A 57671-nucleotide genomic window follows, 5' to 3' on the forward strand; every position below is an offset into this window, starting at 1 on the left:
ATGCCCAGCAGGGTGCCGAACAACGTGGCCACGATGATGCCCACCACCGAGACCCGCAAGGTATTGACCAGCCCCACCAGCACGGCGCGCCCGTAGGTATCGGCCGGGGAATAGTCGATGATCGACTCGCCGATGGCAAACCCGGCTTCCTCGTGCAGGAAACCAAACCCGGTCGAGATGTTGCGCACCGCCAGATTATGCAGCGTATTCGATGTGAGATACCATACCCCCAGCGCGACCAGACCCAGGATGAGGATCTGATAGATCAGCGCCCGGGTGTCGGGGTCGTTCCATGACCACCGGCGGCGGGCGCGGCCCGGGGGAGAAGATCGGCGCGTTGATTGCGAAGAGACCATGCTGGAGTCATTTTTCACGGGTTTCCCGGATCGCACGCTGTTTCGGCCACAGCCGCACACAGAATACAATCCGGATGAACGGGCCGGGCCCGAAGCTGATGGTAGCGTGTCCAGGCCGAACCGATACATGCGGGATATCCCTGTCGAACCCAAAGCCGATGATCGAATTTCAGCACGTTTTCAAATCCTATGGCCGTGGCAGGAATATTCTGGCGGATGTCAACTTCAGCACTGAAGCCGGCGAATTCCTGTTCATCTCGGGGCCGTCGGGCGCAGGCAAATCCACCCTGCTCAAGCTGGTGGCCGGGCTCGAACCGGCCAGCCGGGGCGCCATCACGGTCAACCATCATCGCATCAACCGCCTGAACGCCCGCACCTTGCCCTACCTGCGGCGCACGGTGGGCCTGATCCTCCAGCACACCCATCTGCTGTTCGATCGGCGCGTCATCGACAACGTGCTGCTGCCATTGGCCGTGCTGGGTCTGGATGCCCGCACCGCAATCACCCGGGCCCGGGCCGCCATGGACAAGGTCGGCCTGCGCGGCAAGGAAGACTACTGGCCCATTGAACTCTCCGGGGGCGAGCAACAGCGGCTGGCCATCGCGCGCGCCATCGTCGGCCGCCCGGCCATCCTCATCGCCGACGAACCCACTGCGAATCTGGACGCCGCCAGTGCACTGCGCATCATGGACGTATTCCGCGACTTCAACCAGGTCGGCGTCACCACCCTGATCGCCTCGCACGACGCGCCGCTCATGGCGCGCTACGCACGTCGCACCCTGCATGTCGAAGCGGGGCGTTTCACGGATCTGCCGGGGGTTCCCACATGAGGCGCTGGCTGCGTCACCACCGCTATGCGCTGCAGGTGGCCTTGCGGCGCCTGCGCGGCCATGGCCTGTCTTCGCTCGCCAATATTCTGGTGATCGCGCTGATGCTGGTCGTCCCATTGCTGGGCGCGGCCGCCCTGCAGTCGGCCCAACCCCTGATGCGCCAGCTCGCCGTCAATCCCGAACTGACCCTGTTTCTCACACCCGGCCTGGACACGGCCGCGCAGCAGGCCCTGCAGGCCCGGATCCGCACCGAAGCCGACGAACAGGTCGCCCAGGTGCGCCTGATCCCCGCCGCCCAGGCCATGGACGAGTTGCGTGCCGATCCGGCCTGGGCCCAGGCCTTCGATGCGCTGCCCGCCAACCCGTTGCCCGATACGCTGGTCGTCACGCTCAAGGACACCGACGCCCCCACGCGCATCGCCGACACGCTGATGCAGGCCTGGCAGCACTGGCCGGGCGTGGACCGCATCCAGCTCGACAGTGACTGGGTCCGTCGGCTCGAATCCCTGCTGGCCCTGCTGCGCACCGGGCTGACCCTGCTGGCCGGGGCCGTGCTCATCGTGGTTCTGGCCACCGTCTTCAACACGGTACGGCTGCAGGCGCTGACCCAGCGTGAGGAAATCGCCGTAGCGCGCCTGGTAGGCGCAACCGAACCCTTCGTGCGCCGCCCCTTCCTGTATGTGGGTGCCCTCACCGGGCTGGCGGCCAGCCTGCTGGCCTGGCTGCTGGCCGGCCTTGCCCTGATCCCGCTGAACCGCATGCTGGAACGTTTCACGCACACCTACGATCTCGAATGGGTCCTGCACTTGCCACCCCCGGCAGACCTGCTTTCGGCCGGCGCCCTGACCGTGCTTCTGGGGGCCGTGGCCGCGCGCCTGTCGGTGACCCGGCATACCCGCTTCTGATGGCCCGATCCCGCGCACCGGCAGTGACACGGCCAGAGCTCGCCGGCCTGGCCGAGCGCGTCAGCACGTGGCAGTTGCAGCATGGGCGCCACGACCTGCCCTGGCAGGGCACGCGTGACCCCTACCGCATCTGGCTCTCGGAAATCATGCTGCAGCAGACCCAGGCCGCCACGGTCATACCCTGGTACCAGCGTTTCCTGCGCCGGTTCCCCGATCTCGCCACGCTCGCCAGTGCCTCGCTCGACGAGGTCCTGACACTCTGGGCCGGGCTGGGCTACTATGCACGCGCGCGCCACCTGCACCAGTGCGCGCAGATCGTGTACACCCGCTACGCCGGGCGGTTCCCGCAGACGGCGGCCGAGCTGGCGCGCCTGCCCGGCATCGGCCCGTCCACGGCGGCGGCGATCGCGGCCCTGTCCCATGGCGAGCGCACACCCATTCTGGATGGCAATGTACGGCGGGTGTTCATGCGCCTCGAGGCCCTGGATGCAGACCCCGCTGCGGCAAGCACCCTGCGCGCCCTGTGGGCCCTGGCGCAGCGCATCATCGAGGCCGCACCCGCGTCACTCGACATGACCGCCTACACCCAGGGCCTGATGGATCTGGGCGCCACGGTCTGTACCCGCCACCGGCCCGACTGCGCCCGCTGCCCGTTGGCCGGGGATTGCCTGGCGCACCGCCAGGGGCTGCAGAACGCATTGCCACGCCCGCGCAAGCGTCGCGATCGCCCGCTGCGCCAGAGCACGGTTCTGATCCTGCAGCATGAGGATCACGTGCTGCTGACCCGGCGCCCGGCACGGGGCATCTGGGGCGGGCTCTGGAGCCTGCCCGAGTTTGCCGATGCGCCCGCCCTGCAGGACTACTGCCTGCACCACGCCCAGGCCGGGCAGCCAGCCCGCGCACTGGCCACCTTCGAACATGACTTCACGCATTTCCGGCTGCAGATCCACCCGTGGTACCAGCCTGTCGAAGGCAGGCGGCCCGGCCCAGCGGCCGAACAGGCCTGGGTGAGCCTGCCCGCGCTGGCCCGCCATGGGTTGCCGGCACCTATTGCCCGCCTGCTGGCAGGCCTGCAGGCGGGCGCGGGCGCATGCGCCCTGCCAAGCGCTGGGCCTGCCCGCCAGTGACCCCATGCGGCAAGCCGCTGCGCCACGGGACGGCGCCCCGGCGATGGTTCTTCATTCGTGCTCGGCCTGTTGCGCACCGATGCCCATCAGCAGGCCGAACACGACGCCGAGGGTCATGAGCGCCGTGCCACCGTAGCTCATGAACGGCAAGGGTACGCCGACCACGGGCAGGATGCCCGACACCATGCCGATGTTGACGAATACATAGACGAAAAACATCATGGACATGGCGCCACCGAGCAGGCGGCCGAACTGTGTGGGCGCCCGTACCGCGATGGTCAGGCCCCGCAGGACCACCAGGCCGTACAGGATCAGCAGCGCCACCGCACCATACAGGCCGAACTCTTCGGCAAACACGGCAAAGATGAAATCGGTCGTGCGCTCGGGGATGAAATCCAGGTGCGATTGGGTCCCCTGCATGTACCCCTTGCCATACAGCCCGCCCGAACCCACGGCAATCATCGACTGTATCGTATGAAAACCCTTGCCCAGCGGATCGGTTCCCGGATTGAGCAGCACGCAGACCCGGTATTTCTGGTAATCGTGCAGCAGGACCCAGTCGACGTCCGGCTGACAGATCCGGTCTTCCAGGGACACCAGGACCGCAATCGCCACCACGATGATCAGCATCACGGGCGCCAGCAGTCGAAACGGAAACCCCGCAAAATAAATCACACAGACGCCCGAGGCCAGTACCAGCAGCGCGGTGCCCAGATCAGGCTGATCCATGATGAAGGCAGCCGGCACCAGCAACAGGACGCTGGCCACCAGAAAATCGCGCAGGCGGAATCCACCCGTACCCTGGCGCTGCAGATACCAGGCGAGCATCACGGGCACGGCGATCTTCATCATTTCGGAAGGCTGGATGCGGGTGATACCCAGATCGAGCCAGCGGGTCGCCCCCTTGCTGGTCACCCCGAAAAAAAACACCGCCAGCAGCAGAGCCAGCCCCACGGCATAGATGGCCGGCGCCCAGCGCCTGATCCAGCCGGGCGGCAGCAGCGCCACCGCCCACATGGCGACAAAGGCCAGCAGAAAATTGCGCAGCTGATCCGCAAACCGCCAGTCTGTATCACCCACCGCGGAATGCATGGTCGCCATGCCCACCAGCGCCAGCACCGCCAGCAGCAACAGCAAAGGCCAGTCGAGTACGGCAAACATGCGTCGCAAGGCCTGCACGATCAGACTCATGACACGTCTCCCGGATCCGGCCGCACAGGCAGGGCGAGCTGCGGTTCAGGCAAGGTCGGCGGCGCCGACGGGCCACCGGGCGCATGCCACTGGACAGGCACCGCAGGCGGTTCGTCGCGCTGCTGCAAGTGCCGTTTTTCGAGCCGCTCGGGATCGAGCCACCAGTCGAAGACCGAGCGCGCGATGGGCGCAGCCACGGACGCGCCCCAGCCACCGTTTTCAACGATCAGGGCGACGGCGATCTGCGGGTCGTCCACAGGCGCATAGGCCATGAACAGGGCGTGATCGCGCAGGCGCTCATCGACCGTCTGTGCCTTGTAGCGCCCGCCGCGCAGACTGAACACCTGCGCCGTGCCGGTCTTGCCAGCGGCCTGGTACGGCGCGCCCTCGAAGGCAAGCCGGGCCGTGCCCTTGCGCACGACATCCACCATCGCGTCCTGCACCACCTGCAGGTTCTCGGGGTTCAGGTCGATGGCGTACTGCGGCCCCACCACGGGATAGGTCGAATCGCCCGTATCCGGATCGATCACCCGGCGCACCAGATGGGGCTTCATGTAGACCCCCTTGTTGGCCAGCACGGCCGTGGCCTGGGCCAACTGCAGGAGGGTGAAGGCATTGGCGCCCTGACCGACCGCCACCGAAACCGTCTCACCCTGGTACCAGTGCTGCTGTTCGGCCGTCTTGTAGGCCTTGCGCTTCCAGGCGCGCGAAGGCAGCACCCCCTTGCGTTCGCCATCGAGATCCAGGCCTGTGATCTCGCCGAAGCCGAATTGCCTGTTGAAATCATGCAGGGCGTCCACGTCCATGAGCGCCCCCAGCGAGAAGAAATAGGTGTCGGACGACACCACAATAGCGCGATGCATGTCGGTGGGCCCGTATGCGGCCCCACCTGCGTTGCGAAAACGCTGGCCCGCGAGCTCGAAATAGCCCGGATCGGAGACCTTTTCGCGCGCCCCGCGCAAGCCCATCTCAAGCGCCGCGAGGCCAACGAAAGGCTTGTACGTGGAACCTATGGGATAGGTGCCATACAGAGGCCGATTGATCAGAGGATGATCCGGCGACTCATTGAGCTTGCGCCAGTTTTCGACGTCGATGCCATCGACGAACAGGTTCGGATCGAACGAGGGCGACGACACAAACGCCAGGATCTCGCCGGTGCGCGGCGCGATGGCGACCAGCGCGCCGCGCCGCCCCTCGAACTGGGCTTCGGCCATTTTCTGCAGGCCGATGTCCAGGGACAGTTCGAGATTGGCCCCCGGGATCGGATCATTGCGGCTCAGTTCGCGTACGGGCCGCCCACTGGCCGTTACCTCGAGTTCCTCGACCCCGGTCTGGCCATGCAGCGCGTGCTCCCAGGTTTTTTCGATGCCTTTCTTGCCCATCACCTGGGTGCCGCGGTAATTGCCCAACTGCCCGGATTCTTCGAGCATCTGTTCGTCGGCTTCGGAAATTCGCCCCACATAGCCGATCACATGCGCGGCCGACTCATTCTGCGGGTACTCGCGCACCCAGCGTGCCTGCAGGGTGACCCCGGGAAAGCGCCAAGCCTGGGCCGCAAACCAGGACGCTTCGAGATCGTTCAGGTTGTTGCGCAGCATGACCGGTACGTAGCGCCCGCTCTGCTCGTACTGGCGCAAGAATTTCTGCCGCGCCGAATCGCTGAAATACACCAGTTCGCGCAAGTCATCGAGCAAGGCCTCGATGGAGCCGCGCACCTGCGCCCGCGTGATCTGCAGGGTGTAGTCACGCAGATTGTCGGCCAGCACGGCGCCGTTTCGATCGAATACCAGGCCCCGGCGCGGCGGAATCGGGACAATCGTGATGCGGTTCTGTTCGGCGCGCGCGGCAAGACTGTCGTGGCGCTGGACCTGCAAATGCCACAGACGCCCCACCAGAAGCAGCAGGCACAGCAGCGCGAAGACGCCGGCCACCCATGCGCGCAACAGGGTCGTCTGGCGCTGATGGAGACCGGGCTTGCGAAATTCGAACATCATGCTTCTCAGACCGGACCCGCCTCACCGGCCCCCGACTGGCGTACCGGCAGCGACATCACGATGTCGAGCAGAGGCCACAGGGCCACCGTCATCAATACCGACCACAGCCACCCCCAGCCCGCCCAGGCCCCCTGCAACCAGGCACCCAGCAGGTGGGGCACCAGCATGGCCAGAACGAGCACCGGCAGGATGTGCAGCATCTGCACCACCGCTGGAAAGCGCAGCAGCCGCCTGCGCAGCAGTTCAACCCCGTATGCCGCCAGCACGTAGCCCAATGCCTGAAGCCCCAGCAACCCCGTGTCATGGACATCCATGAGCAGACCGAACACGAAGGCCGTGGTCAGCCCGACCCGGGAAGGCTCGTGCAGGCACCAATAGACCAGGAACAGCAGAAGCAGATCGGGCACCGGCTGCCAGAGACGCCAGGGCAGCAGCGACGCCATCCAGACCAGCAACAGCGTACCCCACACCACCCAGCCGGGCATGCTGCGGCCAAACGCGGCCTCATCCACCGGCTGCAGGCGTGCCAGCGATGACCTGTGACTCAGGTGTGCAGGCTTATTCTGCGGCATGTCCTGGCTCCTGGGAGGTGGGTGGGCTGGCCTTCTCTATGCTCAAGACCAGAAAATGCCGATAACGTTCCGGATGGGACAACGGCTCGGCGATCGCACGGCCAAACCCGGTGCCTGAATCCCGTTCGATCTTGAGAATGCGCCCGACCGACAGGCCGGCAGGAAACAGCCCGCCGATGCCGCTGGTAATGAGCATGTCACCCTCTTCGACATCGGCATGATCAGCCAGATAGCGGACCTCGATCCGGCCGGCCTCGTCGCTGCCGAAAGCGATGAGGCGCAGGCCGTTGCGCAGGACCTGCACGGGGATGGAGATGCTGTCGTCGATCAACAGGGCCGCTTCGGACGTGAATGGCGTGACGCGCACGATCTGGCCCACCACCCCGCCCTCGTCGATGACCGGCATGCCGGCCTCGATGCCATCGTCGGACCCCTTGTTGAAGATCAGCCGGTGGCTGAAGACGTTGGGCGGGACGTAGAAGACCTCGACCGCGATCGATTGCCGGGCCGTGGCTTCGGCGACCCCGAGCAGCCTGCGCAACTGCTCGTTCTCGGCGACCAGTTGGGCGGCGTGCGTGGACAGCTGGGCCATTTCGATACGCTGGCGACGTATGGCGTCCTGCTCGGCACGCACCGTACTGGCCGAATGTGACCAGCTGTCGAAGAAATCCAGTGCCTCGCGCGGCGCCATGACGGTACGCTGGAAGGGATAGATGGCCACCGAGATGGCATTGCGCAAGGGTGCCAGTACAGACCAATGGGCATCGACGATGACCAGAGCCAGGCTCAGGACGAGCAACAGCACCAGACGGACTTCTACACTGGGGCCCTGCCTGAACAGACGAAGGTTTCCGGGCTGTGGCATGACGTATACACGGCGGGCGGCGGATCAATCATAGATGAACACGCCCCCGAGACGTTCGAGATGCTCGAGCGCTTCGCCGCAGCCGCGCACCACGCAGGTGAGCGGGTCTTCGGCCACCACCACGGGCAGGCCGGTTTCTTCCTGCAGCAGGCGGTCGAGATCGTGCAGAAGGGCCCCGCCACCCGTGAGGGCGATGCCCTTGTCGGTGATGTCGGCCCCCAGTTCGGGGGGGGTTTGTTCGAGTGCCGTCTTGACGGCGGAAATGATTTGATTGAGCGGATCGGTGAGCGATTCGAGGATTTCGTTGGATGATACGGTGAAACTGCGCGGCACCCCTTCGGACAGGTTGCGCCCCTTGACTTCGATCTCGCGGATTTCAGACCCGGGGAACGCCGAACCGATTTCTTTCTTGATGAGTTCGGCCGTGGGTTCGCCGATGAGCATGCCGTAGTTGCGGCGGATGTAATTGATGATGGCTTCGTCGAATTTGTCGCCGCCCACCCGCACCGAACCCTTGTACACCACCCCGCCCAGAGAGATGATGGCGACCTCGGTGGTGCCCCCGCCGATGTCGACCACCATGGAGCCACTGGCATCGGATACAGCCAGGCCGGCGCCAATGGCTGCCGCCATGGGTTCCTCGATCAGGTAGACCTGGCTCGCGCCGGCGCCGAGTGCCGATTCGCGGATGGCGCGCCGCTCGACCTGCGTGGAGCCGCAGGGCACGCACACGATGATGCGCGGGCTGGGCGCCAGCATGCTGCGCGGGTGCACCATGCGGATGAACTGCTTGAGCATCTGCTCGGTTACGGTGAAGTCTGCAATCACCCCGTCTTTCATGGGTCGGATGGCTTCGATGTTGCCGGGCACACGCCCCAGCATCTGCTTGGCCTCGTGCCCCACCGCCTGAATGATTTTCTTGCCATTGGGCCCGCCATCGTGGCGGATGGCCACGACCGAGGGCTCGTCGAGCACGATCCCCTTACTGCGAACATAAATGAGCGTGTTCGCAGTACCAAGGTCGATGGCCATGTCGCTCGAGAAGTAGCTGCGTAGGAATCCGAACATGAGAGCGCACGAATGGAAATTGAATCTGCAATGATAACTTATAATCGCAGTGACACTTCGGGGAATGACGCCCATGGCACTCACAGAACAGGACATCACACGGCTCGCCCAATTGGCCAGCCTGCAAATGGATCGCGCCAGCCTCGCGCAGGCCCAGACCGACTTCACCCGCATCCTCGGCCTGATCGAAACGCTCCAGTCGGTTGACACCACGGGCATCGAGCCCATGGCACACCCGCTCGAAGCCCGGCAATCGGTCACCCTGCGGCTCCAGAAAGACATCCCGGAGCCGCCACACACCCAGGCCGCGCTCGATGCCTGCCTGCGCAATGCGCCGGCCGCCCACGATGGCCTGTTCCTCGTCCCCACCGTCATCGAATGACACCATGACTCTGCCCACGCAATATCCCTCCATCGCCTCGCTGGGCAAGGCCCTGCGCGAGCGGCGCATCAGCGCGCTCGAGCTGGCGACCGACGCGCTGCAGGCGGCACGCAACGGCGCTGATCCGCACCTTTTCCTGCACATCGACGACGACCTGACACGCGCCCAGGCCCGGGCCGCCGATGCACTGCTCGAACGGGGCAATGCGGGTCCGCTCACCGGCATCCCCATTGCCCACAAAGACCTCTTCGTCACCCGTGGCTGGCGTACCACGGCAGCGAGCCGCATGCTCGCGGATTACGTCAGCCCTTTCGATGCAACGGTGGTCGAACGTCTCGAACAGGCCGGTACCGTTTCGCTGGGCAAGCTGTCCTGCGATGAGTTCGCCATGGGTTCGGGCAACGAAAACAGCGCCTTCGGCGCGCTGCAGAACCCGCATGACCCCGAACGCATTCCCGGGGGCTCATCGGGCGGTTCTGCCGCGGCCGTCGCTGCGGGTCTGGTGCTGGGTGCCACGGGCACCGACAGCGGCGGTTCGGTGCGCCAGCCTGCAGCGTACTGCGGCGTCAGTGGCATCAAGCCCACTTATGGCACGGTCTCGCGCCACGGCGTCATTGCCTACGCGTCCAGCCTCGATCAGGCCGGCGTGCTTGCCCACAGCGCCGCCGATCTGGTTCCGCTGCTCGACACGATGAGCGGTTTCGATGAGCGAGACTCCACCAGCCTCGAATCCTGCGATGGGGTGGCCAATGCCCCCGGGCGCATCGCGGCCGCCCATGACGCCTGGCGCCACCAATTCAGCCAGGCCGGCCGCCAGCCACTGGCCGGTCTGCGCATCGGTGTGCCACAGGAATTCTTCGGCAGCGGGCTGGCTGCAGAGGTGGCCGATGCCGTCGAGGCCGCCCTGCAGGTCTTCGAAGCCCTTGGCGCGCTGCGGGTCGACATCTCCCTGCCCCTGACACGCCTCGCCATTCCAGCCTATTACGTCATCGCGCCAGCCGAGGCATCGAGCAATCTGGCGCGCTTCGATGGCGTACATTTTGGCTACAGGGCGCCGCATTACCAGGATCTGGCCGACATGATCCGCCGCTCGCGCAGCGAAGCCCTGGGCCCGGAAGTCCGCAAGCGCATTCTGGTGGGCACCTACGTGCTGTCGCACGGCTATTACGATGCCTACTACCTGCAGGCCCAGCGTGTGCGCCGCATGGTGGCCAATGACTACCAGCAGGCACTCGATGAAGCCTGCGACATCATCATGGGCCCGGTCACGCCCGGTGTCGCCCGCCGCCGTGGTGACCACGACGATGACCCCATCGCCGACTGGCTGGGCGACATCTATACGCTGGGCGCCAACCTGGTGGGCCTGCCGGCCCTGTCCATTCCGTGCGGCCGGGGTGGCCCGGCGGCACGCCTGCCCATCGGCCTGCAGATCATCGGCCGCCACTTCGACGAAGGGCGCCTGCTGGCCCTGGCCGATTGCTTCCAGCAGCACACCGACTGGCATCAATACACCCCGAGGCAGACCTCATGAGTTGGGAAACCGTCATCGGGCTGGAGGTCCACGCCCAGCTGTCCACCCAGTCCAAGATCTTCTCGCGCAGCAGTACGCGCTTTGGCGCCGCACCCAACACCCAGGCCAGCGTGGTGGACATGGCCCTGCCGGGCACTTTGCCGGTCATGAATCACGGCGCAGTCGAGCGGGCCATCTGCTTTGGCCTGGCCGTGGGTGCCCGGGTGGCCGAACGCTCGATCTTTGCACGCAAGAATTATTTTTACCCGGATCTGCCCAAGAACTACCAGATCAGCCAGTTCGAGCACCCCATCGTGATCGGCGGCCAGCTGAAATTCCTGCTCGACGATCAAGAGCACGTGATCCGCCTGACCCGGGCCCACCTCGAGGAAGACGCCGGCAAGTCGCTGCACGAGCACTTTACCGGCCCACATGGTGAGTCCTCGTCCGGCATCGACCTGAATCGTGCCGGAACCCCCCTGCTCGAGATCGTCTCCGAACCCGAAATGCGTTCAGCAGCCCAGGCCGTGGCCTATGCGCGGGCCCTGCACGCCCTGGTCGTCTGGCTGGGCATCTGCGATGGCAACATGCAAGAGGGCTCGTTTCGCGTCGATGCCAACGTCTCGGTGCGCCCCAGGGGGCAGGCCGAATTCGGCACGCGCTGCGAAATCAAGAATTTCAATTCGTTTCGCTTTCTCGAACGCGCCATCCTGCACGAAGCCCGGCGCCAGATCGAACTCATCGAAGATGGCGGCACGGTGATCCAGGAAACCCGCCTGTATGATGCAGAGCTCGACGAAACGCGCAGCATGCGCAGCAAGGAAGACGCGCATGATTACCGCTACTTCCCCGACCCCGACCTGCCGCCGCTCGTGCTGTCGCCCGAATGGATCGCGGCCGTGCGCGCCACCATGCCCGAATTGCCGGCCAGCCGGCAGGCGCGTTTTCAGGCAGAGTTCGGCCTGGGCGCCTACGATGCGGCGCAACTGACCATGCACCGCTCCACGGCGGACTATTTCGAGTCCTGCGCGGCCGGCCTGCCAGCGGGGCAGGCGAAACAGGCGGCCAACTGGATCCTCGGTGAATTGGGCGCCGCGCTCAACCGGGCCGATATCGGCATCGCCGAATCCCCGGTCCCGCCCGATGCGCTGGCCGGCCTGATCCGGCGCATCACGGACGGCACCATATCGAACAAGCTCGCACGCGAGGTGTTCACGGCCATGTGGTCGGGCGAATGCAACGGCAGGGCCGACGACATCATCGCCGCCCGTGGCCTGCAGCAGATCACCGACAGCGGTGCCATCGAGACGCTGGTCGATCAGGTGCTCGAAGCTCACCCGCAGATCATCGAAGAATACCGTGCCGGCAAGGACAAGGCGTTCAATTCACTGGTCGGCCAGGTCATGAAGGCAGCCCGTGGCAAGGCCAACCCCCAGCAGGTGAACACCCTGCTGCGCCAGAAACTGGGCGGCTGAAGGCCCGCTGCCCAAGGCGCCCCGAGGCGCCGTGTGCGGCCCCTCGTGGCCCGCGCAGCCGCCGCATCGATGGCGCGCAGGTCTTGGGGCCGTCAGGCAACGCCGTAGCGCGCCCGGTAGGCCGCTACCGCTTCACGGTGGCTCGCCCAGGCGGGCTCATGCTCGAGCAGCGCCATGATGTCATCCAGCGTGGCAATGCTGATCACTGGAATGCCATGCACGCGGGTCACCTCGGACACGGCCGACCCGGCATCGAGCTGCCCCTGGGCACCGGCCCGTTCCATGCGATCCAGCGCGATGAGCACCGCCGCCGGTTGCGCGCCTGCCGCGCGGATCAGGGCCACCGACTCGCGTACCGACGTACCGGCCGTGATCACATCGTCGACGATCACCACCCGCCCGCGCAGCGGCGCCCCCACCAGCACCCCCCCCTCGCCATGATTCTTGGCTTCCTTGCGATTGAAGGCAAACGGCACCGCCCGCCCGCCCAACTCGGCGGCCGACAGGGCGATCGCCGTGGTGGTGACCAGCGGAATCCCCTTGTAGGCCGGACCGAACAGCATGTCGAAACCCACCCCGGAGCCGAGCAGTGCACGGGCATAGAAACGCCCCAGCTGCGCCACGCTGTCGCCCTGGTCGAACAGCCCGGCATTGAAGAAATAGGGGCTCAAGCGCCCCGACTTGGTCTGAAAACGGCCAAACCGGAGGACCTCGCGCGCGAGCGCGAAGCGGACGAATTCGTGGGCCTGCGAAGCGGACATGACGGGCCTCGATGAAAGAAAACCGACATTATCGGATAATTCGGGGCGTCAGTCGCAAGAACAGGAGCCCGATCGTGCTGCGCATCACCACCCTCAACGTCAATGGCATTCGTGCTGCATTTCGCAAAGGCCTGGACGGCTGGCTGGACAGGGCCGGGCCGGACATCGTCTGCCTGCAGGAAATCAAGATCCAGGACAGCGATCTGAAAGAGGCAATGCGCCACCCGGATGCCTACACGGGTCACTTCTTTCATGCCGAGAAAAAAGGCTACAGCGGCACTGGCCTGTACACGCGCAGCCCGGCCGATCGCGTCGCTGCGGGGATGGGCATACCCGAATTCGACGCCGAGGGCCGCATCCTGCGGGCCGACTGGCCCGGCCTGACGGTCATCAGCGCCTATCTGCCCTCGGGCACCAGCGGTGACATCCGCCAGGAGGCCAAATACCGCTTCCTGGACCATTTCGAACAATGGCTGGGCAGCCTGATGGCCGAGCACGAACGCGAAGGGCGTGAATTCGTGATCTGTGGCGACTGGAACATCGCCCACCAGGCAATCGACCTCAAGAACTGGCGCGGCAATCAGAAGAACAGCGGCTTCCTGCCCGAAGAACGGGCCTGGATGAGCAAGGTCTTCGATACGCTGGGCTGGGTGGATGTCTATCGGCGCCTGCACCCGGACACGACGGACGAGGCCTACACCTGGTGGAGCAACCGCGGCCAGGCCTGGGCAAAGAACGTGGGCTGGCGCATCGATTATCAGGTGGCCACGCCGGGGCTCGCGGCCCAGGCCCGGCGGGCTGAAATCTACAAGGACGAGCGCTTCAGCGACCACGCCCCGCTGAGCATCGACTATGACCGCCCCTGGCCGCATACGGCCGGCTGACGGCCCCCGCCCCGGGCGAACGCCGCTGGCTGCAAAAACCCCTGGCCGCGCCGGCCCGGCCCACCCGACCTGCCGACAGGGCCCCCACCCGCCGCACGTCAACCCGCGCATCAGGACGCTGTGACGGCCTGCACGTGCAGAGCCGGATCCGTACGCTGATAGTTCTGCGCCAGCACGGCGCACACCATCAGCTGGATCTGGTGGAAGATCATGAGCGGCAGGAGCGCGGGGCCGATGGCGGCGGCGCTGAAGAGCACACCGGCCATGGGCACCCCCGTGGCCATGCTCTTCTTCGAACCACAGAAGACGATGGTGATTTCATCGGCCCGATTGAACCCCAGCCTGCGCGTCGACCAGGTGTTGAGCACCAGCACCACGGCCAGCAACACACAGCACACCACCAGCAGCCACAGCAACGAGGCCGTGTCCACGGTCAGCCACAGGCCGCCAATCACCGACTCGCTGAACGCCGTATAAACCACCAGCAGGATCGAACTCTGATCGACATGGCCGACCAGCCTGCGATGCTGGTCTATCCAGGCACCGATCACCGGGCGCATCAGATGGCCGACCACGAAAGGCAGCAGGATCTGCACGCTGATGCGGCCGATGGCCTGCAGCATTGAACTGCCCCCCAGTGCCGACGTATCGGCATCCAGGAAAAACCGCAACAGGATGGGTGTGAGCACAATCCCCACGATGCTCGAGGCCGAGGCCGCACAGACCGCCGCGGGCACGTTGCCACGCGCGATGGAGGTGAAGGCGATGGCCGACTGTACCGTACCCGGCAGCACACAGAGATAGATGACACCCACATACAGGGGCTCGCCCAGCAGCGGCAGCAGGACGGGCCGGAACATCCACCCCAGGAGCGGAAAGAACACGAACGTCCAGAGAAAGACCAGCCCATGCAGACGCCAATGCGTTGCCCCCGCGATGATGGCCTGGCGGGACAGCTTGGCCCCATGCAGGAAGAACAGCAGGGCAATGGCCGCGGCGGTGAGCCATTCGAAGAACACCGCCCCCTGGCCTTGCGCCGGCAGCACGGTGGCGGCGGCAATGATGGCGATGAGAATCAGGGTGAACCGATCAAGAAGCAAACGTAGTCTGGATACCATGGGAATGAAAACCCCGGCAGCCCGGAGCGCTCGAAAATTGGATTGTGCGAATGGATTGAATTGGGCAAATGGAAATGGGCAGCCTGGCGGCAAGCGGCCGGCACGGCTCTTTGAACAGGCAACCGCTCATAGGGGCGCATCCAGGCCGCGGATGAGATCGCGCATCAGCCACAGCAGCCAGAGGCCGGGCAAGGCGATCAGCACGGTGCCCAGGAAGAATTCGGGCCAGCCCAGCCAGCCCACCATCACCGGCGTGAGCGGGCCCGCCAGATAGGTACGCCCCACGGCCGAAAGGGCCGACAGCAAGGCAAATTGCGTGGCCGAGAAACGCGCCTCGCACAGGCCCATCAGCAAGGCGACGAAGGCCGCAGTCCCCAGACCGCCACACAGGTTTTCAAGGGCTACGACGCTGGCCATGGAAATCAGGTAAGGCGGCGTGATGGCCAGGGCCCAATAACCCAGGTTGGACACCGCCTGCAGAACCCCGAACCACATCAGCGCCCGATACAGGCCCACACGCGCCATGAGCGCGCCCCCCGCCAGGGCGCCGATGATGGTGGCAGCCAGGCCAAACACCTTGTTCACCAGGCCCACCTCGGTGACATCGAACCCTGCACCACGCAGCAGGAACGTCGTCGACAGGGCCCCTGCGAAGGCATCACCCAGTTTGTAGAAGACGATCAGCAGCAGGATGAGCCAGGCGCCGCGGCGGCTGAAGAATTCGCGCAGGGGCTCGACCACGGCCTCACGCAGCCTGCGTGGCGCGACGGCTGCCTGCTCGGGCTCGGGCGACCACAGGGTGGCCAGCGAGGCCAGGGCCATCAGGCCGCCCATGAGCATATACATGGCGCCCCAGCCCAGCCACTGGTCGGCGATGATCAGGGCCAGGCCCCCGGACACCACCATCGCCAGACGGTAGCCCATCACTTTGAGTGCCGCCCCCGCCGCACGTTCGTCGTGCCGCAATACGTCTGTGCTGTAGGCGTCGAAGGCGATGTCCTGTGTGGCGGAGAGAAAGGCCACCCAGACGGCCAGAAGCGCGAGCACATGCAGTTCGGCCGAAGGCGAAAACAGCCCCATGGCCGCGATCGATGCGGCCAGCAGCCATTGCGTCAGGAACACCCAGCTGCGTCGCCGCCCCAGCCAGGGGGGTGCCCACCGGTCGATGAAGGGCGCCCAGAGAAATTTCAGGGTGTAGGCCGTACCCACCAGGGTCAGAAAGCCGATGTTCTGCAGGGACACCTGTTCGACCGTGGCCCAGGCCTGCAAGGTGCCGGAGGTCAGCGCCAATGGCAGCCCGCTGGCGAACCCCAGCACCAGCAACGGAAGGACCCGCTGGCTGCGGTAAATGGCCCAGTTGCCCTTCACGAGGCCGGCCTGTTCACGCAGCCGGCCTCGCGACCGGCGATTCGAAATGATAGACCGCCAGGGTACTGCGCCAGCCCCGCAAATGGCGGATCTCGTGATCCCCCCTGAAGGTGGCCAGATCGATGATGCGCAAGCCCAATTGCCGGGCCAGCGCTTCGAAGTCACGCAAGGTGCACAGATGGATGTTCGGTGTGTCGTACCACTGATACGGCATTTGCTCGCTCACCGGCATGCGCCCGCGCAATATCGACCAGCCGTGCGGCCAATAGCCGAAATTTGGAAAGGACACGACACCGTAGTGTGCGACCCGCGCCATTTCGCGCAGGATATGTTCGGTATGGTGCATCGACTGCAGGGTCTGTGACAGAACCACGGTATCGAACTGCTGGTCATCGAAGAGCGCGAGCCCTTCTTCGAGATTCTGCTGGATCACGCACACCCCTCGACGGATCGCGCTGATCACCCGATCATCGTCGATTTCGACCCCGGCGCCGCGGACATGCCGTGTCTCTTGCAGATGCAGCAGCAGACTGCCATCGCCGCAACCCAGATCCAGCACCCGGGTGGCCGGCTGGATCCACTGCGCAATGCGTTGCAGGTCGACGCGCAGGCCGCCGCGCTGCGCGGTGCCATACACCGGCGGGCCGATCACCGGCAGCCGGGATGAATTGGCCGCCCGACTCATGCGAGTACCCCCGTGGTGCGTGTGCGCCCCGGCAGTTCGAGCCGCCGGGCCATGTCATCGAAATAACCCTGCACGACGGCATGATAGCGCGTGTCATCCAGCAGGAACGCATCGTGCCCATGCGGCGCATCGATTTCAGCGTAGGACACCTGGCGCTGATTCTTGAGCAGGGCGCGCACGATTTCGCGTGAATGTTCGGGGGCAAAGCGCCAGTCGGTCGTGAAGGACACCAGCAGAAAACGTGCCTGCGCAGTGGCCAGGGCGCGCGCCAGATCACCCCCATGGGCGCGCGCCGGATCGAAGTAATCGAGCGCACGCGTCAGCAGCAGGTAGGTATTGGCGTCGAAATAGCGCGAGAATTTCTCGCCTTGATGGCGCAGATAGGATTCGATTTCGAATTCGATGTCGTAGTGGTAGCGATAGTCGCCGTTGGGGCCCGGTGCCCTCTGGGTGCGCCCGAAGCGGCTGGCCATGACGGCATCGGACTGATAGGTGATGTGCCCGACCATGCGCGCTACGGACAGGCCATGCGCGGGCACGACGCCATGCTCGTGGTAGCGCCCGCCATGGAAATCGGGGTCGGTCGTGATCGCGCGGCGCGCCACCTCGTTGAAGGCGATGTTCTGCGCCGAAAGCCGTGCCGTACTGGCGATCACGACACAATCGCCCACCCGCTGCGGCTGGGAAATGGCCCAGCTGAGCGCCTGCATGCCCCCCAATGAGCCCCCCATGACCGCCGCAAAGCGCTGGATGCCGAAATGATCGGCGACACGGGCCTGGGCATGCACCCAGTCTTCTACGGTGAGCAGCGGAAAATCGGCCCCCCATGGCGTACCCGTGCGGGGATTCAGGCTGGTCGGCCCGGTGGAGCCGAAGCAGGAACCCAGGTTGTTGATGCCCATGACGAAGAAGCGGTCGGTATCCACCGCCTTGCCGGGCCCCACCATGTTGTCCCACCAGCCGATCTGGCCGGGGTGCGCTGAATCCATGCCCGCCACGTGATGCGATGCATTCAGGGCATGACAGATGAGCACCGCATTGTTGCGTTCAGCGTTGAGTTCGCCATAGGTCTCGACCGCCAATGTGAATTCGGGCAGCACCTGGCCACTGGAGAGCACCAGCGGTTCGGAAAACTCGACGTATTCGGGCGCCACGAAACCGACGCTGCCAGTGGGCACATCGGGGCGGTCTTGGGTCTGCAAGGGGGCTTCGGGAGCGGAAACGGAATGGGTCATGGGACCTCTTTAGCTGGATTTATGGAGCGCCCGCAAGCGGATCAGGCAAATCGGCGCCATTGCCCCTCGATTCTAGCACTTCGACCCGCGCGGCCCCGGGGCCCGCGAGAACAGCAAATACCCCGGACAAATAGGCCCTGTTCTATTGATTCACAATATGGCACTAATGATACATTTACTAACGTCAAGCGGCACGATATCAATCAACATCATCCAGGAGACATCATGAAACCGACCCCGCGAGACGTCATGAAACTCACCCCGCGCGAGCTCGATTGCCTGCACTGGGCGTCACATGGCAAGACCAGTTGGGAAATCGGCCAGATTCTGGGCATTGCCGAGCGCACCGCGAACTTCCACCTGTCCAACACCTGCAGCAAGCTGGCGGTATGCAATCGCATGGCGGCCATCACCACCGCCCTGAAAATGGGCCTGTTACCGGGCGCGGGTTTACCCGGCGCTCATTTCGATAAAATGGAATCCCTTCAGACCCTCCCGGGACCCAACGACCATGAGCCTGGTCTCACATCGACGCGCCCAACTGGCAGCGCACCCAGAGCTGCTTCGCAGCATCCGCCGCGGCATCGAAAAGGAGGGCCTGCGCGTTGATGCGCGCGGCGGGCTTGCGCTCACACCGCACCCGGCGAGCCTGGGGTCGGCCCTCACCAATCCCGGCATTACCACGGATTACTCCGAGGCCCTGCTCGAGCTGATCACCGCCCCCCATACCAGCGTGCACGCGATGCTGGGTGAGCTCACGGACATCCACCGCTTCGTGGCACTGCGCAACCCGGCAGAAGCCATCTGGAACCAGTCCATGCCGGCCCACCTGCCGGCCGAAGACCAGATCCCCGTGGCGTGGTACGGGCCATCGAACAGCGGGATGCTCAAGCACGTCTACCGGCTTGGGTTGGCCGTGCGCTACGGCCGGATCATGCAGTGCATCGCAGGCGTCCACTACAATTTCTCGCTGCCCGAGGCCATCTGGGACCTGCTGCAGGACGGCCCGACCGCACGCGACCGGCGCGATGCCGGCTACATGGCGCTGATTCGCAATTTCATGCGCCATGCCTGGCTGCTCATGTACCTGTTCGGGGCGTCACCCGCCGTATCGCGCAGTTTCCTCGGGGGCATGGGGCAAGAGGCCAGGCTGCAGCGCCTCAGCCCCGACACCTACTGCCTGCCCTGGGCCACCAGCCTGCGCATGAGCGACCTGGGCTACAAAAGCCCGGTGCAATCCGAACTGCAACTGTGCTACAACGACCTCGATACGTTCACGGCCCGCATCCATTCGGCCGTCACGACACCATGGCCGCCCTACGAGGCCATCGGCACGCACCGTGATGGTCAGCGCATACAGCTCAATACCAACATCCTGCAGATCGAGAACGAATACTATTCGCCCATCCGGCCGAAACAGGCCACGGCCCGCTGTGAACGGCCCAACACCACGCTCAGGCAGCGCGGGATCCAATACGTGGAAGTGCGCTGCATGGATATCGATCCCTGGTCACCGGCGGGCATCAGCCCGGATACCGCCCGGTTCCTGGATGTTTTCCTGCTGCATTGCGCGCTGGATGACAGCCCGCTGTTCCCGGCGCCCGGCCATTGCCAGGAAAGCCAGGCGAACTTCAGCCTGGTGGCCCGCGAGGGCCGGCGACCCGGGCTTGTGCTGCAGCGCGATAACTGCATCAGCAGCCTGCGCGACTGGGCGACCGAAACGCTCGAAGCCCTGTCGGCCACGGCCGAACTGCTGGATACCCACAGCGGCGATGACCAGCACCAGGCCAGCGTGAGCCGGCAGCATGCGGTAATCGAAGACCCGCAGGCCACCCCTTCGGGGCGGCTGCTGGCCGATCTGCAAGACCGCGGCCAGGAGTTCCACGACTACACGCTGCAACAGAGCATGGCGCATTGGGCAGCCTTGCAGGCCAGCCCGCCCGAGACCCGCACCCTGGCACGCCTGGATCAGCTCGCGGCCACGTCGCTGGCCGAGCAGGCCGAACTCGAGGCATCGGATTCGATCAGTTTCGAAGACTATGTCGCGCAATTCGAGGCCGCGCTGAGCTGAACGCCGCAGGCCCTGAACTGGCGCGCCCGCCAGGAATCGAACCTGGATCAGAAGCTTCGGAGACTCCTATTCTATCCATTGAACTACGGGCGCCCTGCGCTGCTGCAGAAGCAGCGCATGCCGACTCCACGAGCCGACAGGAGCAACATTGTAGCGTGATTGCCGGCGCCACGCCGCAGCCCCTGCAAGTGCAGGGCCCTGTCGCTATAATCGTTGCTTCAGGCATGAAATCAGTTGCTGTGCTGCAAGCCGGCGGCCGACCACCCAGGAACCCGACATGAGTCACCCAGAACATCCCTCTGCCATCAAGTCACCGCTGCGGCTGCTGATCACCATCATCCTGGCGTTCCTCATCCCCATTGCGATCATCATCATCATGACCAACGTGCTCAGTCCGGTGATCCGTTCCGGGGCCGAGCCCGATCCCTATGCCATCGAGCAGGTCGCCAGCCGCATTCAGCCCGTGGCCGGCTTCAAACTGGTCGATGCCGACGCGCCTGTCAGCTACAAGACCGGCCAGCAGGTATTCGAATCCACCTGCTCGGCCTGTCATGGCAGCGGCGTGGCGGGGGCGCCCAAGTTCGGCGATGCCGGCGACTGGGGCAAATACATACAGCAAGGCTTCGACAGCCTGCTCAAGAACGCCATCGATGGCATCGGTGCCATGCCGCCACGGGGTGGCAATGCCGCCCTGTCCGACTTCGAAGTGGCCCGGGCCGTGGTCTACATGACCAACCATTCAGGGGCCGACTTCCCCGAACCCGCCGAGCCTGATGCAGACGGCGCCACCAGCGAAGGCCCGGCGCCCGACACGGCGGCGCAGGCCACGGCGCCCGAGGGCGATGCCGAACAACAGGCCCAGGCTGCTGCAGCCGAAACCGCTGCCGAGGATACTGCCGCTGGCGCAGAAACCGCCGCAACGACCCAGGCGGCCGCCGCCAGGCCCGCCTCCGAAATGAGTGTCGGTGAAAAGCTCTATCAGCAAATCTGCATCACCTGTCACGACACGGGTCTGGCTGGCGCGCCCAAATTCGGCGACCCGCAGGCCTGGGCACCCTATATCGAGACAGGGCTGGATGCGATGCTCAACAATGCCATTTCCGGCGTCGGGGCCATGCCGCCACGCGGCGGCTCACAGGCCAGCGATGAAGAACTCAAGGCGGCAATCGAATACATGATCGCGGCAGCCCAGTAACCCCGGATCTGGCGGGCCGCCCAGCCTGCACGCCGCCGCACGTGCGCGAGCAGCCCTGATATCCCGGGGTCTTGCGCTGTCCGGCCCCCCGCCCGGCCCAATGGCCGGGCGGTGTGCATTCTGGCCACGAATCAGGGTTTACCCCTAGACTTAACCTAGGGTTTTCCCTATAATGAACTCCATTCAAATCTAAAGCTTCTGAAGCAGGAGTTCATCATGCATGCCAATACCCCACATCTCCAGATGTCCGACGCCCTCGAACGCGCCTATGGCAATTTTGCCCTCGATGCAACCCGGCCCCTGTGCCTGAAAAGCGGCCTGAGGAAGGTCGGTGCCTCATTGTGGCACGCCGGCAAGGCCGCTGGACGCTTCCTGGGTGACGCCATCAATGCACAGGCAGAGGCCCGGGCTCGCGACATGCGCTACAGCCGCACCCCCTGGTAAAAGCCGGATTCTCTGGCCCGGCCTCGGGCCGTCAGAATGAGGCTCTGCGCTGCAAGCCACCTGAAACAGGGCTTGCAGCGTTATTTTTTCAGCAACTGCCTGAGCCGGGCCAGGGTCGCCTGCGGGTCGGCAACGGCCACGGGCCGTTCGGGCTGCAACCCCATTTCTGCGATGAAGCGTGAGGGTTCGCACAGGACTTCGTCACGCCCGCGTCGGCGCCGACGGCACCAGCTGATCTGGAGTGTACGCTGGGCACGGGTCATGCCTACGTACATCAGGCGCCGCTCCTCCTCGAGACGCGACTGGTACGACGCATCGGCGCCGGGTTCGGTACCGCCGTCTTCTTCATTGCCACGATGCGGAAGCAGGCCCTCTTCGACGCCCACCAGATACACGTGCGGAAACTCCAGCCCCTTGGCCGCATGCAGGGTGGACAGCTTCACCGCATCGGGCGTCTCTTCATCCGAGCGTTCAAGCAGCGTGACCAGTGCGACCCGCTGCACCAGCTCGACCAGCGTCAAGCCCTCTTCATCGGCCTTGCGGACCAGCCATTCACGCAGTTCCAGCACGTGCCCCCAGCGCGTGCGTGCCTGCCGATCATCCAGCATGTCATACAGATACGCCTCATAGCCAATGGCCTGCAGCACGTCATCGAGCAGTTTCGCAGCCGCCTCACCGAGGCGCGCGCAGAAGCCCTGCACCAGTTGCACGAACTGGCCCAGCGCAAGTGCCTGGCGCGCGGTCGGGAAGGCCTCGGCGGGCAAGTGCAGGGCTGCGGCAAACAGCGAGCAGCCTTGACGCGCAGCCTCGCTGCCCAGGATGGCCAGAGTGCTCTGACCAATGCCGCGGCGCGGCGTACTGACGGCCCGAATGAACGCCGGATCTTCATCCACATTGGCGATCAGGCGCAACCAGGCCATGATGTCGCGGACCTCGGTCTTGTCGAAGAAACTTTGCCCGCCCGACACGGTGTAGGGAATGCGCAGGGCGCGCAGGGCCTGCTCGAGGATGCGCGCCTGGTGATTGCTGCGATAGAGCACCGCAAAATCCTTCCAGTGCGCCGCACGCCCGAACCGCTCGGCCGAAAGCCGCATCGCCACGGACTCGGCCTCGAGCTGATCGGTATCCATGGCCATCAGGCCGATGGGTGCCCCCGCGCCCAGATCGGACCACAGGGTCTTCTCGAAGTGCCGGGGATTGTGAGCAATGACACGATTGGCCGCCTGGAGAATGGTCTGCACCGACCGATAATTCTGCTCGAGCTTGATGACCCGCAGATCCGGGTAGTCGCGTGCCAGCTGAACCAGGTTCTCGCTGGTCGCGCCACGCCAGGCATAAATGGCCTGATCATCATCGCCCACTGCAGTGAACCGGGCCCGACTGCCGATCAGGTGCCTGAGCAGCTCGTACTGGCAGGTACTGGTATCCTGATATTCATCCACCAGCAGGTAATGGATGCGGGCCTGCCAGCGCGCCCTCATGTCGGTATCCTCGCCCAGCAACCGCGCCGGCCGATAGATCAGGTCATCGAAGTCCACGGACTGCCAGGCCTGCAGGGTCGCCTGGTAGCTTCGATAGACGCGCAAGGCCTCGGCCTGCCCCATGTCGCTTGCCCGTGCAGCGGCTTCGTCAGGCCCCAGAAGGGCATTCTTCCACAGCGAGATCTGTTGCTGTACGGCCCGCAGTCTGGCCCGGTCGGTCGTATCGAGCACATTCTGGACGATCGCCAGGGCATCGGCAGCATCCAGCACCGAGAAACCCGGTTTGAGCCCTGCCGGGCCATGCTCCTCGCGCAGAAATCTCAGGCCCAGTGAATGGAATGTGCCGACGGTGAGCCCTCGCAGCAGTCGCGCGCCAACCTGGGCGCGCACCCGTTCATTCATTTCGCGGGCCGCCTTGTTGGTGAAGGTCAGCGCCACCACGTGGCGCGCCTGGTAGCCGCATTCGCCCAGCAGGTAAGCCATTTTCCGGGTGATCACCCGGGTCTTTCCACTGCCCGCCCCGGCGAGCACCAGGCACGGCCCATCGAGATGGCGCACCGCCTCGCGTTGCCGCTCATTGAGGCCGCCCGGTGCGTCCTGCACCACAGTATCACGATCCATCGTCTCTCAGATCTCCAGTGGATCGATTTCTACCCCCCAGCGTACGCCCGAGCGTGCTCTGGACAGCGCATGGGCATGCGGCAGCAGGGCCTGCAGCAAACGATGCAGGCAAGGCCGGTGGTCCGCCTCGAGCAGCATCTGCGCCCGTTCGACGCGGTCGACCCGCATGATGCGCAGCGGCACGGCATCCAGCACCCGTACGCCCCCTGCACCGGGCAGTTCCAGAGCCTGCGCCCGCAATACCAGCAGGAAATCGAGCGCATCCTGCAGGTGACGGGCCCGTGCCGTGAGCAAGGCCTGGTGCGACCATGGGGGCAAGGCCAGTTCGCGGCGCTCTTCCAGTGTCAGCGCAGCAAAACCGGCATAGTCGTGAGCCACCAGAGACTGATAGACCGATTGCTGCGGATAGTCCGTCTGCACCAGCACGCGCCCACCCAGGCCATGCCGTCCGGCCCGCCCTGCCACCTGCATCAACTGTGCAAACAGGCGTTCGGGTGCCCGAAAGTCCTGGGCAAACAGCATGCTGTCCGAATTGAGAACCGTCACCAGGGCCAGGCGCGCAAAATCATGCCCTTTGGACACCATTTGAGTACCGACCAGAATATCCGCGGCGCCCGCATGAACCTGGGAAAACAGCGCTTCGGCACTGCCTTTGCGCCGGGTCGCATCGGCATCGATGCGCAGGATGCGAGCGCCCGGAAAACGCTCGGCCAGGAAGGTTTCGACGCGCTGCGTACCACTGCCCAGCGGCTGCAGGTCCTGATCGCCACACGCCGGACAGGCGTGCGGTACAGCCCTGCTGGCCCCACAATGATGGCACTGCAGTACGGCCCCCCGGCCGCCATCGCGCCGGTGCAGGACCATGTGCACCGAGCAGCGCTGACAGTCGCTGACCCAGGCACATGAGGGGCAGCGCAGCACAGGGGCATAGCCGCGCCGGTTGATGAAAACCAGGCTCTGCAAGCCGGACTGCAGCGTATCTTCGAGGGCCTGCAGGGCCACCGGTGAAAGGCCATGCTCCAGGGGTGCGCGACGCGTGTCGAGCAACTCGATCGTCGGCAGATCACGGCTGCGCGCGCGCTGCGGCAACGACAGCAACTGATAGCGCCCCTGCCGGGCGTGCAGCCAGCTTTCCAGAGACGGTGTCGCCGAACCCAGCACCACCGGGATGCCCAGATCATGGCCACGCCAGACCGCCAGATCCCGTGCCGAATAGCGCAAACCCTCCTGCTGCCGGTAGGAGGCATCGTGTTCTTCGTCGACGACGATCAGCCCGAGGCGCGGCAACGGGGTGAACAGCGCCAGCCGCGTGCCCAGGACAATATCCGCCTGCCCCCGCGACGCGCGCAGCCAGGCACGCAGCCGCTCGCCTTCGGACAGCCTGCTGTGCAGGACGGCCAGCGTCTGGCCCGGCAGAAGGCGCGCCCGTACCAGCTGCTCGAGTTGCGGCGTGAGATTGATTTCAGGCACCAGAATCAGAACCTGCTGGCCATGCGCCAGGCACAGGGCGGCCATGCGCAGATAAAGCTCGGTCTTGCCGCTGCCGGTGATGCCATGCAGAAGCGCGACCCGGGCCGCATCGCCATGGCCGGCGCATGCTGCCAGCATGGCCTGCAGAATGTTCAGGGCACGTGCCTGCGCCTCCGTGAGCACAGGCGTCTGGCCGGCCGGTGCGCCCAAGGGCACCGGCGGCGCGTCATTCTGGCCGGGGCTGGTTGCATCCCGTGGCGCCTTGCGGGCGCGCGGTCGACGATCTGCCCGTGCAACAGGCCCCCCCGAAGCCCGTGGCCCAGTGTACGCGGCTGGCCTGCGCAGGCTGGCCGGCAGTACGGGCAACAGGACTTCGCCGGGCGGACGGTGGTAATACGCCGCGGCAAACCGTGCCAGCCGCATCCAGTCGGCCGGCATGGGAGGCAGGTCATCGAGGACGGCTTCGATGGCATGCACGCGTGCAGGGTCGATGCCGGGGCGTTCGCGCACCTCGCAGACCATGCCCACCAGATGACGGTGTGCGAAGCGCACACGCACCCGAACCCCGGGGGAGACGATGTCATGGTGCGAGTAATCGAACAGCCCCGGCAAAGGTACATCGAGCGCCACGGCCAGATAGACCCGCGGTGACACGCCGCACTGGGATGCGCGTGCTGGATCCCCGGGCGCGCTCGCAGGCTGGGCACAGCCCGATTGCCCTGTATCGGCCCCTGATCCGCCTGGTGCTTCGTTCATGCGGCCGGCCAGTACGGCATGGCGCGCGGGAAAATCGATGACCGGATGCCCCCCGCCTGTGGATAACTTTGTGTAAAACTGCGGTACAAAGCCTGCCGAATAAAAGTCAATAGTCTGGCCATGCTGTGGAAACCTGGCAAATAGTGGCAAATATCATTTTTAAACAATGGCTTAATGAATTAACCAAGAATCCACTTCGTTCAATCCATGCAAACCCTGACATCACCCCAATTGTGCATAAGCACACCACCGGTACGGAATATGTGCAGCCCCGACAGCCGCCCATGCGCGGGCAATGCACCTGGCTGGCCTCGTGCACTGCAGCACAGTGCAGCACGATCATGGCACCCAATGAACCGGCCGCGCGGTTGCACGACCATGTATCCGGCTCAGTGATAGGCCGGGCTGGCCTGACCCACCGCATCGACCAGTATCGAAACCGCGTCGGGCGGCGTGTGTTGTGAAATGCCATGCCCCAGATTGAAGACATGCCCGCCACCGGCCACTGCACCGAAATCGGACAGCACCCGATCCACCTCGGCCCGGATGGCCCGTTCGCCCCCGAACAAAGCCATGGGATCCAGATTGCCCTGCAAGGCAACCGCATCACCTGTGCACCGGCGGGCCCGCGCAAGACTGACCGTCCAGTCTACACCCAGTGCATCCGCGCCACAGCGTGCGAGATCTTCAAGCCACAGGCCGCCCCCCTTGGTGAACACGATGGCCGGAATGCGCTGGCCTTCATGCTCGCGCGGCAGGCCTGCCAGAATGCGCTGCATGTAGTTCAGCGAGAATTCCTGGAAGAGGCCATGGGCCAGCACCCCACCCCAGCTGTCGAAGATCATGATCGCCTGGGCACCCGCCCGGATCTGTTCGTGCAGATAGACCTGCACCGCACGGGCATTGATGTCGAGCACCTGGTGCAGCAGGTCGGGGCGCTGGTACATGAGGGTCTTGATGCGGCGATAATCGGTGCCACCGGCGCCTTCGATCATGTAGCAGGCCAGCGTGAACGGGCTGCCTGCGAAACCGATCAGGGGCACGGCACCGGCCAGTTCGCGACGCACCAGGGAGACGGCGTCGAAAACATAGCGCAGATGCGCCATGTCGGGTACCTGCAGACGCCGGATTGCGGCTTCCGACTGCAGGGGATGTTCAAATTGCGGGCCTTCACCGGCCACGAACTGCAGCCCCAGCCCCATGGCATCCGGAATGGTCAGGATATCGGAGAACAGGATCGCGGCATCCAGTGCAAACCGCCGCAGGGGTTGCAAGGTGACCTCGCAGGCCAGTTCGGGGTTCTGTGCGAGCGCCATGAACGACCCTGCCTGTGCCCGCGTACGGCGGTATTCTTCCAGATAGCGGCCAGCCTGCCGCATCATCCACAAGGGCGTCCGAGGTACCGGCTGACGCAGCAGGGCACGCAGGAAAAGATCATTCTTGAGCGGAGACACGTTGCGATCCTGTAATGAAGCAAAGGCCACGGATACGGTGGCCGCCCAGATTTTACCAGCCTGTGCACCTGACCCGGGCCGACCGGGCCCGCACACGGCATCAGGTGCCGTTCCGGTAGGGCGCCGGGTCGATTTCGTGCTTGCGCATCAATGCCCAGAACGCGCGGCGATGCTTCTGGGCCATGCGGGCGGCCATGGTGACGTTGCCGCTGTATCTGCCCAGTGCGGCACAGATATAGGCCCGCTCGAAGCGGGCAATGATGTGCCCCTTGGCCGCCCGGAACGATTCGTTCGACGTGGCCCGCTGCATGGCCAGGGCAACCGCATAGGCTTCGAGCTCGCTGCCTGAACGTTCGAGGATGGACGCACACAGATCGGCCTCGGTGATGGCCTGCCTGACGGGCTGGCCCGTACTGGCTGGCTGGGACGCGCGCAAGGCCAGGCCCTGCACGCCATAGACCGGATCACTTTCGGCCACCCCCAGCGGGCGCAGCCGCCGCAGCGCGTGTTCGATACGCGCCCGCAATTCTTCGGGGCAGAATGGCGGGCGCGAAAAATCGCTGACCCCGAGCGTGAGCAGATCGCGCACCGCCTGGGCCCGCAGATCTGCCGCATAGACCAGGACGACAGCCGGCAGCCGCCCGATGCGACCGGCCAAAGCAGTGCGCCACACCCCCAGGCTGCGCTCATCCACGTGCACCAGGGCGGCATCATAGCGCCCGTGGGCCAGAGCGGGATCGGCCAGACGGGCTTCGGCACAGGCATGGCCGGGCTGGCCCGGCCTGTCACGGACCTGCAGAGGATGCAGGACCAGCCGGCCACCCGCGTGGGTACCGCGGCAGGTGTCGACCCAGTGATCCTGCTCGAGCGCCAGCAGGGCGCAGTCAAGTCGCTCACGCATGATGAGGTCTCCTTGTATCGGGTTGTATCATGCGTGCAGAGTAGCCATTCGAGTGCGGCTGTCACATTCGCAAACATACGGCAGGGATAACCCCGAATGCATGCTGGCGCCCCGGGTCCGGCCCTCGCGGACGGGTTCCGGGTCAGACCGTTTCATGGACCCCGGGCGCACGCACATCCACGGGTACATCCACGGGTACATCCACGGGTACATCCACGGGTACATCCACGGGTACATCCGCGGGTACATCCACGGGTACATCCACGGGTACATCCGCGGACACATCGACGGACACATCCACGGGTACATCCACGGGTACATCCGCGGACACATCCGCAGACACATCCGCAGACACATCCGCAGACACATCCGCGGGCACATGCAGGCCGATGATCATCCAGCCCGCCTCTGGCTCCAGGCTCCGATCCAGCGTGAAGGGACGTGCATATCCCTTCGGATTGAGGGCGAACAGTGGAATGACGGCACCTGCATCGCTGCCCTTGCGATATTGGTTGAAGCCGAAGGTCTCGGACAGGCGGGTGGCCTTGATCTGCGCCCCGGCCGACAACAGGGCCGACAGTGTCCAGTACCCCAACTCTGGGGCAAACAGGGTACGACCTCGATACTCGGGGGTCAGCGCATGCTTCTCGGCCGTATCGGGCCCCCTGGAGCGCGGCAGGCTGAAGACCCGTTTCTTGCCATATTCGTCACGGCCGCGTACGGCAATCAGCTGGTTCACGTGATCGCGCATGCCCAGGGCCAGCAAACGGCCCAGCCCCGTGGTATCGAGATTGTGCCGTGCATGCTCGGACACGGGCATGCCGTGGTACGTGGGCAGGCCCAGCATGCGGGCCTTGGACAGGCTGTACCAGTCGCTGTCACAGAGCCGCACGGGAATCTTCTGCTCGTGCAGGGCAAGACCGATGGCGCGCGCCACGGGATTGGCACCGGCAATCAGGAACCCGACCCGTTCGGGCTCGGCCACCCCGAGCAGGCGCGCCACAGGACGGGCCGTCAGACTCTGCCAGACCACGGTGACGATGATCAGCAGAAAGGTCATGGGCAGCAATCGATCGCCGTAGGGCACCGAAATGGCCTCCAGGCGCAGGGCGAACAGGGCTGAAACAGCCGCGGCCACGATGCCCCGCGGCGCGATCCAGGCCAGCAGGCTGCGCTCGCGCCAATTGAGCGCCGAACCCCAGGTCGAGAACGCCACCTTGAGCGGACGCCCCACCCACAGCATGACCGCCAGCACCCCCAGCGCCGGCCAGCCCAGTTCGAGCATGCGATCGGGCGCCACGCGGGCAGCCAGCAGAATGAACAGGGCCGACAGCAGGATCTGGCTGAGCGTTTCCTTGAACTCGAGGATGTCGTCGAGCGGAATGCCGGGCCGATTGGCCAGCCAGATCCCCATGATGGTCACCGTCAGCAGGCCGGACTCGTGCTGCAGCATGTTGGAAAGCGAAAATGCAGCAAAGACGCTGGCCAGAACCGTCAGATTGAGCAGGGCATCGGGCACCCAGCCCCTGCGCAGCAAGGTGGACAGCAGGCTGCCGGCGATGACGCCCAGCACCAGGCCGGTGACCAGCGTGATGCTGAAATCCCACAAGGCAAAGCCCCAGTCCTGCGTCATGCGCAAGGCCACCACCAGATCGTAGGCCAGCACCGCCAGCAATGCACCAATGGGATCGATCAGGATGCCTTCCCAGCGCAGGGCATGGGCGACTGGCGCCACGGGCCGAACCGTGCGCAGCAGCGGGGCGATCACCGTGGGCCCGGTGACCACCGTGATCGCCCCGAACAGAATGGCCAGATCGGGTGGAAAATCAAGAAAGAAATGAACCGCCCACGCCGCAACGCCCCAACTGATCAGCGTGCCCACGCCAACCAGCCGGCGCACGACACGACGCAGACCGCGCAGCTGATGAAATTGCAGGGTCAGGCTGCCTTCGAACAGAATCACGGCCACCGACAGGGACACCAGAGGAAAGAGCAGGTCGCCGAACAGCGCATCGGGATCGAGCCAGCCCGCCACCGGACCCACTGCAATACCCGCAAGCAGCAGAAACAGGATGGCGGGCACACCGACCCGCCAGGCCAGCCACTGGGCGCCCATCGCCAGCACGCCGATACCAGCCAGTACGAGTTCAGGGTTGTCTATCATCGGATTGTCGGACGGAATCAGGGGAGGGTTCTTGACGCTGGCCACGCGACCGCGCCTGCCACAGCGACTGCCAGCCGTGCGCGCGCCACTGATGCCAGGCCCGCACCAGCCCCCAGGACAGGTGTATCTTTTCCTGCCCTACGGGAATATCGCTGCGCGCCCGCAGCCAGGACGATTTTGCATGGCCCACCCGCTGATCCGGATAGACACTGCGGTGGCCAATGATCAGGTAGGCGGCGATGGCCGCACCCGCTGCATACAGCGTGCCGGTTTCGGCACCAAAGAGCTCGACCCCCATCAGGATGGCGGCCAGAGGCGTATTGGAACACGCCGCGACGACCGACACCAGCCCGACCGCTGCCCCGAGCGCAGGATCGATACCGAACAGAAGCCCCAGGCTGTTGCCGGTCAGCGCGCCAATCACGAATTGTGGCGTGACGATGCCGCCATAGAAGCCGGAGCCCAGCGTGATGGCCACCAGCAGCGTTTTCCAGAAAAAACCGCTGCCCGCGACGCTGCCGCCTGCCAGGGCCTGATCCATGAGCGGCAGGCTCAACCCCAGATAATCCGTGGGCACCTGCAGCGTGACCAGCAGGGCCAGGACCACACCACCGGCCACCGGCATCAAGGGCGGCCAGATTGACCAGCGCGCCTGCACCCGCAGGCAGAAGCGGCGTACGGCCTGAACCATATCCACGAAAAACCGCGACACCAGACCGCACAGAATGCCGATCAGCAAGGTACGCAGGAACAGAGGTTCGGAAAACGGCCCCCGGACGGCGAGGGCATAGTCTTCGTAGGGAATGTCCAGGGCCTTGCTGACCTGGAACGCGGTGACCCCGGCAATCAGCGCAGGGAACAGGAAATCATGGCGGATGCGCCCGATCACCAGCATTTCGACCCCGTAGATCGCCCCCCCGATCGGCGTGCCGAACACACTGGCAAAACCGGCGCTGACGCCACAGGCGACGATGCGATGGCGCAGTTCGACATTGAGGCGGAACACCTGGCCCAGCCAGGCGCCCAGCGTGGCCCCCAGGTGTGAGCACGGCCCTTCCTTGCCCGCCGAGCCCCCGCTCGCCAGCGTGATGATCGCCGCCAGCGGCTTGATCCAGAAAATGCGCCAGGGCATGCGCCCGCCCTGCTCGTTGACGGCCGCAAAGATGGAATCACGCAGGCCCGCTGCCTGCTGGCAGCGCAGGCTCCAGCCCATGAGCAGGCCATTGGCCAGCCCTGCGGCCGGCAATAGCAGCCAGTAGGACCACAACGGCATGGATTGTGTCCGGCCCGTCATGAAGAACAGGGCGTGCAGGAAGGCGCTGGCCCCGGCCCCCACGACCAGGCCGGTGAGCGAGGCCAGTATCAGCCACTGCACCACCGTGGCCAACATGACGGTTGGCTCGAGAAGATCGATGCGGGGCATGAGAAAGTATAGCTCAGGGTGATTACGGGGTTGCCTTGAGACAGGCGGCTGTTACCATCTGTATATTCCACGGATTCAACAAGGAAACCCATCATGCGCAAGACCCACTGGCTCGCTGCGGCCATCGTGGCCATGGCGGCTGTGGCCGTCACACCGGCCCATGCAGCCACCCAATTCATCAATATCCTCACCGGCGGCCAAAGCGGCGTGTATTACCCATTGGGGGTCGCACTCTCGCAAATCTACAGCAAGCATATTCCCGATGCAAAATCCACGGCACAGGTCACCAAGGCTTCGGCCGAAAACATGAACCTGCTCGAGGCCGGTCGTGGCGAACTGGCCTTTGCGCTGGCCGACACGGTGGCCGACGCCTATACCGGCAACGCCGAAGCCGGCTTCAAGGCCCCGCTCACCAAGCTGCGCGGCATGACGGGCACCTACAACAACTACATCCAGATCGTGGCCAATGCCGATTCGGGCATCAAGACCCTGGCCGACCTCAAGGGCAAGCGCATCTCGGTGGGGGCGGCCCGTTCGGGCACCGAACTCAACGCCCGGGCCGTGCTCAAGGCCGCCGGCCTGAGCTACGACGACTTCTCCAAGGTCGAATACCTGCCGTTCGGCGAATCGGTCGAACTCATGAAAAATCGTCAACTCGATGTCACGCTGCAATCGGCCGGCCTGGGGGTGGCCTCCATCCGCGATCTGGCCACGTCCGTGAGCATCGTCATCGTGCCGATTCCGGTCGACGTGATCGAAAAAATCGGCAACGCCGCCTATCAGCCCGCCACGATCCCGGCCGACACCTACGAGGGTCAGACCACGGCCACACCCACCGTCGCGGTGCCCAACTTCCTGATCACGGCCGAAACCGTACCCGATGATCTGGTCTACGAAATGACCAAGGTCTTCTACGAACAGCTCGATACACTCAAGGCTGCGCACAATGCAGCCAAGGCCATCGATATCAAGAACGCCCTCAAGGGCATGCCCGTCCCGGTCCACCCGGGGGCGGAACGCTACTTCAAGGAAGTCGGCCTGATCCAGTGATCGGGCGCACGCCCGTCATCGCAGACTGCAGGCGGTCCGGCACCTCACAGGCCGGGCCGCCTCTGCGTGGAACCCCATGAGCGAATCTCACGACCTCCTGACCCGGCCCCTGCCACGCGCCATCTTCTGGGTCGCCGTGGTGTTCTCGGCATTCCAGATCTGGACGGCCGCCTACAGCCCGCTGTCCAGTCAGGTGATCCGCTCCATCCACGTGGGGTTCGTGCTGCTCATGATCTTCACGCTTTTTTCGCAGGGCCGCAGCCCATGGCGCGTGGGCCTGGGCTGGCTCCTCGGTCTCATCGGCTTCGTCACCAGTTTCTACCACTGGATCTTCGAAGCCGACCTCACCGCCCGGGCGGGCCAGATGACCGATGCCGACATGGTGGTGGGCATCCTCACCATCGTTCTGGTGTTCGAGGCCACCCGCCGCATGATGGGCTGGGCCCTGCCCATCATCTGCGGCCTCTTCCTCGCCTATGGCCTGTTTGGCCAGTACCTGCCCGATCCGCTCATGCACCGGGGCTACGGTCTGGACCAGATCGTCAGCACCATGAGTTTCGGGGTAGAAGGGATCTACGGCACGCCCACCTATGTGTCGTCCACCTATATCTACCTCTTCATCCTGTTCGGCGCGTTCCTGGAACAGGCCGGCATGATCACGCTGTTCAGCGACTTCGCCATGGGGCTCGTGGGGCATACGCGCGGCGGGCCGGCAAAGGTGTCGGTGGTCAGCTCGGGGCTGATGGGCACCATCAACGGTTCGGGCGTGGCCAACGTCGTCACCACGGGGCAGTTCACCATCCCGCTCATGAAGCGCTTTGGCTATTCACCGGCTTTCGCCGGCGGGGTCGAGGCCACCTCCAGCATGGGCGGGCAGATCATGCCGCCCGTCATGGGGGCGGTGGCGTTCATCATGGCCGAAACGCTCAACATTGCCTATGTCGAAGTCATCAAGGCCGCCATCATCCCTGCCGTTCTGTACTTTGCGACTGCATTCTGGACCGTGCACCTCGAAGCAGGCCGCCGGGGCCTGCATGGTCTGGCAAAAGAAGATTGCCCCAATCCGTGGCGAGCCCTGCGCCTGCGCTGGTACTTGCTGCTGCCCTTGATCGGGCTGGTCGCCCTGCTGTTTTCGGGTTACACACCGTTGTTCTCGGGCACGATCGGTCTGGGCCTGACCGTCATCCTGATCTTTGGCGCTGCGGTCATCCAGGGTGCTCGCCCGCTGGTGCTGCGCTATCTGTTCTGGTTCTTGATGGGGGTGGCCTGCGCAGGGTTCGTGCGCTTCGGCGTCACCGACTTTTTTGTGATCATTGCCGTACTGGCCATGATCCTGCTGTTGCGCCGTCATGGCCGCGAAGCACTGCGCCTGTCACTCAATGCACTGGCCGAGGGCGCGCGCAACGCGCTGTCGGTGGCCATCGCCTGCGCTCTGGTCGGGGTGATCATCGGCATCATCAACCTGACCGGCGTGGCGGCGGCCTTTGGCGGCGAGGTCATCGCCATTGGCGAGAACAACCTGCTGCTGGCCCTGTTCCTGACCATGATCACCTGTCTGGTGCTGGGCATGGGCATTCCCACCATCCCCAATTACATCATCACCAGTTCGCTCGCCGCCCCCATCCTGCTCAATCTCGGGGTGCCCCTGATCATCTCGCACATGTTCGTGTTCTATTTCGGCATCATGGCCGACCTGACACCCCCTGTCGCGCTGGCGGCCTTTGCAGCCGCCCCGATTGCCCGGGAAGACGGCCTGAAGATCAGCATCCAGGCCCTCAGGGTGGCCGTGGCCGGCTTCGTGGTGCCCTATATGGCGGTTTACACACCCGCCCTGATGCTCCAGGGTGGCGGGCCACTGGACGTGATCTACGTGATCTTCAAGGCCTTGCTGGCCATCGGCCTTTGGGGGGCGGGGGTCACCGGCTTTCTGCTCATGCGGCTCAATCCCCTGGAGCGCCTCTATGCGGTGCTGGCAGCTGCTCTGCTGGTGGCTGCACTGCCGATCAGCGATGAACTGGGCTTCGCCGCGTGCGCGCTGTTCCTGGTCTGGCACACGCTGGGCTGGCGCCGGCACAGGCAACCCGCGCAGGTGGCCTGATGCTGCTGGCCCTGGGCGCCTGCCTGACCCTGGCCGCACAGCCTGATCTGCCACCGCGCTACCTGCCTGGCGAGCACTTCACGCTGGCCTGGACCCATTCGATCGAAAAGCAGCGCTGGGAAGAAGACTACCGCATCGAACGCAACCCGCACGGACAGATCATGCTGATCCCCGGTCAGGCACGGATCCGCGGCTCCGGCGCCGGCATGGAGCCCCCCGCCGATGCGCAGTTGCTGGCCAACGGCTGGTATGCCTATCAGCCGCATACGGCCCCCCTGCAGGCCCTGCGGCTGACCCGCTCGCACTTCGTGCCCGATTACGACTGGTGCGTTCACGGCCAGTGCCGGCCACTGCGGGCACTCATGCCTTCGGACGGCGGCGTGACCGTACTGCGGCCCTGCGAAGCACCGCGCTGAAACTCGGTATCATCTTTCATTTGTTGCGCTTCATCTGTCACGCGTATTGTCCGCATGAGACACCCTGTCAACGGCACGCCTGATCCCGGTCCGGCGGCCCAACCCGCAATGGCCTGCTGGCTGGCCGAGGCCATCCGGCTGCACGAGGCCTACCAAGGGCCCCTGGATGACGCCCAGGCCAGCCGGGTGGCCTGCGCACAGGCCGACGACCTGCCAGGCCGCATCCTGTGGCGGGCCCACTGCCTGGCATCCGACAGCGGTCTGCGACAACACCTGCAGCACTGGGCACACGGCGCCCGCTGGGCCATGATCCTGCTGCTGGCCATGGCCTGCGCCACCGGCGCCGGCACGGCGGCCACCGTACTGGCGCAACAGGGCGGCCGCATCAACCTCGCGCTGGCGCTCACCGGTCTGCTCGGGCTGCATCTCCTGACGTACGCTCTGTGGCTGCTCAGCCGGCTGCCGGCGCTGTCCGGTGGTCACGGCCTCGCCTCACTGTGGCTCTGGCTGACCCGCCGCCTGGCGCGTGGCCCGGACGCGGCCCTGGCCGGCCAGGCCCTGCTCTCGCTGCTGGGCCGGGCCCGCGCCACCGCCGCAGCCATGGGGCTGATCAGTCATGCGCTGTGGTGTGCGGTGTTTCTGGGCATGCTGTCTACGCTCGTGCTTTTGCTCAGCACACGCCAATACCGCTTTCACTGGGAGACCACGCTGCTCTCGCCGGGGGCATTCACCCACCTGACCCATTGGCTGGGCGCGCTGCCCGCCTGGTTCGGATTTCCCATACCCTCCGCCGCAGGCATCGCAGCCAGCCTGAACGATGCCGCCGCATCCGCCACCGTGCAGGCAGACTGGTCGCTCTGGCTGGTCGGGTGCGTGCTCACGTGGGGCCTGTTGCCGCGCGTGCTCGCCCTGTTGGCCTGTGCGGTCGAATTGCGCCACCGCCTGCGCAGGCTGCGCATCGATCCGACCCTGCCGGGCTGGGTCGAGCTGCGCGAGCGCCTGGCCCCACGGCATGAGTCCCTGGGCACCGATCAGCCGGCCCCGACCCGCGCAGCACATCGGGCATCGAGGCCTCTGACCGATCCACTGAGTGGCAATACGGCCATACTGGCGCATGAACTGGGGCCCGATCTCGTCTGGCCGCCGCCCGGTCTGTCGGCAGGCATCCAGAATCTGGGCCGCAGCGATGACCGTGACGATCGCCAGCGCGTGCGCCACCTCCTGGATCCCCCGCCGGCGCGGCTGGTGCTTTTCTGCGATGCCCGCCTGACACCCGATCGGGGCACCCTCCACTGGTTCGAGGAACTTCACACCCTGTGCCCGGGCCTGCAGGTGACCTGTCTGGGTGGCGCCACGCCGGCGCGTCTGGCCATCTGGCAGCAGGCGCTGGCCGACCGGGGCATCCCCATGCTGGCGGACCCGTCGTCGCCGCTCAACGCCGCGGGGGGCCCAATGCATGACTGAACCGATCAAAGCCGTGGACCTGGCCGTTGTCGGACACACCAACACCGGCAAGACCTCACTGCTGCGCACCTTGTTGCGTGATGAACACTTCGGTGCCGTGGCGGACCAGCCCGGCACGACACGTCAGGTCGAAAGCGCCCGGCTGCTGGATGACCGGGGCCAGGCCCTGATGATCCTGCGCGACACCCCGGGGCTCGAGGACGCCATGGGCGCACTGGACTATCTGGATGCGCTGGTGCCGGCTGGTTCACGGCCCGATGGCCCCGAACGCATCCGCATGCTTCTCGAGAGCGCCCGGGCCCAGGACAGGTTCGAGCAGGAATGCCGCGTGCTGCGGGCCGTTCTGCAGGCCGACGCCGCACTCTATGTCATCGATGCACGGGATCCCGTCTTGCCCAAGCATCGCGACGAACTGGCCCTGCTGGCCATGTGCGGCCGCCCCCTGCTGCCCGTGCTCAATTTCACCCACACGTCGCAGGCTGATCCGACGGCCTGGCGCACCGCGCTGGCCCGACAGGGCCTGCACGTCAGCGTGGATTTCGACACGGTCGTGCCACCCGTGGATGGCGAAGCACACCTGCTGCAGCGCCTGGGCCTGCTGCTCGAGCGCCACGACACCACGCTGCAACGCCTGCAGGCACACCTGCAGGCCGAACAGGCTCAGCGCCGGCATGACGCATTGCACCTGATCGCCGAACTGCTGGTCGACAGCGCGGCCCTGCGCGTGTCCTGCACGGATGAACCCGCCGCCGTGGCCGCAGCCAGCCGTGCCTTGCGCCAGCAGGTCCGCAGCCGCGAGCAGCGCTGTGTGGACGCAATGCTGAAGCGGTACCAGTTCAGCAGAGCTGCATTTCCGCACCACGAACTGCCGCTCGAGGGCGAGCGTTGGGGGATGGATCTCTTTCATCCGCAGGCGTTGCGCCAGTTTGGCATTCAGGTCGGCAAAGGGCTGGCCACGGGCGCCATGGCCGGCGCCACCGTGGACGTCCTGACCGGCGGATTGAGCCTGGGTGCGGCCACATTGCTTGGCGCGGCCCTGGGCGGCACGTGGCAGGGCGCCGGGCAATGGGGCAGGCGGCTGGTGTCCCGGCTGTCAGGGCGGCGCGAGATGACCGTGGATGACCCTGTTCTGCAGCTGCTGGCGATCCGGCAACTGGCCCTGCTGCGGGCACTGGAGCGGCGTGGCCATGCAGCCACCCAGGCCATCGGATCCGAAACAGCCGGGGCTGCGGGCACCGCAGTGGCGCCCGACCTTGCCGAACCCCCGCAAGAGTCACGAGCAGCGGCACCCACGCTGCCTGCGCCAGCCGGGGATCTGCTGAAGGAAGCCCGCAGCCAGCCCGCCTGGTGTGCAATCGCGGGCCCCGCAGCGCCAGACGAGCGGCGCGATGCCGTGATCACCGCCCTGGTGCAGGCGCTGCAGGCCGACCTGTGATCGCGCGCAAGGCCCAGCCCGGCAGGCCGCAGCCCCGATAGCCCCGCTGCGCAATGCCAACCCGGGCCGGCACCGGATCACCAGCCTGGCATCACCAGATGGGGGCCGGTTCCCAAGTCACGTCCTCGCCCTCTTCGCGCGCCAGACGCAACATCGCCAACAGCGGCCAGGCGCGCCGGCGCATGCCCACCGGGCGTGAAATCGGATGCTCGGCAGAATCATCGTGGTCATCATCCGGATCGTCATGGCTGACATCGGCAGCCATCAGGCTTTCGATCCCTGCGATGGCGGCATCCAACTGCGCCCGGGTGATCACCCCGCGCTCGGGGAGCCCCGGCGTATCGAATACCTTGCCGGCCGCCTGCAGGATAGGCCGGGCGTGCTGGGCGAACATGAGCACCTCGGCGGCCGATTTCGACTGAAACACAACAAGCATGGTGATTTCCCGCAATGGACATATCCATACACTAACCCATCGCCCGCAGGCTGCCAAGATGAACAATCAGACCGTAATGGATCCCATCTCGCCAACAGCCCGGCCGTCAGGCCACCCAGGACATGCCCCACCCTGTTTCAGCATATGCGTCCCGGCTTGCATGCGTCATTCGACGGTGCCGCCAGCGCCTGGCGCGCGGCCGGATTGCGCGCTGCACCCTGCTGTCTGCCCTGGCCCTGATGCCCATGGCCGTGCAGGCCGCATTGACCTGTCAGGCGCCCGCCATACAGGCCCCGTGCGGGGCCAGCAGCCCACTGGGGCCGGCACACGAACCGGGTCCGGATTCCGGCCTCGGCAATCCCATCCACCTGCCCAGTGGCGAGAAATTCCTGCGCGAAATCGATGTGCCGCAGCCGACGTATGCCGGCCATCCGTCCTGGGTGCGGCTGTATCGCGCCGGGCGCCTGAATGACGGGCCATTGGGGCGCGGCTGGCAGCACGAGTACGATATCCGGCTGCACGCGCTCACCGACGGCTGGCGCCTCGATTTCCCTGATGGGCGCAGCCTGCGCTTCGACCCCGACGGCCGGGCCACCGGGCCGGCAGCCAGCGGCTGGCTGGATCTTGCCGACCCCGAACAGCCGCAATGGCACAATGCCTCCGCCATGGATCCCGAAGGCAGGGCACGCCATCTGGTGTTCGATCATCGTGGGCGCCTGAAGGCAATTGGCGGATCTGCCGGCCCACGCCTGCAGCTCGAATACCACAGCACGCAACCCGGTCCGGCCTCCAGCGATGCCGCACTGGAGGGCCTTCTGAAACGGGTAGGCAACCCGGCCGGGGCCCTCTTGCTGAATTACCGGATCATCGATGGCGCCGCCCGTCTGGTTGCCCTGGACACACCGCTGGGCCGTTTTTCATACACCTACGTCGGCCAGCCCGTGCGCCTGAAAGAGATCCAGCGCCCCGATGGCATGCGGCGCATCCTGCACTACGAGGCCCCGCTGCAGGCGGGGCAGCGCCGTCTGATCACCGGCATCAGCCTGCAACAGGCCGATGGCCGGGCCCTGCGCGTGCGCACGTGGGGTTATGACCCGGCAGGCCGTGTGGTGCAGGCCATCGCCGGCGAGCACGGTACGACCAGCCCGCTCAGGCTTCATTATGAGGCGCCTGAACGCCATCCCCCGGAAGGCACTGATCCTGGCCTTGGTCCTGGTCCTGGTCCTGGTCCTGTCACCCCGCCCGCACCCGCGACGCGCACGAGCCTCGAGGCGGGTTCGGCCCGGGCCGTGCTGCGCCACAGCGTGCGCGCCGGGCGCCCCACCCTGCAATATGCCCAGGGCCAGGCCTGCCCGATCTGCCCCACGTACGAGACCGTCTTCGAACACGACACACAGGGCCGGCTGGCACGCATCGGTGACCTGACGCTGGGCCGCGACCGGCGCGACCAGCTGCGCAGCCTGCGCCAGGCCTCTGGTGGCTGGCCCGGCCTGCAACTGCATCATGATGCCAAGGGCCTGCGCCACACATGGGCCAGCGTGCTCACCGGGCAGACCCGCCTGCACCATGACGCCGCTGGCCGTTTGCAACGCGTCGAATGGGCCGACGGCCGGCGCATGACCGTATTGCACGACGACACGCACCGGCCCACCCGGCTGCGCTATTCCGATCGCGAGGCACAGGCTGTGGACATCCATATCCAATGGCGCGGGCCATGGCCCGAACGCCTCGTGCACCCCATGGAAACCGAGGTGCTGGCACGCGACCAGCAGGGGCGGGTGCGTGTTCACCAGGTGCAGCGCCCCCTGCAGGGCAGCAGCACGCTGAGCTACCAGGAGCGCTTCGAACATGATGCCCGCGGCCGGCTGATGCGCCACGAACTGCCCGAAGGCGGCGTGCTTCATTACCGCTGGTCAGATCCAGCCACCTTGCGCAGCCTGAGCTGGGAAGACCCGCAAGGCCGCATTCATCCAGTCCTTGACACCCTCCCCGGCCTGGCCGGCTACCGCTACGGCAACGGCCTGCACCTGCAGGGGCGTGCCAATGGCGATGGCCAGGCCAGCCAGCTGGTGCTGTCGCGTGGTGACACGCCCTTGTGGGGCCAGCAGCTGGCCCTCGATCGCAAGGGTCGCATCACCCGGCATGGCCAATGGCACAAGCCGGGCGGGTTGCTGTTCGATCGTCATTACCCGCATGACGCACAGGATCGGCAAATCGGGCAATTCGAGGCCACGAAACGGCAGTGGTGGGCCTGGCGCCCGGACGGCAGCCTGCTGGCCCGGGCCGAGAACGGACGCACCACACCATTGCCGGCGATCATGCGCAACCCTGCGGGCCTGCCCCTGTCCATCGGTACGCGTTCATTGCGGTACAACACTCAGGGGCGCCTCGCCGAGGTGCGCCAGAACGGCCAACTGATCGCACGCCATGACTACAACGCCCGCGGTCACCAGATCCGCAGCCGGTATGCCGGCATGCACATCGAGCGCTATTATCTGGACAACCGTCTCGTCGGCCTGTGGCGGTATCCGGCGGACGCACCGCGGCCAGGCACATTCGGGATCAGCCAGCGCTATCTCTACGCCAATCAGGTGCCGGTCGGCCTTCTGCAGACGGATGCACAGGGCCGCACACGCCTGTATTTCATCCATGCCGATCTGCAGGGCACCCCCGTACGCATTACAGACGAGCACGGCGCAGTGCGCTGGCAGGCCGTGCATGACGGCTTCGGCCAGATCCTCCAGATGACGGGGGATCTGCAATTCCCTCTGCGCCGCCCGGGCCAGGTCGAAGACCCGGCCACCGGCTGGTACGACAACGTCTTTCGCACCTATCTGCCCGAGCGCGGCCATTATCTCGAGCCAGACCCGCTGGGTCCGCTCCCCGGGCAGCAGGCCCTGGGCCATGGCGCCCAGCAGTTTCTGCGCCATGCCGATCCGCTGGGGCTGATACTGCTGGCCTTTGACGGCACCCGGCAGAACGCGGCCGCCGGCAGCAACGTCTGGAAGCTGGCCCAGATCTACGCCGACGGGGCGGCGTACTATCATGCCGGCCCCGGCCGGGCCGGCTACCTCACCTGGGATGCCGTCACCGCCGCCAGCAGCCAGCAGATCCTGAAGAATCAATGGCAATCCCTGCTGAATGCCATGGAAACTGCCCGTGGCCTGCCGACCCCGCTGCCCATCGACATTCTGGGGTTTTCGCGCGGCGCAGCCCTGGCGCGCGAATTCGCCAACCGCATTGCCCGCAATACACAAGGGGGCTGGTTCTCCTACGACGACCCACTGCGTGGCACCATCGGCCTGTGCGTCGATCTGCGCTTCATGGGCCTGTTCGACACCGTCGCACAATTCGGCCTGTTGGGCTCGGCCAATGCCGGCTACGACCTGAGCATCGCAGGGGCCTGGCAATGGGTGGCCCATGCGGTCGCCACACACGAATACCGCGTGCTGTTTCCGCTGGTTTCGGTGCGCGACAGCGCCGCCGGGCACACCATCGAAGCGCCGTTCATCGGCGCGCACTCGGACATCGGCGGCGGCCTGTTCAGCGATCTGCCGGCATCCACCGATACCAGGGGCGACCTGTCCGACGTGGCCCTGAACTGGATGGTCTGGCAGGCCCTGGCGGCCGAGGTCCCACTGGCTGCGCTGTCAGCCGATGACCGCAATGTCAGCCAGCCGCTGCTGCACGACGAACGCGCCCCGCTGCTGCGCGGCCTGGCGCCCGGCGACCGCTTGATCCAGGATTCGGCGACCCGCTCGCTGGGCCTGCAAGGCACCGACCCGGTGCTGGGTCAGGCCCAGCGCCAGCTCTTCGAGGCTTTCATCGAACGCATCGATCAATCCGGCCAGGCCGGCAATGTGGTCGGTCAGGTCGACATGCAGGCCTATGCACGCTGGCTGCAGGCCCAATGGGGCTTGCCTGCACCTCTGGCCCAGCCACAGCCGCTTTGAAATCAGGCTATCATTTCGGGAGTCTTTCATGCACGGATACCATGCTGGATCAGCAACACGCCCAACTCATCGCCTTGTTTCACCAGGCCCTCGCCACGGTGCTGCCCGGCGTAGACGCAGACATCGCGCTCGAGCGTCCCAAGGTGGCCGCCCATGGCGATGTGGCCTGCAATGTCGCCATGCAACTGGCCCGCCTGGCGCAGCGCAAGCCGCGCGAACTCGCGCAGGGCATCGTCAGCGCGCTGGTGGCTCTCGACGGCGCCCGGGCGCTGATCGCCCACGCCGAGGTTGCCGGGCCCGGTTTCATCAACCTCCGCCTCAGCGCCGCAGCGCATCAGGCCGTGCTGGCAGAAATCGCCACACAGGGCACCTCGTTTGGCCACCGGCAGCCCCAGCCTGTCCGCATGCTGATCGAGTTCGTCTCGGCCAATCCCACTGGCCCGCTGCACGTGGGCCACGCACGCCAGGCGGCCCTGGGTGATTCGCTGTGCCGGCTGTTCGCAACCCAGGGGGTGCAGGTCACGCGCGAGTTCTACTATAACGATGCCGGCAATCAGATCCATAATCTGGCCGTCAGTGTACAGGCGCGTGCGCGTGGCCTGCAGCCCGAAGACCCCGGCTATCCCGCAGACGGCTACCGGGGCGAGTACATCGCCGATATCGCCCGCGCCTATCTGGCGCAAGGCACCGCACAGGCCAGCGACGGCACGCCCGTGCAGGCCAGCGGCGATGCAGATGATCTCGAAGCCATCCGCCGGTTCGCCGTGGCCAGCCTGCGCCACGAGCAGGATCTCGACTTGCAGGCCTTCGGTCTGCAATTCGACCACTACTATCTCGAAAGCTCACTCTATGCCGATGGCCGTGTCGAACAGACCGTCCAGGCGCTGATCGATGCCGGGCACACTTACGAGCACGAAGGCGCGCTCTGGCTGCGCACGACAGAACTCGGCACCGGAGACGACAAAGACCGGGTGATGCGCAAGTCCGATGGCAGCTACACGTATTTCGTGCCGGATGTCGCCTACCACGTCACCAAATGGGAACGCGGGTACCGACGCGCGATCAACATCCAGGGCAGCGACCATCACGGCACCGTGGCCCGGGTGCGGGCCGGCCTGCAGGGCCTGGGCCTGGGCATCCCGGCGGATTATCCAGCCTACGTGCTGCACAAGATGGTGCGCGTCATGCGCGACGGCGCCGAAGTCAAGATTTCCAAGCGCGCCGGCAGCTATGTCACGCTGCGCGACCTGATCGACTGGGTCGGGCGCGATGCCGTGCGGTTTTTCCTCGCCATGCGCCGCGCCGATGCCGAATTCGTCTTCGATATCGATCTTGCGCTATCGCACAGCGAAGAAAACCCGGTGTACTACATCCAGTATGCCCACGCCCGCATCCATTCGCTGCTGCGCCAGAACGCAGCGGCAAGCCGCCAGCAGGCCGACCTCAGCCGTCTTGTGTCGACGACCGAAATCACCCTTCTGAAACGCCTGGCCGAATATCCGGGGGTACTGACCCAGGCCGCCAATGAACTCGCCCCACACCAGCTGGCCTTCTGGCTGCGCGACTGCGCCGCCGACTTTCATGCCTGGTACAACGCCGAACGCATCCTGGTCGACGAGGCCCCGCTGGCCGCCGCACGGCTGGAACTGGCCCGATCCACGGCCCAGGTCATTGCCAATGGCCTGGGCCTGCTCGGCGTCAGTGCGCCGGAGCACATGTAGGCCATGGCGCGCAAAAAGAAATCCTCACCCCGCTCGGCCAACTGGCTCCTGCTCGTCGTGGGCATGGTGCTGGGCGTGGGGGCGGCCGTGGCCGTGGCGCTGTTCGTGACCCAGGCCCCCATGCCCTTCAAGGACAAGGCCAGCCGCAATCCGCCCGGTACACTCCTGCCGGACGTGGCCAATGCGCCCGATCCGAACATTGCCCTGTACGGCAAGAACGGGCCGGCGGGCAGCCGCAGCACTGCCCAGGGTGGCAGCGGGCTGGGCACACCCGCCCCCGATGGCCAGAGCACTGGGCCCGATGGCATCAGCAGCCTGATTGCAGGCCTGGGCAACCGCAGCGGCAATGATTCTGCGCCTGGCACCGATGCAACGCCCGGGCCCGCCGATGCCCGCCCGGCAGAACGCCGGCTGCCGCCACCGCCTCCGCCGCCCCCTGCGCCCGCAGGCGGCACGGCCGCCGGCACGCAGACCACGTATTATCTGCAAACGGGCGCCTTCCGTTCCGAAAACGAGGCCGAAACCATGCTGGCTCGCGTGGTGCTGCTCGGTTTCCCGGTGCGCATCGAAGCCGGCACCGCCAACGATGCCCCCATCCATCGTGTCCGCGTGGGCCCCTTCAAGGGCATCGACGAAATGAACCGCGCCCGCAGCCGCCTGGGCAACGAGAACATCGAATCGGCTGTCGTCCGGCCGTGACTGCAGCCAGGCCAGGTGCCGATCCTTCATTCATACTCTTGCAGGAATCCAGACCATGAAAGCCCTACTTTTCCGCATCGCAGCCACCGTCACGCTGGGCCTCAGTGCCCTGGCCCTGTCGCCGGCACACGCCGCCACCTTCGACACCCTGGATCCCGTCCAGCCCTCGGACACCCCGGGCAAGGTCGAAGTGCTCGAGTTCTTCTCATACTCGTGCCCCCACTGCGCCCGCATCGAACCCCTGCTCGAGACCTGGACAGCCACCCTGCCCGACAACGTGGTCTTCAAGGGGGTTCCGGTTGCCTTCAATGCCGGCATGCAGGATCTGCAGAAGCTGTTCTATGCCCTCGAGGCCATCGATCGCATGGACCTGCATGCCGCAGCCTTCAAGGCGATTCACGAAGAGCGCAAGCAGATCTTCAGCGCCGATGACATCATCGACTGGGTCGCGGCCCACGGGGTGGATCGCGATACGTTCGCGGACGTGTTCAATTCGTTCGGGGTGCAGGCCAAGATCCGGCGCGCAGACGAGCTGACCAAATCCTACAGGATCGACGGGACGCCGTCATTGGCCATTGCAGGCCGCTACGTGACGTCACCGTCTCACACGGGCAGCTACCAGGGCGCAGTCGATGAAGCCGACCGCCTCCTGAAGGAAGTTCTGGCCGGCTCCTGAGCCCGCCCTGATCGAGACCCCGCCCCGATACAGGATCCTGATGCGGCACCGAAGCGTCGGCGCCGCATCAGGATCCGTACGGACACTCAGGCGGCCACCGAATCCTGCACGCGGATCGGGTGGCCCGCCGCAGCATGGCGATTGATGGCGCTCAGGATCGCCATGAACGAAGACGTCACGATATCTTCGTGCACCCCGACCCCGAAACCGCTGGCCCCGCCATCGATACGCATTTCGACATACGACGCGGCCCGCGTATCGGTACCTGTGCCGATGGCATGTTCTTGATAGTCCATGACCCGGGCATCGATCCCCAGGGCCTGGATGAAGGCCGAGATCGCGCCATCACCCTGGCCTGACACATTGCGGATCTGGCCATCGACCGAGACCTCGAGTTCGATCATGAACTGCTTCTGCCCGGTGGCCTTCGGGCTGCCCGTGATACGGTGGCGAATCAACCGCACAGGCGCATCGAGATCCAGGTATTCTCTGCAGAAGATGTCATGCACATCCCTGGATGTGACCTCGCAGCCGGTTTCATCGGTGACCCGCTGAATCGCGCGGCTGAATTCGATCTGCAGGCGGCGCGGCAGGACCAGGCCGTGTTCCTGTTCGAGCAGATAGGACACCCCGCCCTTGCCTGACTGGCTGTTGACGCGTATGACGGCGTCATAGCTGCGGCCCAGATCGGCCGGATCGATGGGCAGATAGGGCACTTCCCAGACGGCATCCGCCTGCTGGACCGCAAAGCCCTTCTTGATGGCGTCCTGGTGCGAACCGGAAAACGCCGTGAAGACCAGATCCCCGGCATACGGGTGGCGCGGATGCACCGGCAACTGGTTGCAGTGCTCGACACAGCGCCGCACCTCGTCGATATCCGAGAAATCGAGCCCCGGATGCACCCCCTGCGTATACAGATTGAGCGCCAGCGTGACCAGGTCCACGTTGCCTGTGCGCTCGCCATTGCCGAACAGGCAGCCCTCGATCCGGTCGGCCCCGGCCATGACCGCAAATTCAGCCGCTGCAACGGCGGTACCGCGATCGTTGTGCGGATGCACGCTGAGCACGATCTTGTCGCGCTCGTTCAGGTGGGTGTGCATCCACTCGATCTGGTCGGCATACAGATTGGGCGTGGTCGCTTCGATGGTTGCCGGCAGGTTGAGGATGATCCTGTCTTCGACCGTGGGTTGCCAGGCCTGCACCACCGCGTTGCAGACATCCAGGGCAAACTCGGGCTCGGTGGTGCTGAATACTTCCGGAGAATACTCGTAGCGCCAGTGCGTTTCCGGATGTTTGGCCATTTCGGCCTTCACGACCCGCGTGCCTTCGACCGCGATGGCGCGCACTTCGTCACGGCTCATGCGAAAGACGATCTTGCGAAAGGCCGGGGCACAGGCGTTGTACAAGTGAATGATGGCGTGGCGCGCGCCCGCACAGGACTCGACGGTGCGTGCGATCAGGTCGTCGCGCGACTGGGTGAGCGCGATGATGGTGACGTCATCCGGAATGTGTCCTTCATCGACCAGCGTGCGCACGAAATCGAAATCCGTCTGCGAGGCCGAGGGGAAGCCCACCTCGATCTCCTTGAAGCCGATCTTGACGAGCTGACGGAAGAACCGCAGCTTGCGCTCTACGCTCATGGGCTCGATGAGGGCCTGGTTGCCGTCGCGCAAATCGGTGCTCATCCAGATGGGTGGCGTCGTGATGCGGCGGCTGGGCCAGGTGCGTTCGGAGAAGTCATGCGCGAACGGCGCAAACGGGACGTATTTTGTGGCGGGATTCTTGATCATTGCTGTACCTGTCGGTGTCTGCCCGGATCACGGGCCAGGGAAAAAGTGGCGCATCAGGTTGCCGGACTGCCACGTGGCGCTAGGCCCGGCAACCGATCGTTAGCAGCAGCAGGCCCGACAGGGGCAGCAGAAGCGGGATGGCAGGCGCCACCCGGGCACACACACGCCCCGACACGGGCGTGTCGGCGGCTGGATCGGGGTGTGTGCAGGAAGTGTCCATAGCCGAAAGTCGAACACATTCTTGACGAAAATGCAAGCACAAAACGCGGCCGAACCGGCCTGAGCAATGCACATGCTGCCATCCAATGCCGTTTCTGCGGCCCATCAGGGCTGCCCGCTCTGTCGTGCCTGCAGGGCATCCTGCAGGACACGACGCTGATGGCGGGCCGTCTGCAGGCGCGTGGCCCGGTGGGCAACCAGTTCCGCCGCTGCGTGTTGTACATCGCCAACACGCAGCGGTTCATCCGTGCTGGGCCAGGCCCATAAAAGTACATCGAGTGCGGGCGCGGACAACTGCCCCGCGAGCCTCTGAAAGGCCTCTGGGCGGACCCTGCGCAGGCGTGCATGGGCCAGCAGGCTGCGCCCCAGGGCAAACAGAATGCGCAACACGATCAGTGTGAGCAGACCCACCAGAACCCACCAGAACCAGGGATTGATGCGCTCGAGCATCGACAGGGCTTCGGGGCCGGCCACATTGAAACGCCGGAAATCGAAATCCAGGCCGAATGCCAGCACGGCCTGTGCGAGCCGTGCCCAACCCCAGGCGATGAGCAGCACCAGAACCAGGATGAGCACCCAGATGCCCAGCAGGTGCGCCAGCACCGTACGACGCAACAGGCGGCGATCTTCGCGCGTGGGGGCGGGTTCGGTGGCCATGGGGTCAGTATGCATGATGTCGACAGGGTCCATCGGGTGGGATCATCGGAAGCCGGGAGCACATCAGAAATCGGATTTCCTGGCAGGGCAGCCCTCGACCTTGCCCCAGGCTGCATTGGGCTCACAGTACTGGTTGCGCACCGCCCATGCGCAGGATGGGCGCGAGAAGAAGCCCACGTTTTCACAGGCCTTGAGCTCGGCACGGAACTCGGCCTGCCACGAGCCCCCACCAACCTGACCCGTACGGCCGACAGGGGGGCCATCGGGCGACATGGAGGGCTCGGTGACGTCGATCGGCTGCACGAAATGGCCGCCGCCCGGCACCCCGATGCCAGCCAGCGGGTCTGCCGGCGCGCCCCCCATCTGCCTGAGGGCAGCCTGCTCTATGGCCTGATCGAGGGTGATGGTCGTGGTGGCCAGCGCAATGGGGCCGGCCTGCTCCATGAGCGAAGTGGTCTCGATCGACCAATCGACGGGCGGCATCATGCTGGGTACCCCCTGCCGGCCATTGGGCAGCAGCTGCGGGGCTGTGGCGACAAAGGGCCGGCCCTGTGCATCCAGGCTCGCGCTGCTGTCGAGCTCTGGGTGGTGGGCCGGCATCTGAATCTGTGTGGGACCGTGCGCAATCAGCCAATCGCCCAGTTGCAGGCCACCCCAGGCCGAAAAGCCTGCAGCCAGCAACAGGAAGGCAATGATCAGACGCCAGGACATGAAATGCTCGCCTCGAGGTCATGTGCAGAGGATATGAGCATTGTATCGAAAGCAGCGCGCCGGTCAGCCCGAGAAGAAATGGCCGGCATGCTCGCGCATGGCATGAAACTCGATCTCCGGATTGCGCTCCATGGCGATGCGCAGCTGCGCGCCCGACGTCGCCAGGAAAGCGGGCGCATCCACAACATCATGCGCCATGTTGGCTGCATTGGCGGCCATGAACTTGCGCAGCGCAGCGGGATCCTTGCTGGTCACCCAACGCGCCAGGCTGTAGCGTGAGGGGGCCATGCGGGCGTCTACGGCATACTCGGTCTTCAGCCGCTGCGCCACCACCTCGAACTGCAGCTGGCCCACGGCGCCGAGCAGGAGCGCGCCGCCCGCCATGTCCGGACGGAACACCTGGATGGCCCCCTCTTCCCCAAGCTGGGTCAGGCCGGTACGCAACTGCTTGGTACGCAGAGGATCGCGCACTTCGACCGACTGAAACAGCTCGGGGGCGAAAAACGGCAGGCCGGTGAACGTGAGCGTCTCGCCTTCGGTCAGCACGTCGCCCAGCTGCAGCATGCCATGGTTCGGTATGCCGATGATGTCGCCCGCCCAGGCTTCATCCACGATCTCGCGCCGCTGGGACAGGAACGACACCACATTGTTCGGCCGGATTTCCTTGCCCGTGCGGGCCACTTTCAGGCGCATGCCGCGCTCGAAACGACCCGAGCTGACGCGCACGAATGCCACCCTGTCCCGGTGCGCGGGATCCATATTGGCCTGCACCTTGAAGACCATCCCCGTGAAACGCGGCTCTTCGGGCCGCACCTCGCGCTGCAGCGCCTTGCGCGGCCCGGGTGGCGGCGCCTGCTCGACCAGCGCATCCAGCACTTCACGCACGCCAAAATTGTTGATGGCCGAACCGAAGAACACCGGCGTCTGGCGACCGGCCAGGAACGCCTCGCGATCGAACGCAGGCACGGCCCCGGTGATCAGATCAATCTCTTCGCGGGCCTTGCGCCACGCATCGCCAAAGCGCGTCGACAAGACCGGATTATCGAGGCCGGACAGCGTTTCGTCATCATCGCGATGGCGCTCGGCGCCCGGCCTGAAAACCCGCATGTGATCATGGCGCAGGTCGAAGACCCCGCCAAAATGGCGCCCCATGCCGACCGGCCAGGAAAATGGCACGGCATCCATCTGGAGATGAGCCTCGATCTCGGAGAGCAGATCCAGGGGCTCGCGCACCTCGCGGTCCAGCTTGTTGATGAACGTGATGATGGGCGTGTTGCGCGCCCGGCACACCTGCAGCAGCCGTATCGTTTGCGGTTCGACCCCATTGGCGGCATCGATCACCATGAGGGCGGCATCCACGGCCGTCAGGACGCGGTAGGTGTCTTCGGAAAAATCCTGGTGGCCCGGCGTGTCCAGCAGGTTGATCACGCAATCGCGGTATTCCATCTGCATGACCGACGAGGCCACGGAAATGCCGCGCTGCTTTTCGATCTCCATCCAGTCGGACGCGGCGTGCCGGCTCGCCTTGCGCGCCTTCACGCTGCCGGCGATCTGGATGGCGCCAGCGAACAGCAGCAGTTTCTCGGTCAGCGTCGTCTTGCCGGCATCGGGGTGTGAAATGATGGCAAAAGTACGGCGGCGGCCGACTTCCTGGCGTGGATTCATGCGCGCCGGCCCGCCGTCGACGGCGTTCTGCCGCGTCGTGCCCGCTGGGTCCGGCCGGCGGGATTCTCCCGGTGGCCGCGTGGGCGCGCCGCCGCAGTGGCCACCTCGGAGTCGGACGCTTCGGCCGACGGCACCGGCGGCACCCAGCCGGCTATCGTGATCGGTTCGAGATTCTGCCGGGTGAGGCGCTCGATGGCACGCAACAGCTTGACTTCGGAATCATCCACCAGAGACAGGGCCGAACCCGGGCTGCCAGCCCGCCCCGTCCGGCCGATGCGGTGCACATAGTCTTCGGGCACGTTGGGCAGCTCGAAATTGACGACTTGCGGCAATTGCTCGATATCCAGGCCACGGGCGGCAATGTCGGTGGCCACGAGCACGGCCACCGTGCCATCCTTGAAGCCGCTCAGGGCCCTGGTGCGGGCAGACTGGCTCTTGTTGCCATGAATCGCGGCCGCCGACAGCCCATCCTTGACCAGTTTTTCTGCCAGACGATTGGCGCCATGCTTGGTGCGCGTGAATACCAGCACCTGATGCCAGCCGCTTTCGCGAATGATATGGCTCAGGAGATCGCGCTTGTCGCCCTGCCGGGCCATCACGACCTTCTGGCGTACCAGCCCGCTGGCGGCATTGCGGCGCGCCACGGATACTTCCTGGGGTTGATCGAGCATGCCCTGGGCCAGGGCACGGATTTCATCCGAGAAGGTGGCCGAGAACAGCAGGCTCTGGCGTGTCCGGGGCAGCAGACGCAGGATGCGGCGGACATCATGGATGAAGCCCATGTCCAGCATGCGATCCGCTTCGTCGAGCACCAGGATTTCCACACCTGACAGATCCAGCGTTTTCTGGCTGACATGATCGAGCAGGCGCCCCGGCGTGGCCACCAGAATATCCACGGGCTTTTTCAGGGCGGTGATCTGTGGGTTGATGTTCACCCCGCCAAAGATGACCAGCGACTGGATGCGCGTATGGTGCGCGTACAGGCGCACGGACTCCTCGACTTGCGCAGCCAGTTCGCGCGTGGGTGTCAGCACCAGCACGCGCGGCCGCCCGGACGCGCGCCCCTTTTGAGGATGGCGCAGCAGATGATCCAGAATGGGCAGCGTGAAACCGGCGGTCTTGCCAGTCCCGGTCTGTGCTGCGGCCAGCAGATCGGTACCGTGCAGCACGTGCGGAATCGCCTGTGCCTGGATGGGTGTAGGGTGCGTATAGCCCGCTTCGCGCACGGCGCGCAGCAAGGGTTCGGCCAGACCGAGATCGGCGAAGGAAAGTTCGGAATTCAAATCGAGTGGCTCCAGCGACGCCCATCACCCGGAGCGGGCGATGCCAATCGGGGCCGTCATGCAGAATGATTGTGTGACGCATGGGGCAGGCCCGTGCGCCGCAATGAGAACAGCGTGCAATGAATGGCAAACTGCACGAAGTCCGGTAGTATAGCGCGATGTTCTCGTACAGGACACGTTCAGGGGTACAGAATGCAACGGATATTTTCTCGTGTGCTGGTGGTGATGCTGGCATTGCTGCTTTCGGGCTGCGGCTACAACGAACTGCAGCGCCTCGACGAGCAGGTGGCGGCAAGCTGGTCCCAGGTGCTCAGCCAGTATGAACGGCGCGCCGAACTGGTGCCCAAGCTGGTGGCCTCGGTGAATGCCTACATGGTGCAGGAGCGCAGCGTGCTCGAGCAGGTGACCGAAGCCCGGGCACGGGTCGGGCAGATCAGCCTGCAGGCCAGCGATCTGGATGACCCAGCCATGCTGCAGCGCTTCGAAGAAGCCCAGGGGGCCTTGTCCGGCAGCCTGTCGCGCCTGCTCGCGGTCTCCGAGAACTATCCCCAACTCAAGAGCGATGGCCTGTTCCGCGACCTCATGACCCAGCTCGAGGGCACGGAAAACCGCATTGCCGTGGCCCGTGAACGCTATGTGGCCGCCGTACAGGCCTGGAATCAGACGATCAGGCAATTCCCCGAATTGATCGTTGCGCGCGTACTGGGCTACCAGCCCAGGCCGCAATACGGGCTCGACAAGGCCGACCAGGTACAGCGTGACCCCGAAGTGCGCTTCGATCTGCCCGCTGCGACACAATGACGACGGCACCTGCCTTGCACGGGGCACCTGTGTCGCAAACGATGCTGCACGCATCGCCGACCGCTCGACACCGTACTCCGCGCGCCGTGGGCCCCATGTGGCTCGCATGGCTCGCGTGGATCGTCTGCGCGCTGAGCCTCCTGGGTTCGCCACGCCCCTCGATGGCCGCCGATCCGGTGCCGGTACCTGCCTGGCAGGCCTGGGTCACCGATCTCGCAGGGGCCCTGGACGCGGCCGAACGCTCGGACCTGAACCAGCGCTTGCAGGCACTGGAGCAGGAACGCGGCACTCAGCTCTTCGTGCTGCTGGTACCCACCACGGGCCCGGACACCATCGAGCAGTATGCGCGGCGTGTGTTCGATACCTGGGCCGTGGGGCGCCGCAAGGTGGATGACGGGATCCTGCTGCTGGTCGCCCTGGATGACCGGACCGTGCGCATCGACGTGGGCTATGGGCTCGAGGGCGCGATCACCGATGTGCAGGCCGGGCGCATCATCCGTGAACGGATCACACCCCAGTTCGCACAGGGCCACATCGCGGCGGGCATCCAGGCCGGCGTACAGGCTCTCGAGGCTCTCGTGGCCGGCGAAGATCTGCCCGAACCGCCGTCACAGGAATCAGGCGAAAACGATGCCCCACCCTGGTTCTTTCTGCTGCCCGCGGCATTTTTCGTGCTGGTCATGCCCGTGGCCGTAGGGGCCGTGCTCTTTGGCACCCTGTGCTTCATGCTGACCGACAGCATGTTCTGGAGCCTGGCCGGGGCCGTGCTGGCCGTGGTGCTGGCCATGATCAGCCGCGGCCTGGGGATCACGCAACGCCTCAGGCAAGGGTCCGGCAGGCGCGGCAGGCGGGACTCCGGACCCTGGGGCGGGCCGGGCGGTGGCGGCGGATTCGGTGGCGGGGGCTCTGGCGGCGGGGGCGGCGGCCGAGGCGGCGGGGGCGGCGCGTCCGGCAGCTGGTGAACCGGGGTCCGCCTGGCGGGGCGTCCGGCAGCTGGTGAACCGCGGGTCCGGCCGATGGGGCCTGCCGACGCGCCCCGCCACGAGCGGCCACCCGCTGCGGACCGTGTCCTGTGCAGCGCCACCGTGGCCTGCGCAGGCATCATGCCGTCGTTACGCCGCCGCGAACGCCGATTCGAGATCCTGCAGCAGATCGGCGACGTCTTCCAGCCCCACGTGCAGGCGCAGCACCGAACCGGCCTGCAGGCCACTGGCGACCAGGCTGCGCCAATATGAATGCGCTTCGAGGGTTGCCGGGCTCACCAGCGAAACCAGGCTCTCGTAGCCCCCCCACGAATAGCCGATCCCGAACAGGCGCAGCGCATCGACCAGCCGGCGGGCCTGGTGCTGATCGAAACTCAGCGCCACTGCGAGCAGACCATTGGAGCCCGACGCATCGCGCTGCCACAGCCCATGGCCCGGATCCTGTGGCCAGGCCGGGAAAAACACCCGCTGTACCTGTGGTTGTGCCGCGAGCCATTCACAGACCTGCAGCGCGTGATCGCCGCTGGCCTCCATACGCAGCCCGAGCGTACGCGCGCCCCGCAGGGCGAGCCAGACGTCGTCTGCGCCGACCGTGCTGCCCAGCGCATTGTGCGTGTCTGCGAGCGCCCGGATGTGCTGGTGGTCACGAACCACTGCCGCGCCCAGCATCAGGTCGGAATGCCCGCCAAGGTACTTGGTGGCCGCCAGGACCGATATATCTGCGCCCAGGGCCAGTGGATGGTACACATAGCCCGAGCCCCAGGTGTTGTCGACCACGACCAGCAGGCCGTGCGCATGGGCCCAGCGCGTCAGGGCGGGTACATCCAGCATCTGCATCAGCAGGGATCCCGGCGATTCGAGATAGAGCATCCGCGTTTCAGGCCGCAGGGCGGCCTGCAGGCTTTCGATGTCCGGCGCGACGAAATCCATGGCCACCCCCAGGCGCGCCAGAACCGTCTTGTGGAAGGCTCGCACAGGCCCATAGACGCAGTCGGCCACCAGGGCGTGATCGCCGGCACTGAGGCAGGCCATGAGTGTCATGCTGATCGCCGCCATGCCCGACGGCGCGAGAAAGGCCCGCTGGCCGCCCTCGAGCTCGCACACCAGCGCCTCGAATGCCTCGTGGGTATCCAGACCCAGGCGTCCGTAGGTGGCCACACGATGCCCCGCATGCCGGGCCATCTGGGCCTGATCGTGGGCGGCCATGGAAACGAAGCGCACCGTGCTGGTGCGCACGGCCGGCAGGGATACCGGACCCGTACCGGTGATCGGATTCAACGGGGCCTGGCCCGCGTGCTGAAGTACGGTATCGACGTGATCGGCTGTTTTTGGCATGGTGGCTCAGAGTGTTTGAAAACGGTACACGCCATCATCCCCCAGTTGGCGCTTCAATTGTCCACGATAATACAATGTGTGCAGATGCGCGATCGCCTCGCCCATGGCAAAAGTCAATTGGTGCATGTCGAGCTTGCGGTTGAAGAGCACCGGCAGCAGATCATGGGCACTTTTTGGCGCCTTGCAGGCCGCCAGTACATCAGCCAGGCGTTCGGCATGGTGGGCCTGCTGCTGGGCAATGCGCGTGTGCAGCCCGCGGAAGGGCCGGCCATGCGAGGGCAGCACCAGCGTATCTTCGGGCAGGCCATCGTAGCGCTGCAGCGAATCCAGATACAGTGCCAGAGGATCCGCCTCGGGTTCGAAGTCGAAAACGCTCACGTTGGTCGAAATGCGCGGCAGGATCATGTCACCCGAGATCAGCACCTGCAGGTCGGGGCACCACAGGGACATGTGCTCCGGCGCATGGCCGTGGCCGACGATGACCTGCCAGCGGTGCGCGCCCACCTGCACCTGCTGCCCATGCATCAATCGGTGGAAGTTGCGCGGCATGTCGGGCACCAGGCCCGAATAGTAGGCATGCCGGTCACGCAGCATCTGCTGGGCGGCCGGGTCGAGCAGGCCGTGTCGCGCAAAATGCCGCGCCGCAGAATCCCCGGTGGGCCCGCTGCCTTCGGTCTGCGCTGCGCTTGCGGCCGGCCCGCCGCCCGACCACAGGCTGGCCAGCGCAAAATCGGTGGCCGACATCCACAAAGGGGCTTGCCAGCGCTCGCACAGCCAATGCGAGAGGCCGACGTGATCCGGATGCATGTGCGTGACAATCACTCGCAGGACCGGCAAACCTTCGAGCCGGGATTCGAACAGCGTCTCCCAGGCCTGACGGACCTCGGGCCGATCGATCCCGCAATCCACCACGGCCCAGCCGTCGCGCCCGTCCAGGTGGTCACGCAGCAGCCACAGGTTGATGTGATCCAGCGCAAACGGCAAGGGCATGCGCAGCCAGTGCACCCCCTCGGCCATGGCCTGGGTCTCGCCCGATGCCGGCAGGGCATCGCCCCACGGATAATTCAAAGCCTGTTCCTGCGGATTCATCCAGTTCTCCTCTGTATGATCTTTACATTGACGTAAGCGTCATGCATAATCGGACCCTCCATTGTATGCATGTTTTGGGCGCTGTCAGCATGAGTCAGGACACCTGGTCGATTTCCGAGATGGCCCGCGAGTTCGCCGTCACGCCACGTACCCTGCGCTTCTATGAAGACCAGGGCATCCTCGCCCCCACCCGCGAAGGCCGCAACCGCGTCTATGCCGCCCGGGATCGCACCCGCCTGAAGCTTGCCCTGCGCGGGCGGCGCCTGGGCCTGCAACTGTCAGAGATCCTCAGCCTGATCAATCTGTACGATCGCAGCAAGGCCAGCACGACCGCGCAACTGCAGTATTACGCCCGGGTTCTCGCCGATCACCGCTACAAGCTCGAGCAGCAGCGTCACGATCTCGACCAGACCCTCAAAGAGATTCGCGACCAGCAGGCCGAATGCGAGGCCCTGTTGCGCACCCGCCTTGCTTCATCATCCACCCCTCAGGAGACCTCCTCATGAATCAGCCTGGCCTGGACTTCAACCTCGGATCCGATCTGGACATGCTGCGCGACGCCGTGCGCGACTTTGCCCAGGCAGAGATCACCCCACGCGCGGCACAGGTCGATCACGACGACCAATTTCCCATGGATCTCTGGCGCAAGTTCGGTGATCTCGGGCTGCTGGGTGTCACGGTCGACGAAGCGTATGGCGGCAGCCAGCTTGGCTACCTGGCCCACATGATCGTGATGGAAGAGATCTCGCGCGCCAGCGCCTCGATTGCCCTGTCCTACGGCGCGCACTCGAACCTCTGCGTGAACCAGATCCACCGCAATGGCACCGAAGCACAGAAACGCAAGTACTTGCCGGGCCTGATCTCGGGCGCGCAAGTCGGGGCGC

At 65.5% G+C, this 57671-nt stretch carries 49 protein-coding genes and 1 tRNA gene (2 of these 50 cut by a window edge); 24 read left to right on the top strand and 26 right to left on the bottom strand.

The window, feature by feature from the left end:
• Positions 1-356: the beginning of an amino acid ABC transporter permease gene (locus tag WCY17_RS04290; protein ID WP_372700936.1), read on the bottom strand. The gene continues 844 nt to the left of window position 1, outside the view; the window shows 356 of its 1200 coding nt (coding positions 1-356); the start codon lies at positions 354-356; its stop codon lies beyond the left edge, outside the window.
• Between the two features lie 158 nt (positions 357-514).
• Between WCY17_RS04290 and WCY17_RS04295 the strand changes: the two genes are divergently transcribed.
• The 3 genes from WCY17_RS04295 to mutY are packed head-to-tail and all read left to right on the top strand — an operon-like array spanning position 515 to position 3218.
• On the top strand, positions 515-1186 hold the full coding sequence (locus tag WCY17_RS04295) for a cell division ATP-binding protein FtsE (RefSeq protein ID WP_372700937.1): 672 nt from the start codon (positions 515-517) through the stop codon (positions 1184-1186).
• Positions 1183-2091, top strand: a complete 909-nt coding sequence (locus WCY17_RS04300) for a cell division protein FtsX (RefSeq protein WP_372700938.1) — start codon at positions 1183-1185, stop codon at positions 2089-2091. The genes WCY17_RS04295 and WCY17_RS04300 overlap by 4 nt, the downstream gene beginning before the upstream one ends.
• Positions 2091-3218, top strand: a complete 1128-nt coding sequence (gene mutY, locus WCY17_RS04305) for an A/G-specific adenine glycosylase (protein ID WP_372700939.1) — start codon at positions 2091-2093, stop codon at positions 3216-3218. Before WCY17_RS04300 ends, mutY begins: the two co-directional genes overlap by 1 nt.
• A gap of 51 nt (positions 3219-3269) precedes the next feature.
• Here the strand turns inward: mutY and rodA are convergent, their stop codons facing one another.
• Genes rodA through WCY17_RS04330 form a run of 5 tightly spaced genes read right to left on the bottom strand, consistent with a single transcriptional unit; the run spans position 3270 to position 8908 of the window.
• Positions 3270-4409: a rod shape-determining protein RodA gene (gene rodA / locus WCY17_RS04310; RefSeq protein WP_372700940.1), complete on the bottom strand. Its 1140-nt coding sequence runs from the start codon at positions 4407-4409 to the stop codon at positions 3270-3272.
• Complete coding sequence (gene mrdA, locus WCY17_RS04315) at positions 4406-6400, bottom strand: penicillin-binding protein 2 (RefSeq protein WP_372700985.1); 1995 nt, start codon at positions 6398-6400, stop codon at positions 4406-4408. Before mrdA ends, rodA begins: the two co-directional genes overlap by 4 nt.
• Positions 6401-6408: 8 nt before the next feature.
• The gene (gene mreD / locus WCY17_RS04320) at positions 6409-6975 is read right to left on the bottom strand and encodes a rod shape-determining protein MreD (protein ID WP_372700941.1); all 567 of its coding nucleotides are present in this window, start codon (positions 6973-6975) and stop codon (positions 6409-6411) included.
• Positions 6962-7840 (bottom strand): rod shape-determining protein MreC, encoded by an 879-nt coding sequence (gene mreC, locus WCY17_RS04325; RefSeq protein ID WP_372700942.1) that lies wholly within the window; start codon positions 7838-7840, stop codon positions 6962-6964. Before mreC ends, mreD begins: the two co-directional genes overlap by 14 nt.
• A gap of 24 nt (positions 7841-7864) precedes the next feature.
• On the bottom strand, positions 7865-8908 hold the full coding sequence (locus WCY17_RS04330; RefSeq protein ID WP_372685709.1) for a rod shape-determining protein: 1044 nt from the start codon (positions 8906-8908) through the stop codon (positions 7865-7867).
• Between the two features lie 73 nt (positions 8909-8981).
• On the opposite strand from WCY17_RS04330, the gene gatC reads away from it, so the two are divergent.
• Genes gatC through gatB form a run of 3 tightly spaced genes read left to right on the top strand, consistent with a single transcriptional unit; the run spans position 8982 to position 12275 of the window.
• Positions 8982-9290: an Asp-tRNA(Asn)/Glu-tRNA(Gln) amidotransferase subunit GatC gene (gatC, locus tag WCY17_RS04335; RefSeq protein ID WP_372700943.1), complete on the top strand. Its 309-nt coding sequence runs from the start codon at positions 8982-8984 to the stop codon at positions 9288-9290.
• A gap of 4 nt (positions 9291-9294) precedes the next feature.
• Entirely contained in the window at positions 9295-10821 is a 1527-nt protein-coding gene (gene gatA, locus WCY17_RS04340) for an Asp-tRNA(Asn)/Glu-tRNA(Gln) amidotransferase subunit GatA (RefSeq protein ID WP_372700944.1), read from the top strand.
• Positions 10818-12275 (top strand): Asp-tRNA(Asn)/Glu-tRNA(Gln) amidotransferase subunit GatB, encoded by a 1458-nt coding sequence (gene gatB / locus WCY17_RS04345; RefSeq protein WP_372700945.1) that lies wholly within the window; start codon positions 10818-10820, stop codon positions 12273-12275. The genes gatA and gatB overlap by 4 nt, the downstream gene beginning before the upstream one ends.
• A 92-nt stretch (positions 12276-12367) precedes the next feature.
• On the opposite strand, the gene pyrE is transcribed toward gatB, so the two are convergent.
• Positions 12368-13036 carry an orotate phosphoribosyltransferase gene (gene pyrE / locus WCY17_RS04350; protein ID WP_372700946.1) on the bottom strand — a complete coding sequence of 223 codons (669 nt, stop codon included), beginning with the start codon at positions 13034-13036 and terminating at the stop codon, positions 12368-12370.
• Positions 13037-13110: 74 nt separating this feature from the next.
• On the opposite strand from pyrE, the gene WCY17_RS04355 reads away from it, so the two are divergent.
• Positions 13111-13920 (top strand): exodeoxyribonuclease III, encoded by an 810-nt coding sequence (locus WCY17_RS04355; protein ID WP_372700947.1) that lies wholly within the window; start codon positions 13111-13113, stop codon positions 13918-13920.
• A 110-nt stretch (positions 13921-14030) separates the two neighbouring features.
• Here WCY17_RS04355 and WCY17_RS04360 read toward each other — a convergent pair whose 3' ends face one another.
• From WCY17_RS04360 to WCY17_RS04375, 4 genes are all read right to left on the bottom strand, one after another.
• Complete coding sequence (locus WCY17_RS04360; protein ID WP_372700948.1) at positions 14031-15038, bottom strand: bile acid:sodium symporter family protein; 1008 nt, start codon at positions 15036-15038, stop codon at positions 14031-14033.
• A gap of 126 nt (positions 15039-15164) precedes the next feature.
• Positions 15165-16406 (bottom strand): muropeptide transporter, encoded by a 1242-nt coding sequence (locus WCY17_RS04365; protein ID WP_372700949.1) that lies wholly within the window; start codon positions 16404-16406, stop codon positions 15165-15167.
• 13 nt (positions 16407-16419) lie between these two features.
• Positions 16420-17091, bottom strand: coding sequence for a methionine biosynthesis protein MetW (metW, locus tag WCY17_RS04370; RefSeq protein WP_372700950.1), 672 nt, complete (start codon positions 17089-17091; stop codon positions 16420-16422).
• Positions 17088-18326 carry a homoserine O-acetyltransferase gene (locus WCY17_RS04375; RefSeq protein WP_372700951.1) on the bottom strand — a complete coding sequence of 413 codons (1239 nt, stop codon included), beginning with the start codon at positions 18324-18326 and terminating at the stop codon, positions 17088-17090. The genes metW and WCY17_RS04375 overlap by 4 nt, the downstream gene beginning before the upstream one ends.
• A 249-nt stretch (positions 18327-18575) precedes the next feature.
• Between WCY17_RS04375 and WCY17_RS04380 the strand changes: the two genes are divergently transcribed.
• On the top strand, positions 18576-18935 hold the full coding sequence (locus WCY17_RS04380) for a LuxR C-terminal-related transcriptional regulator (protein ID WP_372700986.1): 360 nt from the start codon (positions 18576-18578) through the stop codon (positions 18933-18935).
• Positions 18838-20397 (top strand): glutamate--cysteine ligase, encoded by a 1560-nt coding sequence (gshA, locus tag WCY17_RS04385; RefSeq protein ID WP_372700952.1) that lies wholly within the window; start codon positions 18838-18840, stop codon positions 20395-20397. Before WCY17_RS04380 ends, gshA begins: the two co-directional genes overlap by 98 nt.
• An 18-nt stretch (positions 20398-20415) precedes the next feature.
• On the opposite strand, the gene WCY17_RS04390 is transcribed toward gshA, so the two are convergent.
• Positions 20416-20490 (bottom strand) — tRNA-Arg (locus WCY17_RS04390).
• A 184-nt stretch (positions 20491-20674) separates the two neighbouring features.
• On the opposite strand from WCY17_RS04390, the gene WCY17_RS04395 reads away from it, so the two are divergent.
• Both WCY17_RS04395 and WCY17_RS04400 read left to right on the top strand, forming a co-directional pair.
• Positions 20675-21592 carry a cytochrome c5 family protein gene (locus WCY17_RS04395; RefSeq protein WP_372700953.1) on the top strand — a complete coding sequence of 306 codons (918 nt, stop codon included), beginning with the start codon at positions 20675-20677 and terminating at the stop codon, positions 21590-21592.
• 216 nt (positions 21593-21808) lie between these two features.
• Positions 21809-22036, top strand: a complete 228-nt coding sequence (locus WCY17_RS04400) for a hypothetical protein (RefSeq protein WP_372700954.1) — start codon at positions 21809-21811, stop codon at positions 22034-22036.
• An 80-nt stretch (positions 22037-22116) separates the two neighbouring features.
• Here the strand turns inward: WCY17_RS04400 and WCY17_RS04405 are convergent, their stop codons facing one another.
• The 6 genes from WCY17_RS04405 to WCY17_RS04430 form a co-directional block, all read right to left on the bottom strand.
• Positions 22117-24138: a UvrD-helicase domain-containing protein gene (locus WCY17_RS04405; protein ID WP_372700955.1), complete on the bottom strand. Its 2022-nt coding sequence runs from the start codon at positions 24136-24138 to the stop codon at positions 22117-22119.
• Positions 24139-24144: 6 nt separating this feature from the next.
• Positions 24145-26364 carry a primosomal protein N' gene (locus WCY17_RS04410; protein WP_372700956.1) on the bottom strand — a complete coding sequence of 740 codons (2220 nt, stop codon included), beginning with the start codon at positions 26362-26364 and terminating at the stop codon, positions 24145-24147.
• Between the two features lie 389 nt (positions 26365-26753).
• Complete coding sequence (gene hemE / locus WCY17_RS04415; protein ID WP_372700957.1) at positions 26754-27818, bottom strand: uroporphyrinogen decarboxylase; 1065 nt, start codon at positions 27816-27818, stop codon at positions 26754-26756.
• A 100-nt stretch (positions 27819-27918) separates the two neighbouring features.
• Positions 27919-28719, bottom strand: coding sequence for a hypothetical protein (locus tag WCY17_RS04420; protein ID WP_372700958.1), 801 nt, complete (start codon positions 28717-28719; stop codon positions 27919-27921).
• A gap of 142 nt (positions 28720-28861) precedes the next feature.
• Positions 28862-30928 (bottom strand): cation:proton antiporter, encoded by a 2067-nt coding sequence (locus WCY17_RS04425; protein ID WP_372700959.1) that lies wholly within the window; start codon positions 30926-30928, stop codon positions 28862-28864.
• Positions 30867-32306 carry a chloride channel protein gene (locus WCY17_RS04430; protein WP_372700960.1) on the bottom strand — a complete coding sequence of 480 codons (1440 nt, stop codon included), beginning with the start codon at positions 32304-32306 and terminating at the stop codon, positions 30867-30869. Before WCY17_RS04430 ends, WCY17_RS04425 begins: the two co-directional genes overlap by 62 nt.
• Before the next feature lie 93 nt (positions 32307-32399).
• On the opposite strand from WCY17_RS04430, the gene WCY17_RS04435 reads away from it, so the two are divergent.
• The 5 genes from WCY17_RS04435 to WCY17_RS04455 all read left to right on the top strand — a co-directional run bounded on the left by WCY17_RS04435 (position 32400) and on the right by WCY17_RS04455 (position 38769).
• A complete protein-coding gene (locus WCY17_RS04435) occupies positions 32400-33356 on the top strand; it encodes a TAXI family TRAP transporter solute-binding subunit (protein WP_372700961.1) in 957 nt (318 codons plus the stop codon).
• 76 nt (positions 33357-33432) lie between these two features.
• Positions 33433-35454: a TRAP transporter permease gene (locus WCY17_RS04440; RefSeq protein WP_372700962.1), complete on the top strand. Its 2022-nt coding sequence runs from the start codon at positions 33433-33435 to the stop codon at positions 35452-35454.
• Positions 35454-35870 (top strand): DUF1850 domain-containing protein, encoded by a 417-nt coding sequence (locus WCY17_RS04445; protein WP_372700963.1) that lies wholly within the window; start codon positions 35454-35456, stop codon positions 35868-35870. Before WCY17_RS04440 ends, WCY17_RS04445 begins: the two co-directional genes overlap by 1 nt.
• Before the next feature lie 54 nt (positions 35871-35924).
• A complete protein-coding gene (locus WCY17_RS04450; RefSeq protein WP_372700964.1) occupies positions 35925-37334 on the top strand; it encodes a DUF2868 domain-containing protein in 1410 nt (469 codons plus the stop codon).
• The gene (locus WCY17_RS04455) at positions 37327-38769 is read left to right on the top strand and encodes a GTPase/DUF3482 domain-containing protein (RefSeq protein WP_372700965.1); all 1443 of its coding nucleotides are present in this window, start codon (positions 37327-37329) and stop codon (positions 38767-38769) included. Before WCY17_RS04450 ends, WCY17_RS04455 begins: the two co-directional genes overlap by 8 nt.
• Positions 38770-38860: 91 nt before the next feature.
• On the opposite strand, the gene WCY17_RS04460 is transcribed toward WCY17_RS04455, so the two are convergent.
• Positions 38861-39205, bottom strand: coding sequence for a DUF1840 domain-containing protein (locus tag WCY17_RS04460; RefSeq protein WP_372700966.1), 345 nt, complete (start codon positions 39203-39205; stop codon positions 38861-38863).
• Positions 39206-39327: 122 nt separating this feature from the next.
• Between WCY17_RS04460 and WCY17_RS04465 the strand changes: the two genes are divergently transcribed.
• Genes WCY17_RS04465 through WCY17_RS04480 form a run of 4 tightly spaced genes read left to right on the top strand, consistent with a single transcriptional unit; the run spans position 39328 to position 46254 of the window.
• Positions 39328-43158 carry a phospholipase effector Tle1 domain-containing protein gene (locus tag WCY17_RS04465; protein ID WP_372700967.1) on the top strand — a complete coding sequence of 1277 codons (3831 nt, stop codon included), beginning with the start codon at positions 39328-39330 and terminating at the stop codon, positions 43156-43158.
• 41 nt (positions 43159-43199) lie between these two features.
• Positions 43200-44879 carry an arginine--tRNA ligase gene (gene argS / locus WCY17_RS04470; RefSeq protein WP_372700968.1) on the top strand — a complete coding sequence of 560 codons (1680 nt, stop codon included), beginning with the start codon at positions 43200-43202 and terminating at the stop codon, positions 44877-44879.
• Positions 44880-44882: 3 nt separating this feature from the next.
• Positions 44883-45578 carry an SPOR domain-containing protein gene (locus WCY17_RS04475; RefSeq protein WP_372700969.1) on the top strand — a complete coding sequence of 232 codons (696 nt, stop codon included), beginning with the start codon at positions 44883-44885 and terminating at the stop codon, positions 45576-45578.
• A 55-nt stretch (positions 45579-45633) separates the two neighbouring features.
• Positions 45634-46254 (top strand): thiol:disulfide interchange protein DsbA/DsbL, encoded by a 621-nt coding sequence (locus WCY17_RS04480; RefSeq protein WP_372700970.1) that lies wholly within the window; start codon positions 45634-45636, stop codon positions 46252-46254.
• Positions 46255-46340: 86 nt separating this feature from the next.
• Here the strand turns inward: WCY17_RS04480 and leuA are convergent, their stop codons facing one another.
• The 5 genes from leuA to WCY17_RS04505 all read right to left on the bottom strand — a co-directional run bounded on the left by leuA (position 46341) and on the right by WCY17_RS04505 (position 52579).
• The gene (leuA, locus tag WCY17_RS04485; protein WP_372700971.1) at positions 46341-48044 is read right to left on the bottom strand and encodes a 2-isopropylmalate synthase; all 1704 of its coding nucleotides are present in this window, start codon (positions 48042-48044) and stop codon (positions 46341-46343) included.
• Between the two features lie 324 nt (positions 48045-48368).
• Positions 48369-48935, bottom strand: a complete 567-nt coding sequence (locus WCY17_RS04490; RefSeq protein WP_372700972.1) for a hypothetical protein — start codon at positions 48933-48935, stop codon at positions 48369-48371.
• A 48-nt stretch (positions 48936-48983) separates the two neighbouring features.
• On the bottom strand, positions 48984-49631 hold the full coding sequence (locus WCY17_RS04495; protein WP_372700973.1) for a hypothetical protein: 648 nt from the start codon (positions 49629-49631) through the stop codon (positions 48984-48986).
• 63 nt (positions 49632-49694) lie between these two features.
• Positions 49695-51296 (bottom strand): peptide chain release factor 3, encoded by a 1602-nt coding sequence (locus WCY17_RS04500; protein ID WP_372700974.1) that lies wholly within the window; start codon positions 51294-51296, stop codon positions 49695-49697.
• Positions 51293-52579: a DEAD/DEAH box helicase gene (locus WCY17_RS04505; protein ID WP_372700975.1), complete on the bottom strand. Its 1287-nt coding sequence runs from the start codon at positions 52577-52579 to the stop codon at positions 51293-51295. The genes WCY17_RS04500 and WCY17_RS04505 overlap by 4 nt, the downstream gene beginning before the upstream one ends.
• A 192-nt stretch (positions 52580-52771) precedes the next feature.
• Between WCY17_RS04505 and WCY17_RS04510 the strand changes: the two genes are divergently transcribed.
• On the top strand, positions 52772-53380 hold the full coding sequence (locus WCY17_RS04510) for a LemA family protein (RefSeq protein WP_372700976.1): 609 nt from the start codon (positions 52772-52774) through the stop codon (positions 53378-53380).
• Positions 53381-53475: 95 nt separating this feature from the next.
• A complete protein-coding gene (locus tag WCY17_RS04515; RefSeq protein ID WP_372700977.1) occupies positions 53476-54342 on the top strand; it encodes a YgcG family protein in 867 nt (288 codons plus the stop codon).
• Positions 54343-54492: 150 nt separating this feature from the next.
• Here the strand turns inward: WCY17_RS04515 and WCY17_RS04520 are convergent, their stop codons facing one another.
• Both WCY17_RS04520 and WCY17_RS04525 read right to left on the bottom strand, forming a co-directional pair.
• A complete protein-coding gene (locus WCY17_RS04520) occupies positions 54493-55698 on the bottom strand; it encodes a PLP-dependent aspartate aminotransferase family protein (protein ID WP_372700978.1) in 1206 nt (401 codons plus the stop codon).
• 6 nt (positions 55699-55704) lie between these two features.
• Positions 55705-56787: an MBL fold metallo-hydrolase gene (locus WCY17_RS04525; RefSeq protein ID WP_372700979.1), complete on the bottom strand. Its 1083-nt coding sequence runs from the start codon at positions 56785-56787 to the stop codon at positions 55705-55707.
• Positions 56788-56876: 89 nt separating this feature from the next.
• Here WCY17_RS04525 and WCY17_RS04530 point away from each other — a divergent pair, with 89 nt between their 5' ends.
• Together WCY17_RS04530 and WCY17_RS04535 are read left to right on the top strand one after the other, a co-directional pair.
• Entirely contained in the window at positions 56877-57293 is a 417-nt protein-coding gene (locus WCY17_RS04530; RefSeq protein WP_372700980.1) for a MerR family DNA-binding transcriptional regulator, read from the top strand.
• Positions 57290-57671: the 5' end (the start) of an isovaleryl-CoA dehydrogenase gene (locus WCY17_RS04535; protein ID WP_372700981.1), read on the top strand. It continues 797 nt past the right edge of the window; the window shows 382 of its 1179 coding nt (coding positions 1-382); its start codon is at positions 57290-57292; its stop codon lies off the right edge, out of view. The genes WCY17_RS04530 and WCY17_RS04535 overlap by 4 nt, the downstream gene beginning before the upstream one ends.

Origin of the sequence: Castellaniella sp. (assembly GCF_041677825.1) — a bacterium.
GTDB lineage: Bacteria > Pseudomonadota > Gammaproteobacteria > Burkholderiales > Burkholderiaceae_B > Castellaniella.

What these genes read in the sequence shown, in the direction of transcription:
- WCY17_RS04295 (WP_372700937.1), top strand. Translation starts at nt 515, where the DNA reads ATGATCGAATTTCAGCACGTTTTCAAATCCTATGGCCGTGGCAGGAAT.
- WCY17_RS04300 (WP_372700938.1), top strand. Translation starts at nt 1,183, where the DNA reads ATGAGGCGCTGGCTGCGTCACCACCGCTATGCGCTGCAGGTGGCCTTG.
- mutY (WP_372700939.1), top strand. Translation starts at nt 2,091, where the DNA reads ATGGCCCGATCCCGCGCACCGGCAGTGACACGGCCAGAGCTCGCCGGC.
- rodA (WP_372700940.1), bottom strand. Translation starts at nt 4,409, where the DNA reads ATGAGTCTGATCGTGCAGGCCTTGCGACGCATGTTTGCCGTACTCGAC.
- mrdA (WP_372700985.1), bottom strand. Translation starts at nt 6,400, where the DNA reads ATGTTCGAATTTCGCAAGCCCGGTCTCCATCAGCGCCAGACGACCCTG.
- mreD (WP_372700941.1), bottom strand. Translation starts at nt 6,975, where the DNA reads ATGCCGCAGAATAAGCCTGCACACCTGAGTCACAGGTCATCGCTGGCA.
- mreC (WP_372700942.1), bottom strand. Translation starts at nt 7,840, where the DNA reads ATGCCACAGCCCGGAAACCTTCGTCTGTTCAGGCAGGGCCCCAGTGTA.
- WCY17_RS04330 (WP_372685709.1), bottom strand. Translation starts at nt 8,908, where the DNA reads ATGTTCGGATTCCTACGCAGCTACTTCTCGAGCGACATGGCCATCGAC.
- gatC (WP_372700943.1), top strand. Translation starts at nt 8,982, where the DNA reads ATGGCACTCACAGAACAGGACATCACACGGCTCGCCCAATTGGCCAGC.
- gatA (WP_372700944.1), top strand. Translation starts at nt 9,295, where the DNA reads ATGACTCTGCCCACGCAATATCCCTCCATCGCCTCGCTGGGCAAGGCC.
- gatB (WP_372700945.1), top strand. Translation starts at nt 10,818, where the DNA reads ATGAGTTGGGAAACCGTCATCGGGCTGGAGGTCCACGCCCAGCTGTCC.
- pyrE (WP_372700946.1), bottom strand. Translation starts at nt 13,036, where the DNA reads ATGTCCGCTTCGCAGGCCCACGAATTCGTCCGCTTCGCGCTCGCGCGC.
- WCY17_RS04360 (WP_372700948.1), bottom strand. Translation starts at nt 15,038, where the DNA reads ATGGTATCCAGACTACGTTTGCTTCTTGATCGGTTCACCCTGATTCTC.
- metW (WP_372700950.1), bottom strand. Translation starts at nt 17,091, where the DNA reads ATGAGTCGGGCGGCCAATTCATCCCGGCTGCCGGTGATCGGCCCGCCG.
- WCY17_RS04375 (WP_372700951.1), bottom strand. Translation starts at nt 18,326, where the DNA reads ATGACCCATTCCGTTTCCGCTCCCGAAGCCCCCTTGCAGACCCAAGAC.
- WCY17_RS04380 (WP_372700986.1), top strand. Translation starts at nt 18,576, where the DNA reads ATGAAACTCACCCCGCGCGAGCTCGATTGCCTGCACTGGGCGTCACAT.
- gshA (WP_372700952.1), top strand. Translation starts at nt 18,838, where the DNA reads ATGAGCCTGGTCTCACATCGACGCGCCCAACTGGCAGCGCACCCAGAG.
- WCY17_RS04395 (WP_372700953.1), top strand. Translation starts at nt 20,675, where the DNA reads ATGAGTCACCCAGAACATCCCTCTGCCATCAAGTCACCGCTGCGGCTG.
- WCY17_RS04400 (WP_372700954.1), top strand. Translation starts at nt 21,809, where the DNA reads ATGCATGCCAATACCCCACATCTCCAGATGTCCGACGCCCTCGAACGC.
- WCY17_RS04405 (WP_372700955.1), bottom strand. Translation starts at nt 24,138, where the DNA reads ATGGATCGTGATACTGTGGTGCAGGACGCACCGGGCGGCCTCAATGAG.
- WCY17_RS04410 (WP_372700956.1), bottom strand. Translation starts at nt 26,364, where the DNA reads ATGAACGAAGCACCAGGCGGATCAGGGGCCGATACAGGGCAATCGGGC.
- WCY17_RS04420 (WP_372700958.1), bottom strand. Translation starts at nt 28,719, where the DNA reads ATGCGTGAGCGACTTGACTGCGCCCTGCTGGCGCTCGAGCAGGATCAC.
- WCY17_RS04430 (WP_372700960.1), bottom strand. Translation starts at nt 32,306, where the DNA reads ATGCCCCGCATCGATCTTCTCGAGCCAACCGTCATGTTGGCCACGGTG.
- WCY17_RS04435 (WP_372700961.1), top strand. Translation starts at nt 32,400, where the DNA reads ATGCGCAAGACCCACTGGCTCGCTGCGGCCATCGTGGCCATGGCGGCT.
- WCY17_RS04440 (WP_372700962.1), top strand. Translation starts at nt 33,433, where the DNA reads ATGAGCGAATCTCACGACCTCCTGACCCGGCCCCTGCCACGCGCCATC.
- WCY17_RS04445 (WP_372700963.1), top strand. Translation starts at nt 35,454, where the DNA reads ATGCTGCTGGCCCTGGGCGCCTGCCTGACCCTGGCCGCACAGCCTGAT.
- WCY17_RS04450 (WP_372700964.1), top strand. Translation starts at nt 35,925, where the DNA reads ATGAGACACCCTGTCAACGGCACGCCTGATCCCGGTCCGGCGGCCCAA.
- WCY17_RS04455 (WP_372700965.1), top strand. Translation starts at nt 37,327, where the DNA reads ATGACTGAACCGATCAAAGCCGTGGACCTGGCCGTTGTCGGACACACC.
- WCY17_RS04460 (WP_372700966.1), bottom strand. Translation starts at nt 39,205, where the DNA reads ATGCTTGTTGTGTTTCAGTCGAAATCGGCCGCCGAGGTGCTCATGTTC.
- WCY17_RS04465 (WP_372700967.1), top strand. Translation starts at nt 39,328, where the DNA reads ATGCCCCACCCTGTTTCAGCATATGCGTCCCGGCTTGCATGCGTCATT.
- argS (WP_372700968.1), top strand. Translation starts at nt 43,200, where the DNA reads ATGCTGGATCAGCAACACGCCCAACTCATCGCCTTGTTTCACCAGGCC.
- WCY17_RS04475 (WP_372700969.1), top strand. Translation starts at nt 44,883, where the DNA reads ATGGCGCGCAAAAAGAAATCCTCACCCCGCTCGGCCAACTGGCTCCTG.
- WCY17_RS04480 (WP_372700970.1), top strand. Translation starts at nt 45,634, where the DNA reads ATGAAAGCCCTACTTTTCCGCATCGCAGCCACCGTCACGCTGGGCCTC.
- leuA (WP_372700971.1), bottom strand. Translation starts at nt 48,044, where the DNA reads ATGATCAAGAATCCCGCCACAAAATACGTCCCGTTTGCGCCGTTCGCG.
- WCY17_RS04490 (WP_372700972.1), bottom strand. Translation starts at nt 48,935, where the DNA reads ATGCATACTGACCCCATGGCCACCGAACCCGCCCCCACGCGCGAAGAT.
- WCY17_RS04495 (WP_372700973.1), bottom strand. Translation starts at nt 49,631, where the DNA reads ATGTCCTGGCGTCTGATCATTGCCTTCCTGTTGCTGGCTGCAGGCTTT.
- WCY17_RS04500 (WP_372700974.1), bottom strand. Translation starts at nt 51,296, where the DNA reads ATGAATCCACGCCAGGAAGTCGGCCGCCGCCGTACTTTTGCCATCATT.
- WCY17_RS04510 (WP_372700976.1), top strand. Translation starts at nt 52,772, where the DNA reads ATGCAACGGATATTTTCTCGTGTGCTGGTGGTGATGCTGGCATTGCTG.
- WCY17_RS04515 (WP_372700977.1), top strand. Translation starts at nt 53,476, where the DNA reads ATGTGGCTCGCATGGCTCGCGTGGATCGTCTGCGCGCTGAGCCTCCTG.
- WCY17_RS04520 (WP_372700978.1), bottom strand. Translation starts at nt 55,698, where the DNA reads ATGCCAAAAACAGCCGATCACGTCGATACCGTACTTCAGCACGCGGGC.
- WCY17_RS04525 (WP_372700979.1), bottom strand. Translation starts at nt 56,787, where the DNA reads ATGAATCCGCAGGAACAGGCTTTGAATTATCCGTGGGGCGATGCCCTG.
- WCY17_RS04530 (WP_372700980.1), top strand. Translation starts at nt 56,877, where the DNA reads ATGAGTCAGGACACCTGGTCGATTTCCGAGATGGCCCGCGAGTTCGCC.